This window comes from Sphaerisporangium sp. NPDC049003 (assembly GCF_043197795.1).
Lineage (GTDB): Bacteria > Actinomycetota > Actinomycetes > Streptosporangiales > Streptosporangiaceae > Sphaerisporangium.
The window spans coordinates 1-56241 of the sequence record NZ_JBICTU010000037.1 but is presented as its reverse complement, the minus strand read 5'-3'; the positions used below and the strand labels follow the sequence as shown (position 1 = coordinate 56241).

Below are 56241 nucleotides of genomic sequence, written 5' to 3'. Positions count from 1 at the left end.
AGTCGCTCGACTGCGGCGGCCAGCGATGGCGCCTTGAGCGCCCGGGTGAGATAGGCGAGCTCAGCGCCCCTGTTGCGGGGGCCGTTGGATGCCGGGATGTTTGCGGTAGGCGCGGTCCGGGCCATCAGGCCACCCCCTCGATACCCAGCACGGCGTCGTAGTCGCTGAGCCGGCGCTGTTCCACCTCGACCTCGGCCAGGCCGGTGGCCTGACGTGAGCGCCTGCCGCGCAGCACGGCGGCGGCGTGCTGGTGGGCGGGGTCGGTGATGGTCTGATGGATGGCCCAGGACCGTTCATGCCGGGCGACCAGATGCCCGGCGCAGGTCACGCTGACCTGGCTTAGATCGGCGACGACCTCGACCAGCCGGCCGATCGCCGAGGGGTGCACCGAGTAGTCACACGAGGCGACGCGCACGTAGTGGTCACGAGACAGGCGGGTGGAGGTGCGCCACCCGACCAGCGGAGCGATCGGCGGCAACGCCACCATCGCCGCCAGGTCCCCCTGCAGCCGGTCCGCCGGCCGGCACTCTATCCGCCGGTGATGACGGGCGTTGGCCTTGGTCAGCCAGTCGGCGAGCTGGCCGTTGAAGTCATGCGGAGAGGTGAAGCTGCGACCGGGCAGAAACGAGGTCTCCAGATAGCCGTTGGCCCGCTCCACCAGCCCCTTGGCCTCAGGATCACCGGGTTTGCACTGCACGATCCCGATGCCCAGCGCGCCGCGGAAGGCGGTGGCATCGGCGGTCAGTTGAGGCTTGCCCTGCTTCCACTGGCCGATCGCCGATTCGTTGTCCCAGACCAGTGTCTTGGGCACCGCACCCAGATGAGACAGCAGCGCCCAGTGCCCGGCGAACAAGTCCGCAGCTGTTCGGGAGGGCAGCATGCGCGCCATCAGCCACCGCGAATAGCCCGACACCATCACCAGCACCGGCGGACTGGCCCGGTGCCCGGCTCCGACCGGCACCTTCACCGGCGGGAACCACAGATCGCATTGGGCCAGTTCCCCGGGCTGATAGGTCGTCCGCGACGGGTCGACGGGCTTGTAGTGCGGCCGCAGCAGGCGCACCCGCTCTTTGAGCACCGTCAGCGACCGCTGCCAGCCGATCCGTTCGGCGATCACTGTCGCAGGCATGTCCGGGAACTCCGCCAGCAGCTTTCGGATCTGCGGCTCGGCCTCGTCCACGATCGATCCCTTGCTGGCCCGCTGATACTTCGGCGGCGCGTCGGCCGCCAGCGCGCTTTTCACGGTGTTCTTCGAGACGCCCATACGCCGAGCGATCGCCTTGATCGGCATCGCTTCAGCCCGGTGCAACCGGCGGATCTCCGCCCAGTCCTCCACCTTGATCACCCTCCAGAGCGACTGAAGGGGGGTCAGTTTTCGGCCGTCGCCACAGGGTCAGTTTTCACCCGTCGTCGACACGCCCGAGCCGAGGGCGTGCTCCCCGCGCACGCGGGGATGGTCCCCGGGTCTCGAGGATTTTCGTATGTGACGGGCCGTGCTCCCCGCGCACGCGGGGATGGTCCCACGTACACGCCCGTGTCCAGGCCGTTGACGGCGTGCTCCCCGCGCACGCGGGGATGGTCCCGAAGAGTGGTACAGGCTCGGACTCGACACGATGTGCTCCCCGCGCACGCGGGGATGGTCCCACCCTGCGGCCGGACTGGGCGCACATGGTCCAGTGCTCCCCGCGCACGCGGGGATGGTCCCCCGAACGCCAGCGCCCAGAGCGCGTCGCCGGCGTGCTCCCCGCGCACGCGGGGATGGTCCCGACCCGTCGACCTGGTTGGTGGGCTTGAGTTTGTGCTCCCCGCGCACGCGGGGATGGTCCCTGCCGAAGCTCCTACCGCCCTTGATCGACTTGGTGCTCCCCGCGCACGCGGGGATGGTCCCTCCTGGTACGTGCACGTAGCTAGATTCATATCGTGCTCCCCGCGCACGCGGGGATGGTCCCGCGGGGACAACCACGCTCGGCACCACCGTGTTGTGCTCCCCGCGCACGCGGGGATGGTCCCCCGTTCATAACGGGATCACCGTGATACTTTCCGTGCTCCCCGCGCACGCGGGGATGGTCCCCGGAGCAGAAGGACGAGGAAGACGGGCCCGGTGTGCTCCCCGCGCACGCGAGGATGGTCCCCCTCGCCGAGCGCACAGTCAGGGCTGGTGCCGGTGCTCCCCGCGCACGCGGGGATAGTCCCATCCCCCAGGCGCACACCGCCGACGCGGTGATGTGCTCCCCGCGCACGCGGGGATGGTCCCCACGTCCCGGCGCGGTGGAGCTCGACCGTGAGGTGCTCCCCGCGCACGCGGGGATGGTCCCGGGGGTCAGGGTGTGCTCCCTGATCGGCGTCAGGTGCTCCCCGCGCACGCGGGGATGGTCCCCAGTCCAGCGATGTGCGGATCTGGACCGCGCCGTGCTCCCCGCGCACGCGGGGATGGTCCCCGGCCGACGTGGTGTACGAGGAGTGGGAGATCGTGCTCCCCGCGCACGCGGGGATGGCCCCCCCGGAGGTGCCTGATGGCGTGGTCCAAGTCGTGCTCCCCGCGCACGCGGGGATGCTCCCGTCGCCCAGGTGCTGTGGGTGGAACGGCGCGAGTGCTCCCCGCGCACGCGGGGATGGTCCCACCGGGCGTCTCGCATGCCCGTAGTGGACATGTGCTCCCCGCGCACGCGGGGATGGTCCCCGGGTTTGGCGGGTGAGGGCGATGTCGAGGTTGTGCTCCCCGCGCACGCGGGGATGGTCCCAGGCCGGTCGGCGGATGGGCGTGTCCCGGGGGGTGCTCCCCGCGCACGCGGGGATGGTCCCGACGGGCTGTACGCGGTGTGCGCCCTGGTGGGGTGCTCCCCGCGCACGCGGGGATGGTCCCGTCGGGATCCGCCGCATGCTGGCCGACACTGGGTGCTCCCCGCGCACGCGGGGATGGTCCCGGTGGGTGGCGAAGGCTGAGGGCCGTACCTCGGTGCTCCCCGCGCACGCGGGGATGGTCCCTTCCGCACAGACGTTCAGGTCGAGATCCTGTCGTGCTCCCCGCGCACGCGGGGATGGTCCCGACAGCATCTCCGCGCGCCGCTTCGCAGCCTCGTGCTCCCCGCGCACGCGGGGATGGTCCCACCGACACGGCCCCGGGAGTCTGGCGGCACCGCCGTGCTTCCCGCGCACGCGGGGATGGTCCCGGCCGAGGACGCCACACTCGTGTACCTAGAGAGTGCTCCCCGCGCACGCGGGGATGGTCCCGAGTACCCGACCCTTTTCCGGAACCTCGGCCTGTGCTCCCCGCGCACGCGGGGATGGTCCCTCGCACCGCCACGCTCGTTCCTCCCGGCGCTTGTGCTCCCCGCGCACGCGGGGATGGCCCCTCCCGCACCATCACCACCATCGGATCTTTCGTGTGCTCCCCGCGCACGCGGGGATGTCCCCTTCGGCATCGCGATGAAGGGCCTGCACTTCGGTGCTCCCCGCGCACGCGGGGATGGTCCGCCAGCTCGGCGCTCTTGGTCGGTGTGCCGTACGTTCTCCCCGCGCACGCGGGGATGGTCCCCCTTCCTCCAGGGCGCTGTCCGGGGTGGTTCCGTGCTCCCCGCGCACGCGGGGATGGTCCCCCTCTCGACATCGTCACCGCCCCGTTTACCCCGTGCTCCGCACGCGGGATGGTCCGGGTCGAGCGGCCACGGCCGTACCCGCGCCGCGTGCTCTCCTCGCATGTAGAGATGGTCTCCTCGCTGTAAAGGCCGGACCGCTATCCGAGTAAGCCGTTAGAGCGGTCTGGCGGAGCGAACTCGTATGCGGGCCACCATCAACCATCTCGTGGTGAAGCACTGAGTTCTGGCCCCCTGGAGGTCGATCAGTCTGTATGGTTGCGGAACCGTCGCTTTCTGACGAGGCGCTGGGACTTGCTCTCCTATGGCGGGAGATGTGCCCTCGTAGGCGGGTCCACTGGCACGACCTCCCCACACCAGGTGGGGATGCGAAGAATCGACACAATCGTCCTGATCGCATCGTGCACGGCCATGCGCGAGCCGAAACGCGAGTGGCCTCCGGGATGCACCCCGAAGGCCACTCTGCTTCCAGAACCCATCAGACGTAGGAGGAAGCATTGGCCAGTTTAGGCCAGTCCAAGATGGCGAAGAGGGAAAGACCCGATGGGCGACTCCACCTGCGCACGCTCGTCATCCTGACCCTTGCGGCTGCTGCCGCTGTTTCTGCCGCAGCACCCGCGTGGTTGGTGGTCGCACACATTCTCGATGGCAGAGGTGGTCCCGCTGTGCCGCTCTCTGCCGCGCTCGTAGCAGGGGAAAGCCAGTTCATCAAAGCCTTCGATCTGCTCGACCGCATCGTCCGGTGAACGCTGACCCGCCCATCTGGGCCGCCTGGGGCAAGACGGGTAAGGACCAGAGTCACCCCCTCATCTGCCACATCCTCGACACGGCCGCTGTAGCGGAGCGGCTGATAGGTACCTTTACCGGCCCGCGATGTCGAGACGAGTTGCGCGCGGCGTTCGAGCCGCTGGGAGACCCTGACGCATGGATCGCAACATTGTGTGGCCTTCATGATCTCGGAAAGCAGAGTCCCGCCTTCCAGGCGCTGAAGGTCGAGCTCGCCTTGTCGAGGTTCGACGAATCCGCGGCGGCAGACCTGCGGTTAGCGCGGAAGAGGGCGGGACTGGGACGCCGCTTCGACACCCCACACGGTCTCGTAACGGCCATGCACATGAAGGATCTCCTCCGTCGTTGGGGAGCGTCCCAGGTCACAGCCGAAGTGGTCGCTGTCGCCCTCGGTGGGCACCATGGCTACTTTCCGGACGGTGCAGCGCTACGGCAGGCGCGGCGAGAGGTCAACAACCACGGTGGGCAGACGTGGGAGGGGTGGCGCGATGCCCTGGCAAGTCAGGTCCTCGGTTTGCGTGGCCTGCCGGATCCTGGCGAAACCCTCTGGCAAGACGTGCACGTCAGCAATGCAGCCGCGATCGGGCTTGCCGCCCTGACCACGATCAGTGACTGGATCGCCTCTGACGTCAAGAACTTTCCCTACGCCGACATCCGCGATCTTCCGGCTTACGCCAAGCAGGCAGACATGCTGGCAGAAACAGCCGTGGAAAAGCTCGAACTCCGCTATTGGGCTCCGCCCGCGACGTTCGTCGAACTGTTTCCCAAGGACAAGCCACGACCGGTGCAGGCCGTCGTCGAGAGGATGACCGCAGACCGCGACGATCCCACATTGATCATCGTGGAGGCCCCAACAGGCGAAGGTAAGTCCAACGCGGCGCTCCAAGCTGCGGCGGCCCTCATCCGCAACACCAATCTCGTGGGGACCTACGTCGGCATGCCGACCCAGGCGACGAGCAACCAGATGCTCTCCGAACTGGAGGGGCTGCTGACGGAACTCGGCGACGACCAGATCACCGTACGGCTGATTCACTCTGGTGCCCTGGACCACCTAAATGACCGAACCGTCGACCCCACCGACATCGGCCGCGACGACCGGGACGACTCCGACATCCATGCGCAGGAGTGGTTCACGCGCAAGAGGAGCCTGCTCGCCCCCGTGGGCGTCGGCACGGTGGACCAGGCGCTGAAGGCGGTCATCCGCTCGGGTCACGTCTTCGTACGGCTAGCCGCCTTGACCAACAAGGTCGTCGTGATCGACGAGGTGCACGCCTACGACACTTACATGTCGACGCTGCTCGACCGGCTCCTCGCCTGGCTAGGGCGGCTAGGGACGTCGGTGGTGATGCTGTCGGCCACGCTGCCCTCTCAACGCAGGCACGAACTGGTGGCCGCCTGGCAGTCCGGCTTGCTGAGGTGCCTGCCGCGGGAGGCTCCAAGGATGGAGGAGTCCAGCGGCTATCCGAGGGTGACCGTGGCCGGTACGGGCAAACCAGTGGTCGAGCCGGCGGGAGTATCGGAGCTCAACGACAACCGACGGCTCCATCTGGTACGGGTCCGCGACGAGGATGTGGCCGACTGGGCACTCAAGCAGGTGAACGACGGTAGGTCCGCGGTTGTCATGCACAACCTCGTGCGCAGAGCCGTCGCGACCTACACGGCTCTCGAAGAGCGGGTCTCCGCCCTGTCGGCGGCCACGCGGCCACAGCTGATCATGGTCAATGGCCGGCTTCCTTATGGCGCGCGCCGAGCGGTCGAAGCTGAACTCCGGGCCGCTTTCGGAAGAGGAGGGGCACGGCCACCGAGAACGATCGTGGTGAGTACCCAGGTCCTGGAGCAGGGGCTGGACCTTGACTTCGACGCCATGCTGACTGATCTTGCACCAGTGGACTGGCTCATCCAGCGGGCGGGCCGGCTTCACCGTCACGACAGGGCGGCTTCGCGTGGTGAGCCCGTTCTGGCCATCGCGGGAGTGGTTGACACCGATGATGGGCCACGGTTTCCTCCCTACCTTGAGACGGTCTACGCGCCGATGACGCTGTTGCGCACCTGGGCGCTGCTGCAAGATAGGACCACCCTGGACCTGTCCCGCGAGGGCCCCGACCTGGTCGACGCGGTCTACGGTCCACCCGAAGCAATCGCCTGCCCCTCGGGATGGGAGGAGTTCTGGCGAGTCGCGGCCGAAAAGCTTGAGCGTGCGCGGAATGCGGCCGACCGCAACGCCCGGCTGATGTATCTGCCGCATCCCAGCGCGGTGGTTCACCTCGGGGAGTTGACCCGGCACGGCAAGCACTCAGGTCGAACGCGGGAAAGGTGATGCACACAGTGGACTTACCCGACGACGCCGTTGCTGTCGACGTCGTACTGTTCAGGGCAGCTCAGGATGGCCGGGCCATCCCGATCGGCGGCGCAGAGCCGGTCGACCTGACTGCGCCCGATCCCCCAGATCACGAAATGTTGACAGTGCTGCTCGACGCCTCCGTCCGGCTGGTCGCATCGGCCGACCTGCCCGCTGATGTCGTACGGGCTGTCGCTTCGGTGTCCGTTCCGCCCCGTTTCCAGCACTCACCTTGGCTGTACGAGCACAGGGCCCTGCTGTTCGCCGAAGGCGAGTGCACCCTGGGCGGGCACGTTCTCCGCTATCACGACCAGCTCGGTATCCACGTGGAGGAGCTTGCGCTCCAGCCTCAGGAGGGTGGGAGGACCTCCTTCGACTTACTCACGCAGCCCTGGATCCCAGTGGTAAGGCTGGACGGCGAGGCCAGGGTCATGGGCCTCAAAGACGTCATCCTGGACGCGCACAACATCCGGCGGGTCGCCGCAGAGGCGCCAACTATGACGGCGTCGCTTCACCGGCTCCTCCTCGCGGTCTTCCATCGTGCGTACGGCCCGCCGAGTGAGGCAGCGTGGGGACAGCTATGGGCGGCAGAACGATTCCCTGCCGATCCGCTGCGGAGCTACCTGGACCCTCACCGGCACCGTTTCGACCTGTTCCACCCGCGGCTGCCGTTCATGCAATGTGCCGAGCTGGCCTCCTTGAGTCGGGCCACCGCAGCCAAGCTCGTGCCGTACCGCGCGGTGGGCAACAACGTGACGCTCTTCGACCACACGACCTCCGCAGACCGGGTGGTGCTCTCCCCGGAGGAGGCTGCCCGATGGCTGGTCACTCTCCACGCCTTCGATCCAGGGGGCATGAAGACCCCGTATGAGAAGGACAAGTCGTCAGAGCGGGCACCCTGCAACTGGTTCGGCGTCGTGCTGGTGGAGGGCAGAAGCCTTAAGGAGAGTCTGCTTCTCAACGCCCCCGTCTACCGGCCGGACTACGAGAAGCCCGCGATGACCACGCCAGAGGACAGGCCGGTCTGGGAGGAGCGCGAGGGGCCGTCGCCGAGACCGGACAAGCGCACCGCGCGCGGATGGACCGATCTACTGACGTGGCCTTCGAGGCGGGTCCTGCTCTCCGCTAACGGATCGGGCGGAAGCACCATGGTGGACGGCGTTGTCATCACTCCAGGGACACGGCTCGACGCGCGCCTGCCCGACGAGGAGATGATGGCGGCCTTCCGGAGGCCCAGAGATGCCAAAGGCCGATTCAAGCGGGACGCGCCGATGCTGCCGGTGCAGTTGCATCCACTGCGCGGCATCTGGCGCCACAGCGTTGAACTGCTTCTGACGGACGTGTGGGAGGAGGGCAGGAACCGCCAGCGTCCCACCACTCTCGACCAGATAGCAGAGTTGGCCGAGCGCCGGTACATCCCCTCAGACGCCGTCTACAGCCTGCGCGTCTTCGGACAGCGTCTCGACTCCAAGGCGACTGTCGTAGAGACCTGGTTGGAGGAGGAGGTCCCCGCTCCCGTTCCGCTTCTCCGTGCTCGCGACGAGAGCCTCGGCGCGCTCATCGGCTGCGCGATCACCCTGGCCGATGAGGCCGGCTCCGCACTGCGAGCGTTGCAGTCGGGGTACCACCGCGAGTTCCGTGACGTACCGGTGTCGGACATCGATAGCGGTTACTGGCCGCGGCTTTCCCGTCCTTTCGGAACCTTCCTCGTCGATCTAGGCAACGCACGCATGGCCGGCCGATCAGAGGCGCCGGCCACGCGCAGCTGGGGCCGGCAGGTCACTGAGCTCGCCACCTCGGCCGCGGACCGCTGGGTCGCCGGTTCACCAGCGGAGGGACGCGCGATGGCCGCCCTAGGGAAGTGCTACGGCCTTTTCCAGACCCGCCTCAGAACGGCTGAAAGCAGATTCCAGGCCCAGACCAACATCTATTCCGCCGGAACGGAGGACGCAGATGCCTGATCCGCTCGTCGTGCGACGGGAGGCATACATCAAGTACCTCTACGGCCTTGAAAGCGCGCTGCGCTCGAATGATCCGAACCGAGCCGCCAACGCGCGCCAGATGCTGGCCCGTCTGCGTCACAGCTTCGTCGAGGGCAAGCAGTATCAGGCCTACGAGATCGTGTTCCGGCAAGATCCGCCTGAGGACAGCGCTGAAGTGGAGACTTGGCTGCTCGTGGGCGGGCTGTTCGCGCTCCACCCGCTGAATTGGAGGGGCAGCGCGCGACCTCGCTCGCTAGGGGCGTCTCTAGGCAGACTTCAGAAGAAACTGGACAGCCCGGCGGTCGACCGACGGCTGTCCCTGCTGCTCGCCAAGGACATACAAGCCCTGCCTCATCATCTGCGCCAGACGATCCGGTTGCTGTCCGCCCACGACGTCCCCGTCCATTATGGGCGGCTTCTTGACGACCTGGTCGTCCTGCTTGGCAGGGATCACCGCGGCGACAAGGCGAGCAAGGTACGCCTCAAGTGGGCCCAGGAGTACTACATGCCGGTCTCGGCCACCACGGACGAGGACTCCGACGAACCCTCCACCGATCTCCCGGAGAAAACTAAATGATCATCGAGCTGCACCTGCTCCAGTCCTTCCCCGTCAGCAACCTCAACCGCGACGATGTCGGCCAGCCCAAGACGGCCACCTTCGGCGGACATGTGCGGGGGCGTATCTCCAGTCAGAGCCTTAAGCGCTCAGCACGGCTGGTGTTCAATGAGTACGGACTGGACGACTCCGAGGTCGGGATCCGCACCAAACGGCTGCTCGACAGCGTGGTGGATGGCCTCGTCCAGGAGAAGCGTGACCGAGATCAGGCGCGGATGGTCGCGACAGCAGCCCTGCAACAACTGGGGTTCGGGCTGGACACGAGCAGAGGGCTCACCCAGTACTTGCTCTATGTCGGGCGCGAGTCCATCGACCACCTGACCAGATACTGCCAGAACGAGTGGGATGCCTTGGAGGCTTTCGCCTCGGCCAAGACGGCTGCGCAGCAGGCGAAGATCAAGCCGGACAAGGCCGCCCAGGCCGAAGCGCGCCGCATCCTCAACGCAGGGCGAGTTGCTGACATCGCACTGTTCGGACGGATGATCGCGGACAACAAGGACCTGAACGTCGACGCCGCCTCCCAGGTGGCCCACGCGATCTCAACGCATGTTGTCGCCACCGAATTCGACTTCTACACCGCGGTCGACGACTTGAAGCCGGATGCCGAGTCCGGGGCCGACATGCTCGGCACGATCGACTTCAACTCCGCGTGCTACTACCGCTACGCCAACGTCGACCTGACCCAGCTAATGAGGAATCTTCAGGGCGATATCGATCTCGTTCGGCGCACTACTCGTGCCTGGCTGCTGGCGTTCATCAACGCCGTGCCCAGCGGGAAGCAGAACTCCATGGCGGCGCGCACTATGCCCGACACCCTGCTGGGCGTGGTGCGCGATCGAGGTGCGTGGAACCTCGCCAACGCCTTCCTCAAGCCGGTCGTGGACAACGACATCATGGAGGGCTCGACCAAGCGACTTATGGAACACTTCGGCAGGCTCCGCAGCTTCTTCGGCGCGGAACAGATCCGTAGCGCCACTGCGGCCTCCGTGTCAGGAGAGATCCAGACCATCGAGGGCGTACAGACCGTGACGAGCCTCGACGCCTTCACCACCGCCGTCCTCGCCGGCGCAGGGGAGTACGGCCGATGACGCATGACGGCGTCATGTCCCTAGCGCTGTGCTTCGACGCGCCGATGCAGTCATGGGGAATCAGGTCGCGCGGGATCCTACGGGACACGATGGCCGAGCCGACGAAGTCCGGAGTGATGGGCCTGCTGGCGGCGGGGCTCGGGATCGACCGAAGCGACGACGAGGCCCTGACCGAGCTGGCTCGGCTTCGGCTCGCGGTGCGGGTCGACCGCGAAGGCACCATGGAGCGCGACTACCACGTCACTCAGAACGTTCCCACTACTCAGGGCGTGGGCCACCGCACCGTCGTCAGCGAGCGGTACTACCTGGCTGACGCGCTCTTCCTCGCGGTCCTGGAAGGTGACGGGAGGCTGCTGAACCGGGTTGCTGCTGCGGTGGAACGGCCGCACTGGCGGCTGTCCTTCGGCCGCAAGGCCTACGTCCCCGCTCGCCCGCTTCTCGCAACAGGAGAGGGCCCAGTCGCCCGAACCGCAGAGGAAGTACTGGCCGAATACCGGTGGTTAGAGACTTCGCCCCTGACCCGTGCCCGTGTGAAGGGCCAAGCGATCCGAACTGGTTTGCGTACCGTCGTGGAATGTCCGGCCGACCAGGTCGGTGCTGAGGTCCGTCACGACCAGCCGCTCAGCTTCGCTGAGGGCAGCAGACGGTTCGCGTACCGCACCGTCAGAACGGGGGAGGTTCCGCTGACCGACGACATGATCTCCGCGGGAGAGAAGCTGTGTTTTTAACCAAGCTCACCGTCAATCACCGGTCTCCAGCCTTCCTTCGCGACGCCGGCGATGTCCATGACATGCATCGGACCGTGATGTCCGCTTACCCCGAACTGCCGCCCACCGCCACCTTCCGCAGCACGCATGGCGTCCTCTGGCGTATCGACCCCACTCCTGGCGGCGGAATCGTGCAGTACGTGCAGAGCGAAACCGCCCCTGACTGGGGGCAGCTCCCTGAAGGCATGCTCCTCAAGCCAGCAGAGGTCCGCTCCCTTCAGCCCGTGCTCGACGCGATTTCACCAGGCCGGAAATTTGCGTTCCGGCTGATGGCCAACCCGACCCGCTGCGTCCGAGTTGAAGATGGCGCGGAACAGCGCAAGCGTGTTCCCCTCCGGCGTCCGACCGAACAGATCGAATGGCTCGTCAGCAAGGGCGAGCAGCACGGCTTCGTCATCCCCGCGAGCCGCCAAGGCACTCCCGACGTGACGTGTAGTCCGGCCCCCAGACTTGTCGGGAAGAGACGAGAGTCAAGGCACATCACCATCGACCCTGTTCGCTACGACGGCCACCTGGTGGTCACCGACCCGGATGCTTTCACTGCTGCCATGGTCAACGGCATCGGCCGCGCAAAGTCCTATGGCTGCGGCTTGCTCAGCCTTGCTCTCGCCCGGGCCAAGTGATTCTCCGAATCCAACCGCATCGTTCGAACAGTGCAGTGGTGCGATGCCCCATCCGCGGAGGCAGACCTCCGTGCCCAAGGTGGTGGTTCTATGACCGAATTGAGCACGTTTGCGGACAGTAGTCACTGCGCATGTGGGGGCCCTGCGACAACTTGAAAACTGCATAGTGGACATGTGCTCCTCACGTGGGGAATTGTCCCGACAGGGTGCTGGCCGCAGCTGGCGCCCGACGGAGGTGTTGTTCGAGCGGATCTGCCGGGAGAACGGCATCACTGTCCGCAACACCAAGCCGCGCTCACCCACCACGACCGGGAAGATCGAGCGGTGGCACAAGACGGTGCGCCAGGAGTTCCTGGCCGCCCACGGGGCTTTCGCCAGTGTGCAGGCAGCCCAGGACGCGCTGGATGCATGGGTGGCCGACTACAACACGGTGCGGCCTCATCAAGCGCTGGACATGGCGACGCCCGCCGGCCGCTTCACCCACCGTCCCGGTGCGATCGAGGGTGGCGAGCAGGAGCTGCCGTTGCGGCTTCCCGCTGAGGTCATGGCGCTACCCGGTCGATCTGCACAGGCTCAGGATGCGGGCGCGCCTGGAGCGGGGGCGGTGCCGGTGGCCGTGGAGGTGGAACGGATCGTCCCGCCGAGCGGCAATCTGACCGCCTGCGGACGCCAGGTATGGCTCGGGCGGCCCCGGGCCGGGCAGCAGGTCACCGTGTGGGCCAGCGCCACCACGATGCACGTGTTCATCGGCGAGGAACTGGTCAAGACGCATCCGGTGACGTTGACCAGCGCCGACCTGGGCCGGCTGTTAGCCGGCGGCGGCCGGCCGGGGCGTCGGTCTCCGGTGACCGCGCTGCCTGCCGGGCCGCTCCCGGCCGAGGCCGTGGTGGAGGTCGATCGGCAGGTCAACAACGCAGGATGCGTTGGCCTGGCGGGCAGGTTGCTCAGCGTCGGTGTCCCGCTTGCCGGCAAACGGGTCACCTTGCGGATCGACGCCCAGACGGTCCAGGTGATCGCCGATGGCGTCCTGGTGCGCACCAAGCCGTCCCCGCTGTCTCCCTCCCAGCGCGGCCGACTACAGGGTGCCCGCCTGGCCCAGCCCTCAACCAGGGCCGTCGGCGACTTCCCCCGGGTGGAACGGGTGGTGTCCAGCAACGGCAGCCTCGTCGTCGCCAAATGCAAGCTCCAGGTCGGCCAGGTGCACCGGGGCAAGGTCGTCACCGTCGTCCTGGAGGACACCCAATTCCGGGTGCTGTTCAAAGGAGAAAAACTGTCGGTGCACCCCCGCACCGTCGTCAAGGAGGTCAGCCGGCTGCGAGCAAGCGGCCACATCGACTACGAGTTCTAGGCCAGGTGGAAAGCCTCAGCCGAAGCCAATCCGTCAAACCTCAACTGAAGATTGACATAGGCGCTGTGCCCGGTGTCATGGTGGAGCTGGGGCTGCTGCGGCCGGCTTCGGGTGATGCTATACAGGTCCTCGGCCAGTGAGTCGCCGGGGTTGCATGGGGTGCCGATGTAGATCAGGGCTACCTCGATTTCGCCGATGCGGCGTGGGCCCAGGCCCCAGATCAGGTCGAGCGTGTGGGTGTGCCAGAGCGTGATGACGTCGGCGACGGTTCGCGGCCGGCCGTATGGGGCTCCGTAGGCGTGGGCGAGGGTGTTGTAGGGCGCGGCTGAGAGTACGGGCTTGAGGCACTCGATGGGGCAGGCCGGAGTTATGGCTTCGATGTCGTGGAGGGGTGGTGTCGGGCGGTGGTGGGTCATCGTCTCGGTGGGGGTCGTGTTGCAGGTCGGGCTTGGGCGTATGTGACGTGGTCTGCGAGCTTCCCGGGGGTGAATGCGGCGAGTGTGGTTGTGCGGCCGTGGAGGGCGATCCATTGGTCGGCGAAGGGGTTGTAGAGGAACGCCCAGGTGGGGAACCGCTGGCGGAGGGCCTGTAAGGCCGGCGGCGCGGTGGTCATGGGGTGGGCGGAGGCAGTTCGGCCCACACGGTGCGGCCGGTGGCGTCGCCTTTGACTCCCCAGGCGGCGGTGAGGGCCGCGATGAGGTGGAGCCCTCGTCCGCCTTCGCCGTTGCAGGTGCGGGGGCCGAAGGTGGCGGGGCCGCCCTGGTCGGTGATTTCCAGGGAGGCGGAGCCGTCGGGGCGGTGCGTGATGGTGGCGGTGAAGACTCCCCCTGGCTCCCCGGTACGCGTGTACGCGACGGCGTTGGTCGCCAGTTCGCTGGCGATGAGCTCGGCGTCCGGATGGTTGGGCAGGTGTGTCCTGGCGAAGCGGCGGGCTTCGCGTACCTGGTCCCTGTTTCCCGGGAATGTCTGGGTCCGCATGCCTGCGTCTTCGCTTGGGCGTTGTTGCGGGATCATGTCAGCTCACCTCACGATCGTGCAGGTCAGAGGCCGTGACGACCTGTCATTGGTATTTAAAATACGGGTATAGTATTGTGAGTACAAGCGACTTGGGGTACTTGCGCCGCACATTAAGTGCTGATCCCGTAGGCAAGTACCGGTCTCGTACGGCCTCCAAGGGGCCTGCGATCAAGGGAGGGTGCGCGTGTTCGGTCTAGTGGTGCGATTCACCTGTAAGGACGAGGCGAGCGCTGAGGCGTTCGATGGGCTCGTCGCCAACACGATCGAGAAGATCAGGGACAGGGAGCCGGGGACGTTGGTGTACGCCTCACACCGGGTCGAGGGTCAGCCGCTCCAGCGGATCTTCTACGAGCTGTACCGTGACCGGGCGGCCTTCGACGCCCATGAGGAGCAGCTCCACACCAAGCACTTCCTGGCTGCTCGCGGTGAGTTCCTGGCCGCGACCCAGGTCGACTGGTTGCAGCTTCAGAGTGGTAAGGGAACAGACGGGTGAGCATCGAGTACCAACGGGCGCTGGGCCGGCGAATCGCCCAGGAACGCAAACGGCGCGGCCTGTCCCAGCCGGAGCTTGCCCGGCTGATCGACCGGTCGGTGGCCTGGGTCTCCCAGGTAGAGCGCGGAGTCCGCAAGGTCGACCGCATGTCGGTGCTGGAGAAGGTCGCCGAGGCGCTGGATGTGCCACTGTCGGAGCTGGCTGCCGAAGCGCCGGTAGTCGCCGCCGCCGCTGAGGAGATCCCCGGGACGGCCGGGCTACGGCTGGTGCTGTCGGGGGCTCACTCGCTGCGGGCCATGCTGCACGCGGCGCCCGTTCCCGCCACCGAGCAGATCAAGTCCCGGGTCGATCATGCCTGGGAGCTGACTCACGCCAGCCGGTATGTGGAGCTGACCGACCTGCTTCAGGGCTTGATTCCCACCCTTGAAGGTGCGGTCCGGTCGGCTCCGGAGGAGCGGCGTCCGGAGTTGTTCGAGTTGCTGGCGGTGACCTATCAGGCGTGCTCGGCTGCGCTGGCCAAGCTGGCTGAGCCTGAGGCGGCGTGGATCGCCGCTGACCGGGCGATCGTGGCGGCCGAGCGGGCGGGTGATCCGCTGATGATGGCGGCCGGCGCGTACCGGCTGGGGTTCGTGTTCTTGGGGGCGCGTCTGTTCGATCAGGTGGAGGAGACCGCGCGCACGGCGGCTGAGGCGTTGTGGTTTTTGGCCGAGGAGGGCAGGCCGGAGGCGATGTCGTTGTGGGGTGGGCTTACCCTGCAACGCGCCGTGGCCGCCTCCCGGCTGAACGAGGCCGACACCGCTTATGGGCACCTGGCCCAGGCGCGGGAGATCGCCGGGCGGCTGGGCGAGGGACGCAATGACTACAACACCGAGTTCGGGCCGGCCAACGTCGCTCTGTACGAGGTGGCGGTGGCGGTCGAGGTGGGTGATGCCGGTCACGCGCTTCGGGTCGGGACGGCGGTGGACACCTCACCGTTGTCGAGTGAACGGCGGGCTCGGCTGTATGTCGATCTGGCGCGTGCGCATGCCCAGCGCCGCCAGGTGGATGAGGCGGTGTCGGCGCTGCTGGAGGCCGAGTCCATCACCCCTGAGCAGATCCGCAACCACCGCATCGCCCACCAGCTCGTGTCCGATCTGCTGGCCATGCAGGATCCCCCCTCGCCTGACCTGCGGGAACTCGCCGACCGGGTGGGGGCGTAAGAAAAAGTACGTGTCGAAGTACTAAAAGTACTAGCAGATACTCGAAGTACCGGGTAGCGTTTGTGTTGTAGCTGAGACTCTCCGTAACCAGGGAGGTGACAGCCCCAACACAAACGCTTCTCGCGTTTCAGGGACAGCTAGCGACAGGCACAAGCACGACCGCTGCACGTCAGCGGAGACGGGCCACACATGAAAGTGGCCTGAGCGGGAGACCCGCCCAGGCCCGGATGCGATCAGCACCCTAGTTGGCGCTTCGATGCTATCGCCTCCGGCTCTGACGGCGCGTGTTCTCCCTCGTCCATCACCCCTGCTCAGCAGGCAGACGAGAGGTGTATTCAGCATGCGCAACATCCCTATCCCCGTCGATGCCGCCCGGCTCCAGTTCATCTGCGTCAAGGCACCCTGCCCGCGCATCGTGAACAAGGAGACCGGCGAACTCAAGACCGACAAGACCAGCGGCCAGACCGTGTACGAGGTCCTGTTCTCGGTCGAAGACACCTTCGGAAAGATCGAACTCGTCAAGATCAACATCGTGGGTGAGCCGCCCGTCTCCCCCGGCGACGAGGTGAAACCGGTCGGCCTGATCGGCTACGTCTGGGAGCTGTCCGGACGCTGGGGCTTCTCCTACCGGGCCTCCGCGCTCCTGCCCGCCACCGCCACGGCGGAGGCGCGCGGTGTCTAACACGCTGCTGATCACGCTCGGAGTCCTGGCCGCCTCGGTGGCCGGGCTCCGGGCCTGGCGCCACCGGCACTACCACTCCTTCTGGCTGTGCCTCATCTACCCGATGACGGCCCTCACCATCCGTATGAGCTGGCGCAAGGTCGCCCTCGGCTGCGGCCTGACCAAGAAGCGGCAGCGCTTCTGGTTCACCACCGTCCCCGGCCTGGTCTCCTCCACCGGCACCTTCCGCGTCAAGCGACGCTTCCAACGGGTTGCCGTCGACACCAAGCCATGGATGTGGCTGCCCATGCCGACCCGGTACGGCTGGCGCGTCACCCTGCGCCTGCTGGAAGGGCAGATCCCCGCCGACTACGCCGACGTCGCCGAACGCCTCGCCCACTCCTGGGGTGTGCACGCCGTCCGCGTCTTTTCTCCACGCCGCGGGCGCATCGTCGTGGCGGCGACGGTCCGAGATCCGCTCATCCAGGTGGACCAACTCCCGCCGTCGACAGAGCTGCTCAAGGTCACCGTCGGACGCCTGGAGACCGGCAACCCGTGGGTCATCGACTTCCGGACGGTCCCGCACTGGATCAACGCCGGGGCCACCCAATCCGGCAAGTCCAACCTGGCCAACGCCTTAATCGTCGGACTGTCGCCGCAACCGGTGGCGCTGGTCGGCTTCGACCTCAAAGGCGGCGTCGAGTTCACTCCCTACGGTCCACGCCTGTCCGCGCTGGCCACCACCCGCGCCGAGTCGGTCGGCCTGCTGGATGACCTGGTCACGCTCATGCTCGACCGGATGACCGTATGCCGCAGCGTAGGGGCCCGCAACATCTGGCAGCTCCCCGGCGAGAGGCGGCCTACTCCTATCGTGGTCCTGGTCGACGAGCTGGCCGAGCTGTACCTGATGGCCGACAAATCCGAAAAGGACGAGATCGCCAAGACCTCGACGGCCCTGCTGCGCGTCGCCCAGCTCGGCCGAGCGTTCGGGATCTACCTGTTCTGCTGCGGCCAGCGCATCGGCTCCGACCTCGGCCCCGGCGTCACGGCCCTGCGCGCCCAATGCTCCGGACGCATCTGCCACCGCGTCAACGACCCCGAGACCGCCACCATGACCCTCGGCGACCTCGACCCGGCCGCCCTGGTCTCCGCGCGAGCCATCGCCGCCGAGACACCCGGCGTCGCGATCGTGGGCTCCCAGGACGGCCAGTGGTACCGGGCCCGATCCTTCTACGTCTCCGAAAGCACCGCCGAGCACGCCGCCCACACCTTCGCCCATCTCGCTCCGGCCTGGGCGGATCTCACGGCTGGTGAGCATCACGCAGAGATGACCGATGCCGAGCTGGCCGAGTTCCTCCACGATTCCGCCGTCCCGGAAGCGCAGAAGGGCTGACCCCTGATGCGACGCCTCGCCTCCTGGCTGCTGAACTCCGGCCCCGTCGTCGTCCTGGCCCTGATCGCCGGTGCCGGTTCCTTCTCCCACGTCCGGCAGACGGCCATAGACCACGGACAGACCGGGTGGATGGCCTGGGCCGTGGCCGTGTGCGTCGACCTCACCTGCGTCATGGCCGCCCGCGAACGGCAACGCGACAAGGAGACCGGCCGCCGCCGAACCGGCTGGATCTCCTGGCCGGCCCTGGTCCTGGTCGCCGGAGTCGTCTTGTCACTGGCGGCCAACCTCCACCAGGCCGAGCCGTCAGTGTGGGGCTGGCTGACCGCCGCGATCCCCGCGGCGGCGTTCCTGGTGGCCATCTCCATGCTCGAACGACGGGCGACCGCGCCTCGTCCAGAAACGTCCCCACTTCCATCCATCGCCGAGCCGGTCAGTGCACCCGGGCCTGAGCTAAACGACAGCGCCGATCCATCGTCGGTGCTCCTCGGCTACGCCCGGCGCCTGGTCGAGGAGCACCACGCCAAGCACGGCAAGCCGATCACCCTCGATCTGCTGCGCGCCCGCTTGGGCGTGTCCAGCCAACTCGCCTCCGAACTGCTGCACCGCCTGCAAGCAACCCCAGAAGCCTCGTGAAGGGAGCATCCATGTCCACCGACACCGACCGTCGTACGGCCGTTATCTCCGGCCTGCGCGACCTGGCTGATTTCCTCGACACCAACCCCGACATCCCCGCCCCGTGGGGGCCGATCAGCATCAACTACTACGCCCTGGGCACCGACGAGGAGATCCGCGCCCAAGTCGATCACATCGCCCGGCTACTGGGCTCCGACCTCGACGCCCACGAGCTGATGCACGGCCACTACTCCACCGGAATCACCTTCGGCATCGCCGAGTACAGGGCCGTGGGCCTGCTGGCCTCCTCCCGCGCCCGATGGGCCGCCAGGACCAGCTACGAGCACTCCATCACCCTCGACACCGATACCGCCCACCGGGACCCACGGACCTGGAGCTGACCGGCATGGACGAGGACTTCATCGAGATCCGCTACCGCTGCGCCACCTGCGGCGGGACCGGCGTCGACAGCCTCGGCGACACCTGCGCCGACTGCGACGGAACCGGAGCAGACAACCACGGGGCCTAGCCCCGGCGCCCCCGGCGTGGCCGCACAACCGCCAAGTTCCGCGCCACGTCGGGGGCCATCCCCACACCGAATCTCACCGACCCGGAAGGGACACGCCCCATCATGCCCAAGGCAACGAACGGAAACGCAGTAGCCGGGATGATCGTCCGGCTCCACGACCCCCAACACGGCCGATAGGCCGCGCAGATCAAGGCCACCGGCGGATGCCGACAGCCGATCCACCTGCGCGGCCACGTCCTGCACATCGACAAGGCCACCGGCACCCTGCTGCACCGCTACTCGACGGCCACCGAACCCGACGGCGTCCTTCGCGTGCCGTGCAAGACCCGGCGGGCATCCCGTTGCCCCGCCTGCGCCGAGACCTATCGGGCCGACACCTACCACCCGATCCGGGCGGGCCTGGCCGGCGGCAAAGGCGTCCCCGAAACGGTCAGCACGCACCCGTGCCTGTTCGTTACCCTCACCGCACCGTCCTTCGGAACCGTCCACACCCGGCGGGAAGGCGACGGCAAGCTCCTGCCCTGCCACCCGCGACGCAACGCCCCGACCTGCCCGCACGGACGAGTCATGTCCTGCACCGCCAAGCACGGTAGCGACGAGGACTGCCTAGGTGAGCCGCTCTGCCCCGACTGCTACGACTACACCGGGTCGGTCTTCTTCAACGCCCTGGCACCGGAACTGTGGCGGCGCTTCACGCTCGCCCTGCGCCGCCACCTCGCCAAACCTGACCGAGCACAGCGTAAAGGGCCTGCGCGAAGAGCTGACGATCGCCTTCGCGAAGGTCGCTGAACACCAGCGCCGCGGCGTCGTCCACTTCCACGCCGTGATCCGCCTCGACGGCCCTGAAGGACCCGACTCGCCGCCTCCGGCCTGGGCAACCAGTGATGTGCTGGCGCAAGCCGTACAGCACGCCCACCAGGCCGTCACCGTGAAAGCTCCTGCGGTCGACGGCAAACCGTCCGCTGTCCTGCGCTGGGGTGCTCAGCTCGACGTCCGCCCCATCACCCTGGGCGGCGAACTTACTGATCAGGCCGTGGCCGGCTACATCGCCAAGTATGCGACGAAGGCCGCTGAATGCGTCGGCACTCTCGATCGGCGCATCAACGCCACCGAAGACCTGAGAGCGCTCCCCATCCGGCAGCATCCTCGGCGCCTGATCGCCGAATGCTTGCGCCTGGGCGCCCTCGACGAGCTGGGAGACCTCCGGCTCGCCGAGTGGTCGCACATGCTGGGGTTCCGCGGGCACTTCGCCACGAAATCCCGCCACTACTCCACCACCCTCGGCGAGATCCGCAACGAACGCGTAGACCACCGACGTGACGAGGCCGTTACCACCGGACGCCTCCCCCTGTTCGACGAGGACACCGTCCTCGTCATCGCCCACTGGGCCTACGCCGGAAAGGGCCTGTCCCTCGGCGACGCCGTTCTAGGAGCTGTTTGATGTTCGGATCTTGGTGGGGTCCGGTGGCGGGCTGGTCATGGCTGATAGAACTCGGATGTGGCGCGCTTTGATGTGACCGATGCCGAGTGGGCGTTGATCGAGCCGCATTTGCCGGTGGCCGCGACCGGGCCGCTGCCACGGCGGGTGCGTGATCAGTTCAACGGGATCTTGTGGCGTTTCCGCACCGGATCTGGGTGGCGTGACGTGCCGGAACGGTACGGGCCTTGGTCCACGCTCTACTCCCGGTTCAGCGGCTGGGCCAAGGCCGGGGTGTTCCAGGGGCTGATGGACGCGCTGATCGCTGAGGCCGCATCGCGCGGGCAGGTCGGTCTGGAGCTGGTCAGCGTGGACTCCACGATCGTGCGGGCGCATCAGGAGTCGGCGGGGCTGGCGGTGGCCGGGGAGACTCTGGATGCGCTGGAGCAGGCACTGACCGAGGAAAAGGGGGCTCCGCTGCCGGAGCAGCCGCCGGTGCTGCGGGTGATGCGCCAAAGGCCGCACCCGGCGCGGACGGCGCGGACGACGCGGACGCGTCGTCGGGCCAGGACCGTGCCGCCACACGGCGACGGCGTAAGGCCCGGGCGAAGGCTGCCGGGCTCGGCCGATCCCGAGGCGGGCTGAGCAGCAAGATCCATGCCGCCGTCGATGCCGCCGGGTTGCCACTGTCCTTCGTGCTCACGCCCGGGCAGGCCGCCGACTGCCCGCGGTTCATCACCGTCCTGGACAAGATCCGCGTCCCTGGTCCGGTCGGCCGGCCCCGGACCCGTCCTGCCGCGGTAGCCGCGGACAAGGCCTACTCCTCGAAGGCCAACCGTGCCCATCTGCGCCGCCGCCGGATCACCGCGGTCATCCCGGAGAAGACCGACCAGCAGGCCAACCGAAACAGGAAGGGTTCAGCCGGCGGACGGCCGGTCGGCTTCGATCCAGAGCGCTACCGGCAGCGCAACACCATCGAACGCTGTTTCCAGAAGATCAAGACCTGGCGCGGCCTGGCCACCCGCTACGACAAAGCCCCGGAAAGCTACGAGGCCGGACTCCACCTCCGAGGCTCGATCATGTGGCTGAAGCTCCTCACCTCAACCACATGATCCGAACTCCAAACAGCTCCTAGCCGCGGCTCTCACCGATACGCCTCCTGCGATGAACGAGGAGGTGAGCACATGGCCAAGCTCCTGCTGACCGTACCTGAAGCGGTCGAGGCGCTCTCGATCTCCCGCGCGAAGCTGTACCGCCTCATGGACTCCGGCGCCATCCCGTACCTGCACATCGACCGTTCACGGCGCATCCCGCTGTCCGGCCTGGAGAAATACGTCGCCGACCTGCTGGCAAAGGAGATCGCGGCATGAGCAAGACCCTTGTTGCGACCCCCGACCCTGATGACTCCAAGGACAATCGGCCGACCAAGAACTCGACGCCCAAGCTACGCGACGGCGTCATGAAACGCGGCAAGACCTGGTCCTACGTCGTCAGGGTCACTGACCCCGAGACCGGCGTCAGCAAACCCAAATGGGTAGGCGGCTTTGCCACGGAGGATGCGGCCAAAGCCGCTCGTGATGAGGCACGCGTGGCAGCTCGGCGCGGTGAATATGTCGATCGCAACGCGATCACCGTCGCCGCGTACATGGAAGAGTGGATCGAGTCGCACGCGGTGGAAATCAAGCCCAAGACGCTTCACGGTTACCGGATGCTGATCCGGCTCTACATAAGCCCGCGTATCGGCTCGATGCGGCTTCAAGCGGTCCGTCCGGCGACGATCACGAAGCTGTACCGTGACCTGTTGACCGGGGGTGGCAGGAACGGCAAACCACTGTCGCCGACGACGATCGCACACGTGCATACGGTGCTGCGCAAGGCACTTCGGGATGCGGTCATGATCGATGAGATCCTGCCGAACAATCCCGCCGAGCGGGCCAAGCTCCCTCGTAGTCAGCGCCTCGAACCGGGAGCAATCTGGACGCCAGCACAGCTCGGACAGTTCCTCAAGGCTGCTGAAGGCCACCGGCTGTCCGCGTTCTTCCGGCTCGCTGCCTACACCGGCGCTCGGCGTGGAGAGCTGCTCAACCTTCGATGGTCGGACGTCGACCTTGAGGCGCCGGAAATCCGGATCAAGGGAAGCACGGCTGTTATCGAAGGAAAGCGCGTCGAAGGAACGACCAAGAGTAGACGGTCCCGCGTGGTCAGTCTCGATCAGGAGACCGCGGGCGTTCTCCGTGGGCATCGTGCGCGTCAGACGGCCGAGAAGTTGGCGCTTGGCGTGAATTGGAAGGGTACCGATGACTACGTGTTCACCACGGGCTGGGGTGAGCCCATCTATCCCGACACGGTCACATCTCTGGTGAGCAAGCTCATCAGCGCCTACAACACTCCGAAGGACGGTCTCAAGCCCAAGAAGCCGCTCCCCCATGCTCGGCTTCACGACCTCCGGCACATCCACGCGACCACGCTCCTGCTCGCCGGCGTCTCGGTGCACGTGGTGGCGGCCCGGCTCGGCCACGCTGACCCCGCGATCACTCTGAGGGTGTACGCCCATGTGATCAATGAGCAGATGGCGACGGCGGCTGACGTCTTCGCCTCGGCCATCAAGGAAGCCGCCGGGTAGCTCTTGTTAGCAAGCCCGTTAGCAAAAGGCCCCTGGCGATCAACGCGAGAGGCCTTTGAGCTGGGAGCCGACGAGGGGAATCGAACCCCTGACCTACGGTTTACAAGTCCGTAGCTATCATGCCTGCCTGTGCCGCAACATATCTCAATGTACCGCTCTATTGGCAAATGTCGCATTGAAAATGCCCGGGAATGGCATCCGCTGCCATGTTGTATCGCGGGCCGATGAGCATGCGCCGAGCATCCACCCCGGTATCGATGGGTACCCTCGACGCCCCGTGGCGCGGCCTTGACCGTCCGATTTATACCCGTTCGATGCATCTTAGCTCGAGTCGCCGCATCAATTGGAGGCCGGATATAGCAGTGGAGATTAACCGCAGGACGATCAACGACCACCCTTGAGTCGTGCATGAGCACCAGCTCAGGCCGTGTTTACGAGTTTTGAAGCGGGACAGGGCGAGGCGAAACGATCATCCTAATCTCATTGCTTTGGTGAACGACCAGGGCAGGTAACACGTGGTGGATCCTGAAGCAGTACTCGTTTCGATCACGAAATGTGGGCCAGAACCCAGAACCCAGATGAAACTGTCCTAGCCAACCTGCCTACAGTCGATCGCGAGACATCTTGTTTGTGCCTAAACTTGGACGCCGCGCCCCGAGTCGGCGCCGAGCGCAATGGGGTCCGTGCACAGCCGGAGACAGGAGCGATCGCGTTGACCGACCCGCCAGAGCTGACCTTGGACAATCTCGCCGGTGAGGCAGCGGTGCTGCGGGTCTACCGCCAGATCTTCGCGGTGCTCGCTCGCGAGGCCGGGGCGATGATCGTGGACTCGACCACGATCGATGTTGATGAAGCAATCTTGGAAGCCTTCGCTGAGGCGGGCAGCGAGGGGCTGACCGCGGAACAGGCGGTCGCCGCCTGCCGACAATGGGGCGCTCAGATAGCAGGGCGGCGGTTCGAGGTTCTACGTGAGTACGGCGCGATCAACAAAGTCGTTGATCGGCCGAATGAGCGCTACCACAGGGCAGCGTTCGCGCCCTATGTGATGCTGCTGTTCTTGCGGCGTATGGCAGAACAGGGCGGCCAGTCGGAACTGCACCAGCTGCTGACGCTGGAGCAATTGAACGTCAAGAGCACCAACGCCACATCCGCCGACGGCACGGCCTCGGTGCGCCGGTTGACCAAGGTGTTCCGGTTGCTGGGTAATGAACTCGCCATCCTGGCAGCGGGCAGCACAGCCGAGACACTCGGCGACAACGCCCAACTCCTGTGGGGTAACGAGTCGCTGATTGGCCAGGCCAAGGACATCCACGCTGTCGTGCTGGGTAAATGGCCCGAACTCGATCGCAACTGCGCGGAACTCCGGGTCGCGCTCGCCGCCTACGCGGACGCGATCGACGCGGCGGCGGGCCGCCTGATCGCGCAAGCAGGCACCACTCGCGCGTTGGGCCTGCTTCCGGTGGAAGCATGGCGCACCTTCGGCCGCGAGTCGAGCCCCAAGGCGCTAGCCGCGGTGCTCGACCGGTTCGTCTTCGACGCGCCCGCGCCCTGGTTCTCACCACAAGCGCTGATCGAGGCAGTGGAGGCGGGACGCCAGATCAGCACGGCGCGGGTTCCGCCTCCCCGCTCGGACGACACCGAGCTGGAACCTGAGGCCGATGCTGGTATCGCTGATGACGTGGAGGAACTCAGGGCCATCGCGGAGCGACTGCTAGCGCACTCGGACTCGGTGAGCGTTGTCGATGTGCTGGATGACGCTGGCGACTGGATGTCCGCACGTCGCGTGCTCGCCGAGGTCACCGCCATCCATCACCACCCTGACCTCGACTACGAACTCGTGTGGCGGGACGGCGTACGGATCGAGGTGGCGGCCAGCCCGTCCTGGACGTCACATGGGCGCTTCCGGCGCGGTAACCGGGCGTGGGGAGACGCGGGGTGAACGAGACGGAAACGGCACTGTGGTGGGCGCGCGTCCGCGCCGCCGGCCCACAGCGCGTAGCACCGAGCAGCGCGTTCCCGGCGGGAATGCAGCGCCTGGTCGAGCCCGATGTCACGGCGGTGTGGCTGCTGGCCGTGCTTCCCGAGGGGGCGAGACCGGGCGTGTCGGAAGAATTGGGACTGCCTGTGCTTGCCGTCGAACAACCCAACGACACCGCGCGCGTGCTCGCCGCGTGCCTGCGCTGCTGCTGGGCGGAACCGACCGGATCGATATGGCCAGGGACGCCCGCGTCTAAGGATGAGGTGGCAGCGGTGTTCGGGGAGATCACCAACCGGGACGAGACCGCCTCCAACCGAGCCTTGCTCGCGGCGCTCCGGCGCCTGGCTGGCGCCGCCTGGCTCCTGTGGGACGAGCCCGGCCAGACGGTGCGGCTCGGTCCGCGAGTCGCGGCGTGGGGATCAGCGGATCTCAGCGCCCTGCGCGAGCTGAGGCGGATGTTGCCCTCCTCCGCCGACACTGGCCGCAGCGACGCGGAAGGGTTGCGATGACCAGCGTGAATGCGGCGCATCCGGTATTCGAGCCGGTCCTCGCCGAGCTGAGCGAACAGCACCGCGACGAAGTCCTGGCCGCATTGGCGGCGGTGGAACACAGCGCCCACCCGGTGCCCGAGGTGCAGATGCTGGCGTTGCGGGATGCTACCCTGCGCCGGGACCTTCAGCGGCTGTTGCATCGAGTGGGACGGACGCTGGTACCGGTGGGAGACGCGCAGTGGACGTCGGGGTACCGCGACGACATCGCCGCCGAACTGACCGCCGAAGGCTGGAACGCCCTCCCGGTCATCGATCGGGCCGTGCTCGTGCTGGTGTTGATTCACTCGGTCGCGATTCCCCGTAGCCAGGGAACACTGTCCGGCGACTCCTGGATCTCCGCGCAACCGACGCCAGCCGATGAGTTGCTTCGCTATGCACAGCTAGGAAAGGGCGACGTTCGTGCCGCTCTGCAGAGGTTGCGTGCCGCTGGACTCGTGCAGCTCGCGCCTACTCGTGGACAAGGTTCCGTCGGCGGGTCTGCCTACTTGCCCGGTCCCCAACTTCACCGGCTGACACCAGTGGCACGTCGAGCGTTGCAGCAAGAGCTGATTCTGGCCGCCGCACCGCACAGCCCGCTGGCTGCCGCGATACGAGCACGCCGCGCACATCCCCGAGGAGAACGGTGAGCACAGCCCGAACCTGGTCTGCGGCGGGCGGCGATTCCGGCCCGTTCGACGTTGTCGGCGAGCGGGTGTTGGTCGGCTTCCAAGTGGTCAACATCTCCCGGCTGTCCACACACCCCGTACCGATGGTCAGCCAGGGCCTGGTCACGGTCGCAGGGCAAGGCCCGAAGGACTCCAACGGCGCCGGGAAGTCCTCACTGATTGCCGCGGTGAGCCTGCTGCACGCCGATGAGCAATGGCGGCTGGCCAGTGGCGCTGCCGGGGCCGCGGAGCTGTTGTTCACCGCCGAACTTGCCGCACAAGAAGGCCGCTGGTCCAACGTCGACTGGGGATATGTGATCGGCGTGTTCGCTGACCCCCGCGCTGACACGGCCGACGAGCTGTCGGCCAGCGCCCTGACCGTGTGGCTGCGGATCAACCGCAAAGCATCGCACGTACACCTGCGCTGGCAGGACAGCCTCTATGTCCCCTACGGGGCGACCGAGTCAGAACGTGCCGCAGGAGCTGACGCACTGTGGGACGCGCTCCCGAGCAGCAACGGACGCACCGACTTTCACGCGAACCGGCTCGCGTCCGTCCTCTACGGCAGACACGTGCGGTGCGTGTCCTTCCTGTCGACCTCGGTGCGTTCCAGCCCAGCGGCCAACCTGCTCGCCCAACCTCTCAACGACCTGGATCCACGCAGGATCTTCGACGCCATCGCCACGCTGACCGGGTTGGATCGCGAACTCGAACAAGAGCAGGCCCTCAGGTCGGCTGAGCACACTCACCGCACCGACGTTCACGACGCGGTAAGAGATCTCGATAGCTGGGCGCACGAAATGGCGGTCGTTGAGGCCGGCATCGCCCTACGCGGCGAAGCTCGTCACCTATTGGGCAATGCGAACGCGTCGTGGCAAGCCCGCTGCGCCCGACGCTTCCTCGACGGGGTCACACGCATCGACGAGATCCGCCTCGAACTCAGCGCGCTGGACGTCCGTGCCGCAGAACTGCAGACACAGTTGTCCACCGTGGATGGCGACCTCTCCGGGCTGACGGACGACGAGGAGTCCAACCGGAACTTCCGCGAAGCCGAAGGGCGCTGGATAGAACTCAGTGGGCGTGACCAGCGCCTGGACACCGAACATCAGGTCGCCGCCCAGAATTTGGAAGACCTGGACACGAAACATCGGAAGCTGCGGGATAAGGCTCGCGCTGCTGACGGACGCAGCGTTGAGACCGCCCAGGCTGAGGAGGCCGACGCTCACACGGCCGTCGAACAAGCGCTCGGGGCCAAGGGAGTCGCCGAAGATGCCGAGAAACGAGCGAGCGCGCTGCTGGCCGCCGCCGAATCCGGTGAGGACGTCGCCGCGGACGAGCTACAGGTGCTGCGCGAGGAGGGTATCCCCGCCGCCGCGTTGTTGGACGTCGTCCAGCTCAACCCCGACCAGCGACGTAGTTGGGAGCCCCGCCTCGTGCCCTATCGCGGTGCCGTCGTGGTCCCACGCGGGCTCGCTGACCAAGCCCAGGAGAAACTTGCGGGGCGGCCAGGGGCGGCGACGCTGGTTATCGCCGACCCGCCTCGCGCGCACGCGCCCACCCACAGCACCAGCCTGCCCGCGAGCGCAGATGAGAGGTTCGACCTCACCACGTTTTTGACTGCGATCGTCGACCGGGCGGGCACCCAGCCCGCGGAGATCGACGTGGCCGCCGGGGTAATCGTGGTGGGCGAGTTCGCAAAACCACTCACTGGCCGAGCCGCGCGCATCGCCTCGGCCCGCGCTGAACATCGTGCGAAAGCCGATCTTCTCTCCGAAGCCAACAAGCTCCTCGCCACGGCCCGGCACACGCTGTCCCGAGCCACAACCCGTACCGAAGCGGCCGTGGCCGGTGAAGAAGCGGACGCGACCGCGCTGAAGATGTCCAAACTGCGAGAGACCAACCGGGAGAGAGAGGAACGACGCGATGCGCTGAAGCCTGTGCTGGACGCCGCCCGCCTGGCCTATGCCGACGCGCTGGGCGCGGGGAAAGCACGCGAGGAACGGATCGAGAACCTGCGCGGCACCAAACGTCGTCTTGAGGGTGAGCTGACCGAGCAGGACAAAACCAAGACGAAGCTCACCGATGAGCGGCTGGCTCTGGACCTGCCTGGCCGCGAGGCGGCCTGGGGAGACTCACCCGAGTCCGCGCACCGGTTTCTGCTGGCCCTGAACGCCGAGCAGCAGGCCCGTACCACCGCAGCGTGGAACGAGGAGACCTGCTATCAAGTCAACGAGGTTGTGCGACGGTGCTTCCCCGAGGGCACACCACACGACGAGATGCCCGCCGAGATCCGGGAACTGTTCATCGAACAACGCTGGCAACGCGGCGGACTGGACACTCGAGTCGGACTGGTTCCCGCGCTCATCCGCGCGCTGCGTACCCACCTGACCCAGACCCAACAGCACGACCTTTACCAGCAGCAGCAAATCGCCATCCAGCGTGCACAACGCACCGGTGACCTGGAGGCGGCTCGGCAAGGCTTGAGCGAAGCCGAGCAGACCTCGCGTGCGCACCGGGCTTCGCTTGCCCTGGGAATCAAGGCGAGGCTCAAAAAAGTCAGCGAAGAATTCGATCGCCTCGACCAGCGATACGGCGGCTACGGGGCGAGCCTGGACTACCCGGAACCCGAGCCGCCCGCAGAGCCTGATCGGCCGTGGCGATGGACCGTGACACCAAAGTGGCGGCGCGCTGAGGGACAACGGATGTCGGGCTACAACCTTCGCAGCAACACCGCCCAAATGGACGAGAAGGCCGTCAAGCTGGTGTGCGCCGCCGCGCTTGCCGGAGGAGGCAGTCGCCCCTTGCTGCTCGTCCTCGACGAACTCGGCCGCAACCTCGGCAAGGAGCATCGCCGTGAGGCGGTCGCGCTGTTCGAGCAAATCGGGAAGGACCGCAACATTACCGTGATCGGTGCACTACAGGATGACATGGAGCGCTACGCCATCGAGGCAACTGGGCTCTACATCAAACTCCGTCGCCGCTCCGACAGCATGGCCTACAACGAAGCACCTGTCATCGTTGGAGACGAAACCAACCGCGCCCGCGTCGAACTGCTCCGGGAATGGTTGACCTCCTACCGCCCTACCGCCGACATCGCCGGCGATGAGCCCGAAGAGGGCAACTCGGATGAGGGCGCGGCATGACCGAACCTTACCACCCAACAGGGGAATTCCCCATGCCCGGCCACCCCGGCGTGCCCGAGGGACTCCGCGCCTATGCGCAGCCAACACACGCCGACGGCACCTTCGACCACGACCGAGCCGGCCGCCCCAAAGTCCGGCGAGTACACCTGCGCGCGCACCCACCCACTCCACCAGAGCGACCAGACGGACTCGTCAACAACGCCGACTGGAACTGGGCCACCAGCGCGCCTCGCCGGTGGAACACCATCACGACCAGACTCGATGATCGTGCCGATGACGTGGCGCTCGCCTTGGCCCGAGCAGGATGCGTTGGCCTCGAACACGACTACCGATCAGGCACAATCTGTCATCCACCCCGAGGCTGGGCCCCTAATCCTGACCTGCGGGCGGCCCGGCAAGAGCAAAACAGCCAGCGCGCCGCCCGCCGGGCCGCTCAGGACGACGAGGCATGCCGTCTCGCTGCAGAGCTCACCCACTATCCCGCCGCCGCACCACTGGTATCCATCCTCAGAGCACAACGGGACGGGCCCTACCGTGACCACGTCATCGAGGCAGCCCGCGCTTTCCCTACCGACGACACCACAACCGACACAGGCGGGGCCGCGCCGTGGGCCGCTGTGCACTGGCTAAAGCGCGGAACGAAGGCGGACTACAACAGGGACCACGAGCCGCTCGCTGAAGGTGGTCAGGGCGCAGTCTACAGCGGTATGCACAAACACACCCGCATCCCCATTGCGCTGAAGCAACTCCGCTACAGCGATGAAGATGCCCTACACCGCATGCGCCGCGAGATCTCCATCGGGCACCTCTACCGAGAGCACCCAAACGTCATGCCGGTCCTGGACTCCGACCCAGACGGGCGGTGGTTCGTCATGCCGCTCGCGAACGGCAGTGCCGCCAGCCACGCGGAACGCCTACAGCGGGAAACAGGAGCCCTCCGGGAGCTCGTCATAGCGGTCTGTAAAGGACTGCGCCGCCCACACACCGACGGCAGGATCCACCGCGATATTAAGCCAGCCAACGTCCTGCTCCTCAACGGCAAGTGGGTCGTAGCCGACTGGGGGCTAGGCAGACAGCCCCGAGGGGAAACTAGCATTCCGCACCGAACTCGGACCGGCACCGGCTTCGGCTCCGAGGGATTCGCCGCACCGGAGCTGTCGTCCGGAAACCCCCACAACGTTACGGCCGCCGCCGACATCTACAGCATCGGGCGGCTCATCGCAGCCATCCTGACCGGGGAACGACCGGAGCAGAATCTCCCATTGCTGCCCGCCAGGGGACCATGGGTAGCCGCAGTGACGGAGGCTACCCACCACAGGCCAACCGACCGGCCACAAGACGTGGACGAATTCCTCCGCCTGCTCAAGGACATCCCGTGACCGTTCCCTCGCCGCCCCAGCACTGCCAGGCACAGAAATTCTGGTCCACCTCAGCTGAAAGGATCATGTTGTCGATGGTGCGCATTGCGCTCGAGCCATACTTCCTGCACCAGGACCAGGTTCAGTCCCTCCTCGGAAAGCAGCGGACGGAGTCCGCATGGGCGCGGGCGGCCCGCAGGAGCGATCCCGAGGCAGCGCTGCCCTACGTGCTCGCCGCAGAACTCGCCGAGGCGCTCTCCTCGCTGGGAGTCGGCGAACTGGCGAGGCGTGTACTGGAGCAGGACCTACGTGTGGGGCAAGTCGTCGGCACCGAGCTGGAGTTTGCGTTCCAGCGGGACCGGGACCGCGACGCCCCCGGCTTCAAACCCGCGAGCTTCACAGCGGTGCTCGACGCGGGTGACCCGGTGCGCGTCACCGGGACATTCAACGCGGCAAGAATCGCCAGTTCCTCCGCGCCCGGTAGCCTCAGCGGGCACAGGCAGGTCTACCTGATCGGGACGGTCACCAATCTGGGTGCAGAGCGAATCGAGCTCAGGCCGATCTTCATCGGAATCAGGTCATTCGTCGATGACGACCTTGCCGCCGGAGGCCCAGCGCCGGGAGCGCGGGTTTATCCCAGCGAGATCAGCCAGTTCAGCGGGATCGACTTCGCCTCTCCCCTCACTGAAGTCGAGGGCGAAGCGGTCCTCCGTGTGCCGGAGGACACAGTGAAACGCGCCTTTGCCGGGCTGGTCGGCGAGTCGTACGTTCCGAAGGACTGGGGTGGCGAGCGCTCCGACCTCTATACGTCACGAGTGTTCGCCCGCGGGCGCCAAGTGTCGGCTGCGTGGTTGTTCAAGGGACCGGGCTTCCCTCGCGCGATGGACATCAAGGCACTGGGCAAGAACGGTGACCAGATCGACCGGCTGTTCACCGAGCCCGCGGAGCTACTCGTTCTGCAGCACTGTCATCAGATCAAGCCGAGCGTGGTTGGCATGATGGACGCCTACGCCCACGACGTCCGGCACCCCCGTTTCTACATGATCATTGACGGGGCCGATACCGGACGCATACTAAGGTTTCTGGGTCTGCTCCCGGTAACCCCAGCACGTCCGCCACTGTAGAACCAAAGGAACAGGAGCCTGTACCGCGTCAAAAAGCAGCCACGACGGCTCTGACCTGTGGTTTGACGGGGTTCGTCCGCGCAGGAAGATCGCGTCTTGTGCTTGTCCGCCTGCTCTATTTGATCGTCCTCCGGGTGTTCGGCTGGCTGGTGCTGCTGGGCCGCGGCCAAGCGTCGACGGACGCGGAAATCATGGTGTTGCGTCATGAGGTGGCAGTGCTGCGGCGTCAGGTCGGACGCCCGAAGCCGGACTGGGCCGATCGGGCCATTCTTGCGGCGCTGGCCCGGTGGTTGCCGGCGGCGGCGGCGCGCGCGCGCCGCGCGCCCGCGGCGCTGGAAGTGCTGGCCATCAGGTCGACAGCTGCGACTGGGGATTGCGGCTAGGGTCCTGACCGAGGTATGGAACGCCGAGAGGAAGGACCGAGCGGCCGGAAGGCCCGGGATGATGCCCCCGGACCGTCCGGCGCATACCAGCTACAGATGATGAGCTAGAGGGGCTGGCCGGTCTCAATCTCGTCCGTCACCGGCTCGCCCAGGGCCTCGGCGATGGCGGCGAACTCGTTGAGCGCGGATTGCAAGTCATCTACGATCTCGCGCGCGATCACGGCTGGCGGGAGCAGACTGTCGGCATCCTCGAGCGTCGGATCTTTGAGCCAGGTGATCTCGAGATTTACCTTGTCGCGCTTAAGTAGATCGTCGACGTCGAACTTCTTGAAGCGCTGGGACTCTACTCGCTCGCTGTGGGGCCGACCCGGCAGGTACGCGGCGACGAAGTCATCCAGGTGCTCGCGACGCATCGGCCGGGTCTTGAGGGTGAAGTGCTCGCCTACCCGAAAGTCATAGACCCACAACTTCGAGGTCCATGGCTGATTATCAGTTCTGGGCTTTTCTTGTCGAAGAAGAGCACGTTCGCCTTCACGCCGCCGGCGTAAAAGATTCCTGTCGGTAGGCGCAGCAGCGTGTGGACGTCGAGCTCCTTGAGCAGCCGTCGCCGAATGGCCTCCCCGGCTCCTCCTTCGAACAGCACGTTGTCTGGAAGGACGACCGCTGCCCGACCGTCGATCTTCAGTACCGACATGATTTGCTGCAGAAAGTTGAGCTGCTTGTTCGTTGTAGTAGAGCGGAAGTCGGCACGGTCGTAGGAGATGTCCTCCTTGTCCAGTCGCCCGTCCGAACCGTAAATGGTGATCGAGGACTTCTTGCCGAAGGGGGGGATTTGCCAGGACCAGCGAGACTCGCTCATCGCCTCGCGGTTGCTTGGCCAGTGCGTCGTGCACGTCGATGAGCGAAGGACCGTCGCTCGTGCCGACCCCATGCAAGATCATGTTCATCGCGGCCAGGCGCACAGTTCCGGGGACCAGTTCGGCACCTCGGATCGCACCGGAAGAGAGATGCTCCTGCTGTGCCTTGGTCATCCGGCCTTGGTATTCACGCACGATATGTGCATGTGCTGCGATCAGGAAACCTCCAGTGCCACAAGCGGGGTCGAGGATTGTGTCATCCGGAGTGGGCCTGTGACCTCGACCATCACGTCAATCTGGCCTGGGCACTGACCACGGTCAGGTCAGACAGACTGTTTTCGGCGATTGCAGCTGTCGAGCCGCAGGTGCTGCTGCGACTGGCTGATGAAATACGCGCCGAGTCCCTTAATCACAACGTCATCCGACATCGGTGGTGCTGGCGGGTGAACCTGGAGCACGTTGTCAAGGCCGAATGGCGTCCCAAGACGCTCCAGGGGTACGAGGGCGTTGTCCGGCGCTACCTCGTCCCTGCGCTCGGCCGTAGGCGACTGGACAAACTCAACGCTGCCGAGGTCCGCCAGTTCATCACGTCCCTGCGTAACGGCTGCCAGTGCTGTCAGCGGGGATGGGACAAGGCACGCGAGACTCCCGAATGCTGCGCCAAGAAGGGCGGCGCCTGCTGTGAGTACAAGATCCAGGCGCGCATGGTCCAGTCGATCCATGCCGTCCTTCGTAATGCTCTAGAGAACGCCGTTCGTGAGGAAGTCATCGCGCGTAACGTCGCCAAGCTCGTCAAGGTGTCCCCACCGAAGTACAAGGTCAATCGGGGCCTGACCGTCGCTCAGGCAAAGGCGATTCTGAAGGCCGCTCGGGACCACCGCCTCGGCGCGCTCTACGTCCTGGCGGTCTGCCTCGGGCTGCGGCGTGGAGAACTCCATGGGCTTCGCTGGGAGGACGTCGATCTAGAAGCCGGAACCTTGGAAGTCGTCCAAACCCTTCAGCGGGTCGGCGGCCGACTCCAGTTCGTCAAGCCGAAGACGGAGGACTCCGAGCGCACCGTCCCCCTGCCACCGATCTGCCTCCATGCTCTCAAGGAGCACCGCAAGCATCAGTTTGCGGAACGCTCGAACTGCTGGCCGGACTGGGAGGATCACGGACTCGTGTTTCCTTCGCGTCGCGGTACACCTATGGAGCCCGACAATCTGCGACGCAGTTGGGGAGAGATCCGCGGCGCTGCGGACCTCGGGAGTGTCCGGCTTCACGATCTCCGTCACACCTGCGTAAGCCTCCTACTGGACCTGGCTGTACCTCCACACATCGTCCGCGAGATCGTCGGGCACTCTGACATTGATGTCACCATGAAGATATATGCCCACACTTCTATAGACGAGAAGAGAAAGGCTCTGGGCAAACTGGGAGATTCACTTTCCTGGGTCAAGCAAAAACGCCCCCCGACGGCACGGGGGGCGTTTTGCGTACCTGACACCACTGCATCTACCTGCGGCTTCGCCTCAAGATCTACATCAAGACGGGACCAACCGCCGAAACCTGGGCAGGCTGACGCCACCATTTAAGAGTTCTTTTTAGGGCATCACCACGCTTTGATGGCGAGTCGGAACCTGGCGGCGAATTAGCCTCACCACTGTAGGCGCGCCACGCGAGCCATCCCGTCAAAACAGCGGCGAGTCCCAAGGAGGCCAATTGAAAGACAGTCGGCTGGTTGCTGAACCCAGCCGCTGCACTCGCGGCGGCAGAGCCTGCCGACGGTAGGACAACCGCCAGGGAGCGGAAGAACTTCTGCCGTCTCTGACGACGACGCTTCCGACCTCCCATAGATCCTTTATAGCGGATCCAGAAGGGCCAAGGTCCAACGAGTCTCAGGGATGGCCGCGATCAGGCAAGCGGTTGTCGTCATAGTTGTCGTCAACCCCCAAGCAAGAACGCCGCGCGCACAGCATGCACACGGCGTTTTGGCTGTTCAGGTGGTGTGGTCAGGGGCGGGGTCGAACCGCCGACCTTCCGCTTTTCAGGCGGACGCTCGTACCGACTGAGCTACCTGACCCGGTGGTGATGAGACATCCACCAGAGCGGTCCTGACGGGACTTGAACCCGCGACCTCCACCTTGACAGGGTGGCGAGCACTCCAAACTGCTCTACAGGACCTTGCTTGCCGGGAGTCTGTGACTCTCGGCCTTTGCGCTTGCTTAGCTTACCAGCTCTCCGGAGATCTTTGACCTCTGGTCTTACTGGTGAGCATCAGCTCACACGTGCCCCCAACGGGATTCGAACCCGTGTCGCCGCCTTGAAAGGGCGGTGTCCTAGGCCGCTAGACGATGGGGGCTCAGGACTCTCGCCCTGGTTCCGTGACGCCTTCCGTCGGAGACCTCTGAAGCATAGGGGACGTGGGCCCTTGATGCCAAAGTGGTCATCGCCGGAATGGCGACTCGGTTCCGGAACCCTCTCCCGTTGGCGACGAGGTCGGAACCGGCTCCGGAGAAATTGTACGGCCAGGCTCGCTCTCCACGTGACGCTGGATCTGGACCCACTGCTCCCCAAGGCCCCCGAGCGTCACGTCGTCCCAGGCCTGAAGGCGGTGGGAGGTCATGTCGAAGTAGAGCACGGAGGCCTGGATCGGCGTGGGCTCGTCGTGTTCGAGGCCGCGCAGGCCCGCCCCTCCGGTCGAGCCCTGGATCATCAGCCGGGTACCCGACGGAAGCATCTCGGTCGACCGCTCGTGGACATGGCCGGTCAGGACCAGCGGCGAGGATCCGCTGAACGCCCGTCCGACCGTGGGATCGTGAACGGCGACCAGGTCGACAGGGATCTTCTTGCCGGCGGGATCTCCGGATGCACCCGTATCCGCCGGATTCGACTGGCCGCCTGTCAGCTTGGACGACGGGGACGGAGACGCCTCACGCGAGGGCTTCGAGGCGGCCGGCTTCCCTTCGCCCTCCGCGGGCGCCAGGCGGGCGGCGTGAGCGCGTCCGAGATCCACCAGCACCTGAGCGTCCGATTTGACGTCGACGGTCTTGTCGGGCGTGAACCGCGGGTCACCGACGCCGTAGATCCGCAGGCCCTCTACGGTCTTCTCAGCGCCGTCCAGGACGATCGCGTTCTTCTGCCGGGCGACCGCCCGCTGAGTGGCGATGGAGTCGTGGTTCCCGCGGACGTACACGTATGGGACCCCCAGTGTGCCGATCTCCTCGACGAACTTGTTCTCCGCCTTTGTCCCGTGGTCGGCGATGTCACCGGTGTCCACGATCATATTGATCTTGAACTGATCCTTCAGCGAGCGGATCATGTTCCAGGCGACGGGATTGAGGTGGATGTCCGAGACGTGCAGGACTCGCAGGGTGTTCGGATCCGGCGAGTACACCGGGAGCGTGGTCCCGGCGTGGTAGAGCTGGGAGACGTTGGTGACCAACTTGGCGAGCTGGCCTCGGTACTCCGTGAAGCGCGAGACGATCGACTCGGCGCTGCCGATGAGCGAGGGAACGCCGGTGAGCAGTCCGGTGTACCGGGGCTCGGCGATCGACCGGGGATTGAAAGTCATCACGGACAGAAGGCCGACCAGGGCCACCGCCGTGAAACTACCCAGACCCGTCCACAGCGCCCGTCGCCACCTACGGAAGACGATGAGGCCCGTCACGAGGCCGCCGCCGACCGCGAACAAGACGGCCCTGATGACGAGTTCCTTCAGGCCCTCCTGGAGGTCGGCCTCGATGAGGTCGGGCAGGGTCTCGGCCCAGCGAGGACTCTCCAGGAGTTGCTGGGCGATGTCCGCGTGGATGCCGTCGAGGCTGAGGCTCAGTTGTAAGGGGCCGTGATGGGAGTCGAACCTCAGGGTGCCGAGAGGCCGTACGTCCACGACCGTCTGGCCACCCCAGGAGGGTTGCAGGCTCATTCCGATCTGCGCGGGCCCCACACTGGTGCTCACGTGGGCACCTATGGCGATACCCAGCCAGGCTCCGGCCACTGCGACGATGCCGATCAGCAGGACGTTGACCGTCCGGCGTACGGCACGTCGCTCGTTCAGCCGCTGGGCGGACTCCCTCAAACGCATGAAATTCATCGTCGTCTTGCCTACCCGAAAACACGGTCCGACTCATAGCAGTCGCGAGTCATGCTCGGTCTTGGTGTCAGTCAACAAAGGTCCTGCCGGGCCTCATGCGGTCCACACCCGTTCCGCCGGCCTCATGGGGCTGGGCTTCGGGCGGTCCTCCCCTCCTGGGTCTCAGGCGGTCCGTACCGCCGCCGGCCGTACGCGCTACCGCGCTGTCGCTCAGCGGTGACACGATTGAACGGTGATCGAGGTTTCGCGGGAGAAGTTCGAGGAGCTCGTGGCCGAGGCGCTGGACACGATCCCGCCCGAGCTGGCTCATGTGATGGAGAACGTGGTGATGGTCGTCGTCGACGATCCACCCGAGCCAGGACTTCTCGGGCTTTACACGGGCATCCCACTGACCGAGCGGGGTGAGTGGTACTCGGGCGTCCTGCCCGACCGGATCGAGATCTACCGGAACTCGATCTGCGGGATCTGCGAGACAGAGGACGAAGTGGTCGAAGAAGTACAGATCACCGTGGTCCACGAAATAGCTCATCATTTCGGGATCGATGATGACCGCCTGCACGAACTCGGCTGGTAGGCCCAGAACCGCGGCGGCCACGGCGTCGTACCTCCATGTGACACCTCGCCTCACCTGGCGGGACTCCTCTGGACATAACACCCGATAACAGCTCTGCGCTGAGATCCGTACGGCCATGAGGGTTGCGCAACCGCGCCCGGAGTCGGCACCGTAGGTGACATACTGAACACGGTCTGTCAGGAACGGCCCAGCGAGCGCAGCGGAGACATATGGCGGTCACGAGGCCAGGCCGGCTGCCCGGGCGGCACCGCCGCTCGCCGGAAAGCCAAGCGACGTACGGCGAAGTCATCGCCATCGGCGAGTTCCGTGCGCTGTGGGTCGGTCAGTGCCTTTCCTTACTCGGTGACCAGCTAGCCCAGGTCGCGCTGGCTCTCCTCGTCTTCGAAAGGACCCGTTCGCCTCTGGCCACCGCCGGGGTCTACGCGCTGACCTATCTCCCGCCGATCGTCGGCGGTCCGCTGCTCGCGGGGCTCGCCGACCGGTACGCACGGCGCCAGATCATGATCGTGTGCGACCTCACACGGGCGCTTCTGGTGGGTCTGATGGCCGTGCCCACCATGCCTTTTCCGGTGCTGTGCGCCCTGGTCTTCTGCGTGGTGCTGCTCAGCTCGCCCTTCACGGCCGCCCGGGCGGCGCTGCTTCCCGAGATCCTTGAAGGCGATCGGTACGTCGCGGGCTCCGCGCTGCAGAACATGACCAACCAGGGTGTGCAGATGCTGGGCTTCGCCGCAGGGGCGGGGGTGATCGCGACCATTGGCGCATATCGTGGGCTCGCGCTGGACGCGGTGACCTTCGTGGCCTCGGCGCTGATCCTCGCTGTCGGCGTAAGGCGGCGTCCCGCGCCAGATCCCGAGGACGACACGCACACGTCCATGTGGGCCATGACCAAGGCCGGGGCCCGGCTCGTCTTCGGCGACAGGCGGCTGCGGACGCTCGTCCTGTTCGCCTGGCTCTGCGGCTTCTATGTGCTCCCCGAGGGCATCGCCGTCCCGTACGCGGCGACGCTCAGCGACGATCCGAGAGGGGTCACGCTGATCACGGGCCTGCTCATGGCCGCCATGCCGACGGGGACTGTTCTGGGGGCCTTCGCTTTCAGCCGGTTCGTGGCGCCGACCGGGCGCCTGCATGCCATGGGCTGGATGGCGATGCTCAGCTGCGCTCCGCTCATCGGGTGCGCGATGCGGCCTCCGCTGGCCGTCGTGCTGGCCCTGTGGATCCTCGCCGGGGTGGGCGGGGCGTACCAGCTCGCGGCGAATGCCGCGTTCGTGCAGTGCGTGCCGGCGAACCGCCGGGGCCAGGCCTTCGGGTTGGTGCAGTCGGGGTTGCTCGCGGCCCAGGGCATCGGGATCCTCATCGGCGGTGCCGCCGCACAAGCGCTCGGCCCAGAGCCGGTGGTCGCCCTTGCCGGAGCGGCGGGGCTCTCCGTGGCCGCGCTACTGGCCATGCTCTGGACCGAGTCTCGTACCGAGATCATCACCAGGGTCCGCACCCAGGTGACCTAGGCGTGCGTAGGGGCCTCGTCCACCGGCGACTGCGGCCGGCTCGTCGGCGACTGCGGGTGGGGCTGGGGAGCAGCCGGAGCGGAGTAGGGAGCCTGGTCCGCGTACGGAGGCTGGTCGGCGTAGGCGGGCCGATCACCGTAGGCGGGCCGGTCGGCGTACGGGGGCTGGTCGGCGTTCTGGGGCCGCGATGGCTGCTGCCAGTACGAGGAGACCTGCTGCCAGGTGGAACCTGAGCCGTTCTTCTGCTTGTTGATCAGATCCTGGACGATCGAGCTGTTCTTGCCCTCTTCGGGGATCAGCAGCCACGCGACGGCGTAGATACCGACGCCGAGGCCGCCGAAGAAGGTGGCGACGGCGAGGCCGAGCCGGATGATGTTGGCGTCGATGCCGACGAACTCGGCGGCACCGGAGCACACCCCGGCGACGATCCTGCCTTCGCGGGTGCGGCGGAGTTCCTTGGTGGTCGAATGGCCCTGAATGTTCATCTCGTTCATGGCTCCAGACTGCCCGGAGGGGCCCCGTTCGCACATCGGGATTCCCCCTGGCCCGACCCTGGTGACTCCCTGAAGCCTGCTAACGTTCAAGGAACCGCTTGGGGCTCACCCTGACAGGGAACCACGTCGAGTGAAGGCCGCGTCGCCTGACTCCAGACCGTATCGAAACGGTCGAGAGGGGAAGGCAGTCGCGCAGGGGGCGGTACGCTCAGTACCCTGCAATCTAGCTGGGCCGCTAGCTCAATGGCAGAGCTGCGGACTTTTAATCCGTAGGTTCAGGGTTCGAGTCCCTGGCGGCCCACCCATAATGACCTGGGCAGACTCCCAGATCTCATGATCGGGAAGCCTGCCCAGGGTTGCAGTTCGGGTTGCAGTTGTCAGCAGCGGGTTGCAGTCGCCGGCCTCAGTCATCCCACAGCGCCCGGCCCATCCGAGCCGCCGCATCGCTCGCCAGCTTCGACGTCACGTGCGTGTACCGCTTGGTCGTGGTGAGCTGAGAGTGTCCAAGGATCTCCTGCACGACGCTGATGTCCACGCCCTGCTCCAGGAGCAGCGTGGCGGCCGTGTGCCGGGCGTCGTGAACACGGGCATCCTTCTCGACCCCGGCGGCCCTTAGAAGTCCCTTCCATTCGTCCCAGTCGTCACCCGGGTCGATAGGGCTCCCGTCGAGTCGGCACCAGACGAGATCCATTCCTCGCCACTTCTTTCCGGCCGCCTTCTCCTCCGCCCGCTCTGCTTCCCGCTGGAGCTTCAGAAGCGGGATGAGCGGCGGCGGAATCAGCACCGTCCTTTTCCCCTTGCCTTTCGGCTTCACGAACGCCCAGCCGCCCACACGCTCGGGGCACGATGGCGCGTGACCCGTGCAATCCTGAGGGCAGAACTTCGGGCACTTACCCCCGTGTTGCCGACAACGTGGAGGACACTGCCGAAGGCAGATGTGCCGCCGCCCCGATGTCCTTTTCGACTTGGGGCAGTCCCGCGGGCACGGGTACCGGTGCAGACGTTCACCGCACTCGTGATGATCTTCGCAGCCGTGGCGGTACCGCTGGTGCTTGATCTGCCAGAAAACGCGGATCACGCCCTTGTCGAGATCGACGTACTTCCACCGCAGGCCGAGCGCCTCGCACTGCCGAAGGCCCAGCGCCAGGGCCACAGACCACCGTGTGCCGTTCCGCCGGTCCTTGGCACTGTTCAGGACCGCCCGCGCCTCATCTGCCGTCAAAGGCTCGATCTCGACATCTTCGCCTGTGGGTGCGTCGATCAGCGTGCAGACGTTTCGCCCGATCACCTCGCGACGCACGGCGATCTTCAGCGCCCTGGACAGAATGCGGTGAATCTGCAACACGGTGTTCTCGGCTAGCCCCTGTTGCGACAGCCACACGTAGAAGGCATCCAGGTGTTCGGGGCGAAGGCGATCGAGCCGATGCTTACCGAGCCCGGGAATGATCCAGCGCTCCACCTTGGGTCGGTACGTGCTGTCCAACGTGAGCCGACTGACGGTCCGTGGCGCGATGGTGTCGAGCCACGTCCTCATCCACTCCTCAACGGTCGGCACGCGCCCCGGCTTGTCCACCTTGCCGGAATCCCTCTGCTTCTCCAGGTCCCGAACCTTCCGGGTCACCTCGGTCTCAGAGGCGCCCTTGCGGTGCCGGCGATCAGGCGAGCCGTCGTCCTTGACCCCCATCATGACCCAGCCGTGCCAGAGGCCATCTTTGCCGAGATAGATGGACGATCGGCCATTGGGCTTGCGGGCCGCCATCACGCCACCTCACGATGCGTCAGACCGGCTTCAACCTCCAGCACTCGGGCGAAGTCGCGCAGCGCCCAGGCCGGGACCAGCCGGTACCCCTCCCGCTTGATCGACTGAAGCTCTCCAGTCTTGATCAGGCGGAACACGGCCGTACGGCTGATGCCGAGCGCGGTCGCCGCGTCCTTGGGGCGGTAGAACAGCCTTTCCACGGTCACGCCACCTCCCGCATTGCCGAAGGATCTTGGATGGGTTGTCCGTCTGCGCGTGCTTGGGCTTGCTGGAGTGCGGTTCGCCAGCGTTGCCGGTTGGCGATCTCTTTCAGGAGTCGTTCGGCCAGGGGTGGCACGTCACGGTCTGCCGGGGTTGCGACGCGCCACATGTAGCGGTGCGGGTCCACGGGGGCCGTCTCGTCGTCAGTTGCCGAAAGGCCGAGCTGTTCCAGCACCCAGGCGCGGCGGTCGTTCTTGTGTTCGGCGAGGGTCTTGCCGGACCACTTGCGCGAGACCAGGACACGGCGTCCGGCGTAGCCGAGGTGTTCGGGCTTGTGCGCCCTGCTACGACACGAACCCGGCCGCATTCCAGACTTCGCGCCTTTGGGCTGGACGCCGTAGCGCAGCCAGTTGGGGCAGGTCGGTGCGCACGGCTCGTACCGGAGGACCGCCATGAGCCGTTCCACGTGCGCCCGCTGGGCATCAGTCGTCGGCTCGTGGCAGTCGGTCAGCGACTTCGTGAGGTACTTGGTCAGGTACCGCAGGCCCAGGTCCGCGCCCGGGGACCCTGCCAGGACGCCCTTGACATCGACCTGCGAGCCCAGCCGCACCACATGCAGGGGTTCGGCATCCTCATCGGCGTCGAGCTGGTCGAGCGCCTGTTCCCAGGTGGGCAGCACCTCGCCGGTTTCCGGGTCGAGGTAGTCGCCGGCCTGCCCGGCGCCGCAGTCGGTGGCGTGCTCGTCGGCGGCCCAGACCGGCAGGTGTTCGCCCTCGTAGCGGACCACATCACACGACGGCCACCACACCTGGTGGTAGGTGGCCGCCGCCACGGCCTTGACCTCGGCGCGTGGCATGGTGCCCCGGACGGCCATGTGCAGATGCGGCGCGAGACGGCGTTGCGGTTCGACGGTGGCGAAGTACTGCACGTCATAACCGGCGACCCGGCGAAGATTCTGCACGAACCGGTCCACCAGCTTGGGGAAGTGGATCGCATCCCGCGCCGCGCTCACGTAGTCATAGCTCGCCGGATCGACGGGGGTACCGTCCGGGCGGACCTTGCCATAGCTGTCGCAGGTCAGGGTGATGAACAGCGACGGCCGGTAGATGCGCCCGTCCGGGGCGGTGAAGGTGCGTCCAATAGTGCGGTTCTCCTGCTGGCGCTTGGGCAGGTCCGGGGCGTCCTGGCGGCGACGCGTCGAGCGCGACCGGCGAGGCTTGCCCTCCCCCGGGATGACGCTGCCTCGCACGCCGGACTTGGCCAGTTCGTCTTCCAGGGTGGTGACGACCTCGTCCCACACGTCCACGTCCCCGCCGGTCTCCTCGGCGAGCTCGCGCAACACGTGGGCGTCGGCGCGTTCTTGGATGAGCCAGAGCTGGCGTTCGGTGGGCTCAGCGCGTTCGGGGATCGGTTCGGCCTCCAGGTGCCAGCCCTCGCGGCATTGCGCCTTGCGGAGCTGCACGGCCCGGGTGGCGCACGGCGAGCATTTGCTGTCCAGGGTGGCGCCGCAGGGAATGTTGACGATCTCGGTCTTGCCTGTGTGGGTGTCGGTGCGCTTGAGCGGGATCGGCTGGATGCAGACCCCGTGTTGCTTGGCGACCTCGGTAATGACGTCCAGGGCCATCGGCATCACCTGGCGGACGGCCCGGGGGGTGTGGCGGTCGTTGGCCGCTGTCACCAGGCATCGCCCCCGTCCGTGTCGATCAGGTATCCGGCCTTGCCGCCGCATTCCTGGCACTCGACCAGGCCACGAACGGCGTCCAGCCACAGCGTGTTGAGGCAGCCGCAGACCGAGCAGCGCAGCCCGTCCAGCAGCTCAGCGAGCAGGCTCATGCCGCCTCACCCGCTCCGGCGTACTCGGCGACCATGGCGCGGATGTCGGCGTCGGAGACGTAGGCCGCGCGGACACGGACCGCTTCGGGGCAGGCTTCCAGCCGCACGTAGCCGACCCCGGCCCCGACGACGGGGTTGGAAGAGATCTGGTCGGCCAGGGCGCCACGGTCGCGGGCTCCGTCGCCGAGGACGAGATCGACCTGTGAGGGTTCGTCCAGCCGTAGTGCGATCTTGTCGGGGAACAGGTTGCGGATGGAAAGGATCTCTTTGCGGGGGTCTTGGAGCGCGGCCAGGACGCCGAGGCCGACCGCGCGGCCCTGGGTGGTGAGGGTGGCCAGGGCCGAGCTGATGCGCTCTTTGAGCTTGCGGTCGGTCTGGTAGGCGGTCAGGAACGCCACCTCATCCACGATGACCAGAACGAACGGGTCGTCCACCGTGGGAACGTGGTTGCGCTGGACCCCGGCGAACCGTCCCGCCCGCTCCTGCATGACCTTGACCGCCGCCTCCAAAAGGTCAGCGCAGTCGGCCGGGTCGGCGGCGTACCGGTCCCCGAACAGGGCACGCCCGTAGGACAGCTCCATCAGCTTGGGATCAAGCGCCCACATCTCCACCAGCCCAGCACGCTTGGCAGGCAGCAAGCCCCGGATTGCCGACCACAGCCACGAGCCCTTACCCGCGCCGGTCGCGCCGGCCACCAGCACGTGAGTGCCATGCAGCTTGAGCAGGTACAGGGCGCCGTCCTCACGCAACCCGATCGGCACCGCCGAGACCTGCACGTCGGCAGGGATGGGGAGAGCTGGTATGGGGGTGGCGAGGACGTCGCACCGAGGAAGCACCAGCGTGACGCGGCCGAGCTTATCGGCCTTGACTCGGCATTCGGGACCGGAGAAGCCGTGGGCGAGATTGTCGGCTCTGTCCTGCCAGTCGGCCGGGGTCTGCCCCGACAGCATCCTCACCGTCACCACATCCGCCATGGGCGTGCTGGTGACCTTGAGCAGACGGGGCAGGTACTCCCGGCCACCCACGTGCTTGGCCAGCCCGGCGACGACCATGACGGGTTGCCAGTGCCGCCGGTAGATCCACATCCACCGCCACCAGGCGCGCAGCCGGAGGCCCGCCCAGGCGGTGTACGAGACCGGTTCGGCCAGCCGCCACCCGGCCAGCGCCGAGACGGTCGCGACGACGGCCAGCAGTGTGACGCGCCAGCCGTACAGCATCCCCAGCACCAGCGGGGCGACGACGGCCAGGCAGGCGATGGGGCGGCGCCACACCATGCGGACCAGGCCCACGACCGCCCGGAAGGCGATGACGAAGATGGTGAAGATGGCCGGGGTGTTGACCACCGTGGGGCGGAACACCAGCGAGTCGGGGGCGGTGGAAACGATCTCCCGGGTGTAGTCCCCAGGGAGTTTACGCAGCATAAACTGAACGCCTCCTCGTGATCTGAGAGTCGATGGGGAGAAGTGCGGGGGCCGCCGGAAGTTGCCGCTTCCAGCGGCCCCACCCGAAACCGGTCAGGCAGCCTTGCCGGGCGTCGCCTGATCGGGGACCTGGTCCACCTGCTCGACGTGGTCGGCGTGCTCGTCGCGCAGCCGTTCACAGTCGGCCAGGAAGCGCGCCGCGGACTCGAACAACTCCCGGGCGAACCTCACGTGCGTGTCGGACACGACGGTGTCGGAGGTCAGGCCGATGAACACCCCGGTGTCACCGTGCTGCACCGACAAGAACGCGCGTGTGTCGATGACCGGCGGGAAGTAGGAGACCCGGGCCCGCTCGTCGGGGTACACCGACACCGACACACGCGGCGCGGTGCCGGGCTCCAGGGCGATCGTGGTGTAGGTGTAGCCGCTCATGCCGCTTCCTCTCCTCGGTTGGCCTGTTTGGTGTGGTGGAGGCGTTCGACCTCCTCGGCGAAGGCCCGCGCCTGCTCGGCCAACTCCCGGGCGAACACCCGCACCGCGTCGTCCACCCGCTGGCCGGGAGCACGACCTTGACCACACCCGACCCGGCCGACAGCTCCAAGATCGGCGTGCGGTCGGGGTAGGTGTGGCAGTCGGCCGCGCCCCGGCCCTGGACGTGCAGGAACATCTGCGTCCAGGACAGCCCGGACCGGCGGGCCCTCACGCGGCGTCCTTGCCACTGGTCGCGGCGGCAGCCGCGGGCTTGCCGGCGGGGCGGGGAGCGCGCATCTCCCGCGCCCGGATCGAGTAGGCCAGACGGCCCGTGGACTGGTGGACATACGGGGTGACGCTCATGCCGTCGAACTCCACCGGCGTGAACGGCAGCCCCGAGATCGACGCCGGGGGAACCGGCTGGACGGGGGCGAGGATCTTGACCGACACCGTCTTCTGCGCGGCCTTCACGCCGGGGTCGGCGTCCATCACCGCCACCTGCCAGACCAGCTCACCGGTGGACTTGTCGCGGGCCGGGACGAACTTGCCGCCGGTGGAGGCCTCGAAGTCCTTGACCTGCTCGACCTCCCCGACGATGTAGCAGCCGAACGGGAACACCTGCTCAAACCCGATCGGGATCGGACCCTGTAGCGCCATGTTGTCTGCCCTCCTTCTCATCTGCTCAGCCATCTTGACTAGTCAAGCTGTTTGACTCCATTAAACGCGAAGCCCGCTTGGCTAGTCAAGCAAACCAAGCGGGCAGAGAGCGGGAAACCTGGGACCCCCGATATGCGCTACCGGATCGGATAGGCGTCCTCCAGCTCGTGACGATCCCCCGGCAGCACCGTTTGAAGCACCACCCAGGGCCTACCCGTGGCGTCACAGGCCACCGCGTACAGATCCAGCAGCGCAGCCGACGCCGAGACCCCCAGCAGGTCCCGTTCCTCCTTGGTCGGGTTACGCGCGGTCAGATGCTCAATGATGTGATCCAGCCCCACCCCGGCCGCCGACTCCACCAGCCGCCGCACTCCCTGCGGCAACTCCGCCGAGGCCGCGAGCGTCGTCCCCTCAGCCACCTCGGCGGGCAGCCACGCCGCCACGATCTCCGAGGGCTGGTCACCTTCGTGTACCACCGTCTTGCGCAGCACGACCGACGCCGCACCGTCGATGCCGAGGTAGGAGGCGATCCGCCGAGGCGCCTTGACCAGCCCCACCGAGACAACCCGGGTCGTCGCCGGGATCTCTTTGCGGTCCAGCAGTTTCCGCCCAGTACGCGGATGCCCTCCCGCGGCCAATGCGGGCCGGCCACGTACGAAGCGGCCCTTGCCCTGCTGGGTGATGATCCACCCGTTGTCACGGAGGACCCCAAGCGCCTTGACCACCGTAGGCCGCGCCATCCCGAACTCGGCCATCAACTGATGCTCACTCGGCAGCGGATCACCGGGCGCATACTCCCCGGACTCGATCCGCCGTTCCATCTCGGCGATCAACTGCGCGTACTTGGGAGGTGTGTACTCGAACGACATCCCGGAGCCCCTCGCATTCATCCTGCCTGTCTAATCAAGCACGTTAGCAGGACAGCCAACCCAGGCGAAGCCCTTACCAGCGCCTACGCGCACACTCTCATGCGGCCTTCGACTACGACCGGCAGACACGAATAAGCCCCCACGGACAACGAACCGTGGAAGCTCATACGCAATATCAAGCACTACAGCGGAACAGCGGCTCAGGCGTCGTCCGGCCTCGCATGACGAGCCGGTGAAGGCCGCCCCTTGCGCCGCGCCTCAGCTTGGGACTGTTCATCAAGCCGTGTCGCCAGTTCTCAGAGTGTCGGCGCCCAGGACGTTACGGATACCGAATCGCTCGGCACGAGTCGACCAGGAATGACGCCGGATCGCGATCCACCCGCCGAAGAAATCCATGATCTGCCAGGTACGCCCATGCCCCTCCTGGAGTTGGGCGAGGACGGGCGCGCTCATGAGGTGAGCTGCCAGTCCTTCGCCCTTGCGACCAGGAACGCAAGCGCCACCGATCCCTCCGAGACCGGGAACAAGTAGTAGCGCTCACCATCGGCCGGGCGTACCGAGTAGGCGGGCTCGCTGACTCCCTGGACGACCGTCACCGTCGCCCGCACCTGCCGGTCGGGTCCGCGGACCTCCAGTACAGGGGGCACGTACTCGGGGGAGCGGTACTCCTCGAACCGAAGTCGAAGGCGGATCACCCGCACCACTCGGCCGACGATGTCGCGCTTCTTGAGCGCGTCGCTCAGCCCGCCCAGCAAGGCGCCGTAGTAGGCCGCGGTGGCCTGTTCGGTGGATTCGTAGGTGGTGGCCATGACGCCGACGTCCCTTCGTCAGATGGGGAGAAAACCAGGCTCGTCACGCCGCTTCGCCGCTGGGATCGGGGCAGTCGAAGCACTCGACCCGGCGCAGTGCCACGGGCTGACCGTCCAGCCGAGCAGTACCGTTCGCGCGATGCGCCCGGACATAGCGCCAGCCCTTGCCCCGGCACGAGGTGCAGACATTCGCCGCAACTTCACCATCGGCAAGCACCGCAAATGCACGTCGCATCGGGGAATCAATCGAGGGATTTTCACGCCGCTGAGCCATGCCACCAAGCATTTCCGCAGGTGGCGTCGCTTCTCGATAGCGTTCATGTGCCGTGTGTCGTCGTGGTGTCTCTACTTGTCTCGTCTATGGCTCCTCGTTTCGCCTGCCAGCTCGGTAACCTGGCCTTACCGGTGCCCCAGATATCGAGGAACGGTTCATGGCTGATCAGTCGATCCTGCTGACATCGCTACTACGCCAGCGCCACTGGCAGACATATGCGGTGTTCTGCCGGGAGTACGACAAAGCAGCAAAAAGGGTGGCGCCCGATCTCAAGAACACCAGGCCGAGCCGCGCGCAGCTCCACCGCTGGCTCACCGGCGAGCTCAAGAGCCTGCCGTATGCCGATCACTGCCGCGTGCTGGAGGCGATGTTCCCCGGCCACACCGCCGAGGCCCTGTTCTCCCCCGCACCCAACGGAACCGCCGGCCACGGACACGAGACGCCGCCCCTGCCTGCCCCGCGCATCTCGGAGGCACTGCCTGCCGTCGTCCCACCGATCGGACTACGGCCTCACCTGGAGCGCGCGTTCGAGCAGGATCACGTGTCCATCGACTTCGCAGGCTTCTCCGGCGAGACGCTCCAAGGCGTGCTCCAAGAACCACTCGACAAGATCCGCTACCGGCAGCTCAGCCCCAAAAGCCTGGCCATCCGGCTTCTCCTGCCCGACACCACCAAGCCAATGACCCTGCCATGCAAGGCGGACGACCTCACCGACGACCCCGATTTCCGCGCCCGCGCCACCACGATCACGCGACGCCACGCCACGGCGATACTCGACTCGGTCAACGAACTGGCCACGCGCGGAGCCATCGAAAAGGCGACCACCCAAATCCGGGTCCACCAGGCCGCCCCGCTGTTCAAGCTCTACATCATCAACGACCACGACGCCTTCTTCGGCTTCTACCCGATCCAGCGCTACGAACTTCAGATCGGCGACGAAACACACGGCATCTACGACCTCATGGGCAAAGACGCCGCGATCTTCCACCACTCAGCCGATAACGACACGGGACGCGAGTACGTCAAACAGTCTCGTCTATGGTTTGAGTCGATGTGGAACACCGTCAGCCGGGAGTTCAAAGGGTGATCTCAGAGCCTGCCCACGTCCATCGCCTGCTCGCCGACGTCAAACACGTCCTGTTCGACTTCGACGGCCCGATATGCGCCATCTTCGCGGGACTACCGGCCCCCACCATCGCCGCCACCCTGCGCGACTACCTCGCACCTCTCGCCCTCGACCTGCCCCCGGACATCCGCGCCCAGGTCGACCCTCTGGAGATCCTTCGCTACGCCCCCACGGCCGGCCCACTGGTCGCCGAAACCGTCGAAGCCGGGCTACGCGGCCTTGAACTCCAAGCCGCCCTCACCGCCACCCCCACCCCCGGCACGGCCAACGTCATCAAGCAGCTCCGCACCTCAGGCCGACGACTGGCAGTAGTCAGCAACAACTCCGACGCCGCCATCAAGACCTACACCGAAAACCACGGCCTACTCGCCTACTTCGACCACATCTCAGCCCGAGCCCTCTTCCAAGACCCGGCCCTGCTCAAGCCCCACCCGTACCTGATCAACCAGGCCCTCAACGCCCTCAGCGCCGACCCCGCCCTCACGATCCTCATCGGCGACTCGGTCACCGACATCGAAAGCGCCAAGACCGCCGAAATCCTCAGCATCGGCTACGCCAACTCCACCACCAAGGCGCAACTCCTGCACAACGCCGGAGCGAACGCTGTCATCTCCGATATGGTCCAGCTTATCCCGCTACCTACGTGACCGAGTTACACTAAACGGAAACGTGGTTACTGGACCCCGGATATGGCATCGCCACAGGTCAGGGCTTCGAAATTGTCCAGTAGCATAGTTTCTTATTAGCAACAACAGCTCACAAGAAAGTCAGCGAGCACAAGTCGAATCCGCCGGTTGTCGCGGCAACTGTTTGCAATGCGCAATTTCTAGAGCACGTCAATTTTGGTGCATCACAGCCACGAAACTACCGCGTGGCGCTCTGACCGTATACTTTCGGCAATAGTTGGGCAGCGGCGCGCATGAATCGCTTATACGGCTCATAATTGATCACATTACGAGCCATTATCTCCTTCGACACTCCAGCTTCAGCAAAGAGGCGCATGGATAGTAACCACCGCAGAGACTGCGCGAGGACATAGTATTTCCCGACCGAATCCGTACCGTCATCCTCAAGGCCATGCGCGAAACCATTACGCGCATTCACAAGTGCGGACTTCCATCGATTCGGTTTACCAGCCACTCCTGGAGTGTAATCAGCTACATTTTCGGCTAGCGCCAGAACCCTCATTGGGAAACTTAGATCCCACAGATAAGTTCGCAGGGCGGATGACAGTACCTCAAAAACATCTCTATCAAGAGATGTATCACCCAATACACTTAGACCGTTAGTAACCTGTTCGTCCGATAGTCTGCGCTCTCCATCGTAAAGTCTGCGATGTAGACCTTCGGCGGCCGTAGCAAGTTCGAGAAGTCGATTTTGTACCGTTCGACTCGAATCCTTAATGGATCCAGAGATCAAGCCGGGTATGGGATCCATTCTTTCTGCGAGCTGGAACCAGTTTCCTAACTTGCCGAAATCAAATTCGGAGGCGCTAAGCAGAGGGACGTCGGGCTCCAAGTCGTCTTCGCGCTCTATACCATAAGCGACGACGCCAAGCCAATGATCATGTTGCTCGTTCTTTACTTCCAAGCCGGTAGGGGGGCAGTCGCGATCGTAGAGGAGGGTCAACAGCGCACTCAGTGGATGCAAGAATTTCCGTCGAATCTCACGGAATGAAAGTCCCTCGTTGAGCGAGATGTGAATCCACGTCTTGGTGCGGACATGTCGGCGCCTTCTGCTGGAATGAGGTATCTCCCAGTCGCAGGAATACGAAAATCGACCCGTGTTATCAGGCAGGGGATGCCAAACCTTCTCGGGGAATTCGTAAGTGACTACGAGGGTAGAGTTGGAATCACTCGGTCGGCGATCCAACTCTGGTATGTTGGTCCAATAATCCAAATACTGCGCACTGATCCGGATGTCCGTGAAAAGAGTAAGCTCTCCATCGACATGGCCACCGATGATCGCATACTCACTTTCTAGAGTATGCCTTTCGGGTGACCCAAATCGACCAATACCAGCCCGGCGCCGAGTACTGGCAGATATTAGAGTAACCGGTCCGACTCCGTCGTCCAACGAGCCATGAATAGTAAGATCCTCCGCCCCGCTCGAAATAGGAACCCAGGTCTGAGTTCCGTCGCTTGCGGTGGAGTCGAGCCTCATCGAAGGCGTGACTGGTTGATGCAACTCTAATGTTTGCCACCGCGATCCCAGCGTCAGCCTCCCTGGGATCTTGTTCGTCTCCTCGCCTGGAAGCCAGAAATCACCTGTGTTAAACGGTTGCATCGCCTCACTCATGTCGTGCACCTTAGCTCATAGCGCGCGGTCATAACCGAGTGTCGTGACTCACTTGATGCTTGACGCTTTGGCTTCGGATGATGCTTGACACGGCCTAGACGATCTTTCTCCGCTTAGTATGGTCGGCCGATTTGATTCGGGATACTTCCTGGGTGGTGGTTCGGGTCACCACCTTGAGGGTTTCCGCCTCGTCGTGGATCGCGATGTGGCTGTCATCGACGGTCACGGTGACGACCTTCCGGGCGTGTACCCGGCCGAGGTTGATCTTCTGGCCGACGACCATGATGCCGCCCTTGATGCTGACCACCCGTTGGACGGTGACCGGCCCGGTCGGGGGTTTCGGGGGTGGACCGGCGGTTCGTGCGCCGCGCAGCCTCGCCCGTTACGCACCAACGCCCGGTAGACACTGGAGCGCGACGGCAGCGGCTCCACCCCACGCCGGCCCAGCTCCCACACCAACGTCCGCGGCCCCCACTTGGGATGCGCCCGCCGCAGCTCACAGATCAACACCTCGATCTGCGCCGGCGTCTGCATCGGATGCGACCTCACTCGATGCGAGCGATCCGCCAACGCCCCCAGCCCGCCATCGCGATAGCGGCGCATCCAGGTATGCACCGACTGCCGCGACACCCCATAACGAAACGCGACCTCGGTGACCGGCGCACCCGCCAGGACTTCCATCACCGCGTGATACCGCTGCTCCACGACGCTCAACTCCACCAGCGCCATCCAAGCCTCCCCCGAAGCGCCGATAACGCAACGAGAAAGCCCAGAAGACGATCAAGGTGTCAAGCATCAAGCGAGGCCAGCGTGTCAACCATCAAGCGAGACAGGACACGCGGTCATAACCGAGATACTGCCGAATTATTCTTATAGGTATCAAGGCGACGGCGCTCCGCGCCGCCGCACGGCCCGCCGCCCGCTCCGCCCGGCCGGGCGTGCGGCGTGGGCGCCGGTCCCGGCCGGCGGCGGGAACGCGGGCCGCCCGCCGTACACAGCGCCCGCCGTACCAAGCCGCACCCGCCGACCAGGCACGCGCCGCCGCCCAGATGCAGCACGACGATCGCCATGCTGTGGCCTGCCATCTCACGGGGTCGGGGGCGATCGAAGGTCCGGGACTTCGTACCTCAGCCCCGGCCCACCGGGTATCGGGGCTGAGCGGACCCGATTGGCCGGGCGAAGGTGCGAGAGGCGTTGGACCAGGCTGATGTGATCCGGCTGTCCCGCATGTTTAGCCTTGGCGAGTTGAACCGGGGCCGGGCCTGGACAAGGCGACCCACCAAGCTATGCGGGTGGCGGAATACGGACACCGGGCTCCTTGCTGAGCAAGGTCCCATGTGCTCCGAAGCCAGCCGAAGAATAGAAGCGGATGGCTTCCTTGTTCGGCGCGAAGATTCCGGCATAGAGAATCGAGACACCGCGCTCTGCGGCAGCTTGCTCCGCCGCCACCACCAAGGCAGATCCCACACCTTTGCCGCGATGCTCGTCCAGGACGACAGTGTGGATCTCGGCCGCGCGGCGGGGATGGATGATTTGGTGGTCCAGGGGATCTGCCAGCAAGACCACCTCCACCATGCCCACCACCTCTCCTGCCACCTCAGCGATCAATATCATCATCTTGGGCTCGGCCGAAAGCATCTCCTCGAAGTGCCTGCGTACGGCCTCGCTGTCGGGCACACGGTAGATGACCGGATCAAGTTGGACATGCCTTTCGGCGTTCGCGAGACGCAGGTGGACGAGGGAGGGCACGTCTCCACGGTCGGCAGCCCTGATGAGAATCGACATGAGTAGAGCCTCCCAACGTGCCCGCAGAACCGCAAAACTTGCTGACCAAGTCAGAACGGGGCGAAGTTGCCTGATGTGCCACTAAGGTCGCCGGGTTGCAGTTTGGGTTGCAGTTCAGGGTGGTCCAGAGCCGTTCAGAAGGGACCGCGCATGCCCGTTGACCTGCATTGAACTGCCTGGAATCATGATCGTCCGAGCTTTTAATCCGTAGGTTCAGGGTTCGAGTCCCTGGCGGCCCACCAGCTAATCCCTTGATCCATGATCTCTACTGGTACAGCTGTTCGATCTTCTGCCGGACCAATGCCGGACCATTCCGCCGACGATCATGCCGTGGTCGACCTCGACGCGCGCCGCGGAATCATCGCCACCGTCGCCGCGGCGGCGATCGTCGCAAGCTCGGGGATCACCGTCGTATACGTGTCCGCGGTGAACCAGTACTGCCGGTGCCCGAGCGTCGCCGACACGATCTTCATGTCGGTGCCGGCCGCGAGCATGATCGTGGCCGCACAGTGCCTCATGTCGTGCAGACGGACCGGCGGCAGCTGCGATCGTCGCACCAGCCACTCGGTGTGGTCGGTCAGCCCGTTCAGGTCCAGCGGCCGGCCCAGCTTGTCGGTGAACACCTTGCCGCTGTCGACCCAGTGCTTCCCCGCTGCCAGGCGCTCAGTCGCCTGAGTCTTCCGCCAGGCCTTCAGCAGCTTCACGTTCACGTCGTCGAGCACCACGACGCGCCGCGATGAGTCAGACTTGATGCCCGCCTCGGCCTCTTCGTCTTCGTCCAGCTGGAGGACGGCCCGGAACCACGGCGCGGAGTGTTGACTACTCCGGCTTCGCCAACGCTTTTCCCGCGGGGTCTGCTGATGGATCACCGCAGACTCGACACCACCAAGCAGTACTACCGGGTGGGTGAGAACCGCCGCCGCGAAGCGATCGACCGGGTCGCTGCCTCTGCAGTTCGACCGGCAGGGCAACCGGATCTGGCGACAAGCCCAAGCCCTGCTCGACTCCGAGCACGCCCGCAGGTCCATCGGTGAAGTCGCTGTCCCGTTCGGGGTCTGCGCCTAACCCTCCAACGTCAAGGCCGGCGGGAACGCCTGCCCCTACTGCTAGTCCTTAAAGCCCTCAACGACGCGGCCACCGCCGGAGACGAGATCAGCGTCAGCGGCATCGCCCGCCAAGCAGGCGTGGACCGCACTTTCCCCTTCCGGCATCGCGACCTGCTCGAACAACTCCACGCCCTGGAAGCCCAACCCCCCAACGCCCCCGGGATCGGACCAGCCGTCAGCCGAGCCTCGCTCCAAGCCGACCTTCTCGCCGCCCAACAACGCACGGCCCGCCAAGCCACCCGCGTCCAATACCTTGAACGGCTCCTGTCACAGCTCCTTGGCGAACAGGCCTGGCGGGAGTCCGGTCTCGGCGCGCCCGACGACATCGACCAGCCGAAGCAACGAATCATCATGCTCGAACAGCAAACAGTGGACCTGCGCCTGCATCTGGAAGAACGCGACCAAGACCTCAACGCGGCCCGCGCCGCCAACCGCGAGCTCATGGCCCGACTCAACACCCGATAGACACGCGACCAAGCAGCTTGCAACCACACCTGTTGCAACAACTAACTTCAGATCAACAGCGTATGACCTGCGGAAACGTGGAGATCAAGCGCCCGGCTCAGCACCGGACCCCCAGAGAACCGCCTCCACTCCGGGATCGGCTACCACAACCCGGTCGACGTGCACTACGGCCGCGCCACCGCCGTCCGCGACCGACGCGCTCAAGTCCTGGCCGCCGCGCAATCCGCCCACCCCGAACGCTTCGCCAGTGGCGGCACCCCTACCCCGCCCGACCTCCCCGGCCGGGCATGGATCAACAAGCCCAACCAAGACCAGACGAAGCAGAAGGACGCCAGAGAACCAGACACAGAATTAGCCCAGCTCAACTGCCTTGATCAAATTGACAGGTTCCGCCCTGCTGACCCGACCCACCATCAACGAACACCACACCCGCCATTGGTCGCTGTGGCGGCGACGACACCAGACTCACGCTCGACAAGCCCACTACCAGCGACAACTCATCAAAGATCAATAAGTGCGGCTGGAGTACTAGGACAGCGGCACGCCTGCCCGAGGTGACCGGCGGCTCAGCGCATTCCCCAGGCGTTTTACAAGCCAGATCCAAGCCGCACTCAACAGGATGACCTCCATCGATCTGCGTGTATCGGAAGAGGGACCCGAACATGAGCGACAAGACAGGACCTGGCCCAGGTGACATCGCCCCGGTGAGCCGAGGTCGCTTGACGGGTCCGGGCACAGGCCCTCTCGCGGATAACGCGCCACACAGGTCTCATCGGATCTCGGTGAGGTTTTCTCGGTAGGCGGAGCGGCTCACAGGTGAGCGGATCCGAGACGGAGACGGTGCGGCTGTCAGCCTTCCAACGGTGCGCGGCAAGCGTGCGTTCCGGTCGATGGAATCACACAAAAGACCACATCAAAGTGCGAGGTTTTCATGAGCAATCCATTTGAGGACGAAAACGGACGCTATCTCGTCCTGATCAACGCCGAGGGCCAGCATTCCCTCTGGCCCCTGTTCTCCGAGGTCCCTCGCGGCTGGGATGTCGTGCACGGGGAGGACAGCCGGCCGGGCTGCCTGGAGTACATCAACGCGAACTGGACCGACATGCGACCCCGCGGCCTCTCGATGCTGAACGGATCCTGAGCTCCCATTTCGAGTCCGCGTTCACCGTGAGCCACGTTTACGGCACGCCCTCCTTTCCCTGATTGATCGGACCTGTTCGCTGCGCCGCCACGCCATGAATCTGGAGATTTCATGAATCCAATTTCTTTTCGAGAAAACCTGGCCCGGTTGTTCGAGGCGCGGGTGGCGGCGGCGCCGGATGCCGAGGCGGTGGTCTGCGGTGAGGTCCGGCTGTCGGCGGCAGAGCTGAACGCGCGGGCCAACGCGCTGGCGCGGCGGCTG

The 56241-nt window shown here is 65.8% G+C and carries 57 protein-coding genes, 4 tRNA genes, 3 pseudogenes and 1 CRISPR repeat array (1 of these 65 only partly in view); of the genes and pseudogenes, 37 read left to right on the top strand and 27 right to left on the bottom strand.

The annotated features are described in order from the left end of the window. Both istB and istA read right to left on the bottom strand, forming a co-directional pair. Positions 1-125 carry the 5' portion of an IS21-like element helper ATPase IstB gene (gene istB, locus ACGFIV_RS31710; protein WP_392838520.1) on the bottom strand. The gene continues 697 nt to the left of window position 1, outside the view, so only the first 125 of its 822 coding nucleotides appear in the window; the start codon lies at positions 123-125; its stop codon lies beyond the left edge, outside the window. After that, a complete protein-coding gene (istA, locus tag ACGFIV_RS31705; RefSeq protein ID WP_392838519.1) occupies positions 125-1345 on the bottom strand; it encodes an IS21 family transposase in 1221 nt (406 codons plus the stop codon). Before istA ends, istB begins: the two co-directional genes overlap by 1 nt. An 87-nt stretch (positions 1346-1432) precedes the next feature. Next, a CRISPR array of direct repeats spans positions 1433-3651; the repeat unit is 25 nt; unit sequence CTCCCCGCGCACGCGGGGATGGTCC. Between the two features lie 439 nt (positions 3652-4090). Here istA and ACGFIV_RS31700 point away from each other — a divergent pair. The 8 genes from ACGFIV_RS31700 (at position 4091) to ACGFIV_RS31665 (ending at position 13141) form a co-directional block, all read left to right on the top strand. Then, entirely contained in the window at positions 4091-4339 is a 249-nt protein-coding gene (locus ACGFIV_RS31700; RefSeq protein ID WP_392838518.1) for a hypothetical protein, read from the top strand. Next, entirely contained in the window at positions 4336-6696 is a 2361-nt protein-coding gene (gene cas3, locus ACGFIV_RS31695; RefSeq protein ID WP_392838517.1) for a CRISPR-associated helicase Cas3', read from the top strand. The genes ACGFIV_RS31700 and cas3 overlap by 4 nt, the downstream gene beginning before the upstream one ends. Before the next feature lie 8 nt (positions 6697-6704). Beyond that, entirely contained in the window at positions 6705-8678 is a 1974-nt protein-coding gene (casA, locus tag ACGFIV_RS31690) for a type I-E CRISPR-associated protein Cse1/CasA (protein ID WP_392838516.1), read from the top strand. Next, entirely contained in the window at positions 8671-9276 is a 606-nt protein-coding gene (casB, locus tag ACGFIV_RS31685; RefSeq protein WP_392838515.1) for a type I-E CRISPR-associated protein Cse2/CasB, read from the top strand. Before casA ends, casB begins: the two co-directional genes overlap by 8 nt. Then, on the top strand, positions 9273-10403 hold the full coding sequence (cas7e, locus tag ACGFIV_RS31680; protein ID WP_392838514.1) for a type I-E CRISPR-associated protein Cas7/Cse4/CasC: 1131 nt from the start codon (positions 9273-9275) through the stop codon (positions 10401-10403). Before casB ends, cas7e begins: the two co-directional genes overlap by 4 nt. Then, a complete protein-coding gene (gene cas5e / locus ACGFIV_RS31675) occupies positions 10400-11131 on the top strand; it encodes a type I-E CRISPR-associated protein Cas5/CasD (RefSeq protein WP_392838513.1) in 732 nt (243 codons plus the stop codon). Before cas7e ends, cas5e begins: the two co-directional genes overlap by 4 nt. Beyond that, positions 11122-11793 (top strand): type I-E CRISPR-associated protein Cas6/Cse3/CasE, encoded by a 672-nt coding sequence (gene cas6e, locus ACGFIV_RS31670; RefSeq protein ID WP_392838512.1) that lies wholly within the window; start codon positions 11122-11124, stop codon positions 11791-11793. The genes cas5e and cas6e overlap by 10 nt, the downstream gene beginning before the upstream one ends. Before the next feature lie 238 nt (positions 11794-12031). Beyond that, complete coding sequence (locus tag ACGFIV_RS31665; RefSeq protein ID WP_392838511.1) at positions 12032-13141, top strand: integrase core domain-containing protein; 1110 nt, start codon at positions 12032-12034, stop codon at positions 13139-13141. Here ACGFIV_RS31665 and ACGFIV_RS31660 read toward each other — a convergent pair. Further along, on the bottom strand, positions 13138-13557 hold the full coding sequence (locus tag ACGFIV_RS31660; protein WP_392838510.1) for a hypothetical protein: 420 nt from the start codon (positions 13555-13557) through the stop codon (positions 13138-13140). The genes ACGFIV_RS31665 and ACGFIV_RS31660 overlap by 4 nt on opposite strands. 193 nt (positions 13558-13750) lie before the next feature. Then, positions 13751-14119 carry an ATP-binding protein gene (locus ACGFIV_RS31655; RefSeq protein ID WP_392838509.1) on the bottom strand — a complete coding sequence of 123 codons (369 nt, stop codon included), beginning with the start codon at positions 14117-14119 and terminating at the stop codon, positions 13751-13753. Positions 14120-14342: 223 nt separating this feature from the next. Between ACGFIV_RS31655 and ACGFIV_RS31650 the strand changes: the two genes are divergently transcribed. The 19 genes and pseudogenes from ACGFIV_RS31650 (at position 14343) to ACGFIV_RS31560 (ending at position 32266) form a co-directional block, all read left to right on the top strand. Next, a complete protein-coding gene (locus tag ACGFIV_RS31650; protein WP_392838508.1) occupies positions 14343-14651 on the top strand; it encodes a putative quinol monooxygenase in 309 nt (102 codons plus the stop codon). Further along, positions 14648-15850 (top strand): helix-turn-helix domain-containing protein, encoded by a 1203-nt coding sequence (locus ACGFIV_RS31645; RefSeq protein WP_392838507.1) that lies wholly within the window; start codon positions 14648-14650, stop codon positions 15848-15850. The genes ACGFIV_RS31650 and ACGFIV_RS31645 overlap by 4 nt, the downstream gene beginning before the upstream one ends. 340 nt (positions 15851-16190) lie before the next feature. Continuing rightward, positions 16191-16532 (top strand): hypothetical protein, encoded by a 342-nt coding sequence (locus tag ACGFIV_RS31640; RefSeq protein ID WP_392838506.1) that lies wholly within the window; start codon positions 16191-16193, stop codon positions 16530-16532. After that, a complete protein-coding gene (locus tag ACGFIV_RS31635) occupies positions 16525-17904 on the top strand; it encodes an FtsK/SpoIIIE domain-containing protein (protein WP_392838505.1) in 1380 nt (459 codons plus the stop codon). The genes ACGFIV_RS31640 and ACGFIV_RS31635 overlap by 8 nt, the downstream gene beginning before the upstream one ends. 6 nt (positions 17905-17910) lie before the next feature. Next, positions 17911-18537 carry a DUF2637 domain-containing protein gene (locus tag ACGFIV_RS31630; protein ID WP_392838504.1) on the top strand — a complete coding sequence of 209 codons (627 nt, stop codon included), beginning with the start codon at positions 17911-17913 and terminating at the stop codon, positions 18535-18537. 11 nt (positions 18538-18548) lie between these two features. Next, entirely contained in the window at positions 18549-18917 is a 369-nt protein-coding gene (locus ACGFIV_RS31625; RefSeq protein ID WP_392838503.1) for a hypothetical protein, read from the top strand. A gap of 5 nt (positions 18918-18922) precedes the next feature. After that, complete coding sequence (locus ACGFIV_RS31620) at positions 18923-19045, top strand: hypothetical protein (protein ID WP_392838502.1); 123 nt, start codon at positions 18923-18925, stop codon at positions 19043-19045. Positions 19046-19231: 186 nt separating this feature from the next. After that, on the top strand, positions 19232-19834 hold the full coding sequence (locus ACGFIV_RS31615; protein ID WP_392838524.1) for a replication initiator: 603 nt from the start codon (positions 19232-19234) through the stop codon (positions 19832-19834). Further along, complete coding sequence (locus ACGFIV_RS31610) at positions 19770-20486, top strand: replication initiator (RefSeq protein WP_392838522.1); 717 nt, start codon at positions 19770-19772, stop codon at positions 20484-20486. Before ACGFIV_RS31615 ends, ACGFIV_RS31610 begins: the two co-directional genes overlap by 65 nt. A gap of 57 nt (positions 20487-20543) precedes the next feature. Then, a pseudogene (locus ACGFIV_RS31605) lies at positions 20544-21574 on the top strand (IS5 family transposase). A gap of 72 nt (positions 21575-21646) precedes the next feature. After that, positions 21647-21832, top strand: a complete 186-nt coding sequence (locus tag ACGFIV_RS31600) for a helix-turn-helix domain-containing protein (protein WP_392838501.1) — start codon at positions 21647-21649, stop codon at positions 21830-21832. Continuing rightward, positions 21829-23085: a tyrosine-type recombinase/integrase gene (locus ACGFIV_RS31595; protein ID WP_392838500.1), complete on the top strand. Its 1257-nt coding sequence runs from the start codon at positions 21829-21831 to the stop codon at positions 23083-23085. The genes ACGFIV_RS31600 and ACGFIV_RS31595 overlap by 4 nt, the downstream gene beginning before the upstream one ends. 712 nt (positions 23086-23797) lie before the next feature. Further along, positions 23798-25024: a hypothetical protein gene (locus ACGFIV_RS31590; protein ID WP_392838499.1), complete on the top strand. Its 1227-nt coding sequence runs from the start codon at positions 23798-23800 to the stop codon at positions 25022-25024. Next, the gene (locus ACGFIV_RS31585) at positions 25021-25572 is read left to right on the top strand and encodes a hypothetical protein (RefSeq protein WP_392838498.1); all 552 of its coding nucleotides are present in this window, start codon (positions 25021-25023) and stop codon (positions 25570-25572) included. The genes ACGFIV_RS31590 and ACGFIV_RS31585 overlap by 4 nt, the downstream gene beginning before the upstream one ends. Continuing rightward, complete coding sequence (locus ACGFIV_RS31580; protein ID WP_392838497.1) at positions 25569-26240, top strand: hypothetical protein; 672 nt, start codon at positions 25569-25571, stop codon at positions 26238-26240. Before ACGFIV_RS31585 ends, ACGFIV_RS31580 begins: the two co-directional genes overlap by 4 nt. Then, entirely contained in the window at positions 26237-29401 is a 3165-nt protein-coding gene (locus ACGFIV_RS31575; RefSeq protein WP_392838496.1) for a chromosome partitioning protein ParA, read from the top strand. The genes ACGFIV_RS31580 and ACGFIV_RS31575 overlap by 4 nt, the downstream gene beginning before the upstream one ends. Further along, positions 29398-30780 (top strand): serine/threonine-protein kinase, encoded by a 1383-nt coding sequence (locus ACGFIV_RS31570; RefSeq protein WP_392838495.1) that lies wholly within the window; start codon positions 29398-29400, stop codon positions 30778-30780. Before ACGFIV_RS31575 ends, ACGFIV_RS31570 begins: the two co-directional genes overlap by 4 nt. Further along, on the top strand, positions 30777-31883 hold the full coding sequence (locus ACGFIV_RS31565) for a hypothetical protein (RefSeq protein WP_392838494.1): 1107 nt from the start codon (positions 30777-30779) through the stop codon (positions 31881-31883). The genes ACGFIV_RS31570 and ACGFIV_RS31565 overlap by 4 nt, the downstream gene beginning before the upstream one ends. A 98-nt stretch (positions 31884-31981) precedes the next feature. Next, the gene (locus tag ACGFIV_RS31560) at positions 31982-32266 is read left to right on the top strand and encodes a hypothetical protein (RefSeq protein ID WP_392838493.1); all 285 of its coding nucleotides are present in this window, start codon (positions 31982-31984) and stop codon (positions 32264-32266) included. A gap of 104 nt (positions 32267-32370) precedes the next feature. Here ACGFIV_RS31560 and ACGFIV_RS31555 read toward each other — a convergent pair whose 3' ends face one another. The 3 genes and pseudogenes from ACGFIV_RS31555 to ACGFIV_RS31545 all read right to left on the bottom strand — a co-directional run. After that, entirely contained in the window at positions 32371-32733 is a 363-nt protein-coding gene (locus ACGFIV_RS31555) for a hypothetical protein (RefSeq protein ID WP_392838492.1), read from the bottom strand. Next, positions 32709-33125, bottom strand: a complete 417-nt coding sequence (locus ACGFIV_RS31550) for a class I SAM-dependent DNA methyltransferase (RefSeq protein WP_392838491.1) — start codon at positions 33123-33125, stop codon at positions 32709-32711. The genes ACGFIV_RS31555 and ACGFIV_RS31550 overlap by 25 nt, the downstream gene beginning before the upstream one ends. A 25-nt stretch (positions 33126-33150) precedes the next feature. Then, positions 33151-33339, bottom strand: a pseudogene (locus tag ACGFIV_RS31545) (N-6 DNA methylase); the annotation flags it as partial. Here ACGFIV_RS31545 and ACGFIV_RS31540 point away from each other — a divergent pair. Then, entirely contained in the window at positions 33324-34697 is a 1374-nt protein-coding gene (locus ACGFIV_RS31540) for a tyrosine-type recombinase/integrase (RefSeq protein ID WP_392838490.1), read from the top strand. The pseudogene ACGFIV_RS31545 and the gene ACGFIV_RS31540 sit on opposite strands and share 16 nt — an antisense overlap. Positions 34698-35111: 414 nt before the next feature. On the opposite strand, the gene ACGFIV_RS31535 is transcribed toward ACGFIV_RS31540, so the two are convergent. The 4 genes from ACGFIV_RS31535 to ACGFIV_RS31520 all read right to left on the bottom strand — a co-directional run bounded on the left by ACGFIV_RS31535 (position 35112) and on the right by ACGFIV_RS31520 (position 37186). After that, positions 35112-35185: transfer RNA gene (locus ACGFIV_RS31535), tRNA-Phe, on the bottom strand. A 26-nt stretch (positions 35186-35211) separates the two neighbouring features. Further along, a tRNA-Asp gene (locus ACGFIV_RS31530) sits at positions 35212-35286 on the bottom strand. A gap of 105 nt (positions 35287-35391) precedes the next feature. After that, a tRNA-Glu gene (locus ACGFIV_RS31525) sits at positions 35392-35464 on the bottom strand. Between the two features lie 84 nt (positions 35465-35548). Continuing rightward, a complete protein-coding gene (locus ACGFIV_RS31520) occupies positions 35549-37186 on the bottom strand; it encodes a metallophosphoesterase (RefSeq protein WP_392838489.1) in 1638 nt (545 codons plus the stop codon). 241 nt (positions 37187-37427) lie between these two features. Here ACGFIV_RS31520 and ACGFIV_RS31515 point away from each other — a divergent pair, with 241 nt between their 5' ends. After that, positions 37428-37769 (top strand): metallopeptidase family protein, encoded by a 342-nt coding sequence (locus ACGFIV_RS31515; RefSeq protein WP_358554417.1) that lies wholly within the window; start codon positions 37428-37430, stop codon positions 37767-37769. Between the two features lie 209 nt (positions 37770-37978). Continuing rightward, positions 37979-39271 (top strand): MFS transporter, encoded by a 1293-nt coding sequence (locus tag ACGFIV_RS31510; RefSeq protein ID WP_392838488.1) that lies wholly within the window; start codon positions 37979-37981, stop codon positions 39269-39271. Here the strand turns inward: ACGFIV_RS31510 and ACGFIV_RS31505 are convergent. Beyond that, positions 39268-39765: a PspC domain-containing protein gene (locus tag ACGFIV_RS31505; protein ID WP_392838487.1), complete on the bottom strand. Its 498-nt coding sequence runs from the start codon at positions 39763-39765 to the stop codon at positions 39268-39270. The two genes, ACGFIV_RS31510 and ACGFIV_RS31505, sit on opposite strands and share 4 nt — an antisense overlap. Before the next feature lie 229 nt (positions 39766-39994). Here ACGFIV_RS31505 and ACGFIV_RS31500 point away from each other — a divergent pair. Beyond that, a tRNA-Lys gene (locus ACGFIV_RS31500) sits at positions 39995-40066 on the top strand. A gap of 102 nt (positions 40067-40168) precedes the next feature. On the opposite strand, the gene ACGFIV_RS31495 is transcribed toward ACGFIV_RS31500, so the two are convergent. The 6 genes from ACGFIV_RS31495 to ACGFIV_RS31470 form a co-directional block, all read right to left on the bottom strand. Then, positions 40169-41524 carry a tyrosine-type recombinase/integrase gene (locus ACGFIV_RS31495; RefSeq protein WP_392838486.1) on the bottom strand — a complete coding sequence of 452 codons (1356 nt, stop codon included), beginning with the start codon at positions 41522-41524 and terminating at the stop codon, positions 40169-40171. Beyond that, on the bottom strand, positions 41524-41730 hold the full coding sequence (locus ACGFIV_RS31490) for a helix-turn-helix domain-containing protein (protein WP_392838485.1): 207 nt from the start codon (positions 41728-41730) through the stop codon (positions 41524-41526). Before ACGFIV_RS31490 ends, ACGFIV_RS31495 begins: the two co-directional genes overlap by 1 nt. Continuing rightward, on the bottom strand, positions 41727-43403 hold the full coding sequence (locus tag ACGFIV_RS31485; RefSeq protein WP_392838484.1) for a replication initiator: 1677 nt from the start codon (positions 43401-43403) through the stop codon (positions 41727-41729). The genes ACGFIV_RS31490 and ACGFIV_RS31485 overlap by 4 nt, the downstream gene beginning before the upstream one ends. Continuing rightward, positions 43400-43558 (bottom strand): hypothetical protein, encoded by a 159-nt coding sequence (locus tag ACGFIV_RS31480; protein ID WP_392838483.1) that lies wholly within the window; start codon positions 43556-43558, stop codon positions 43400-43402. The genes ACGFIV_RS31485 and ACGFIV_RS31480 overlap by 4 nt, the downstream gene beginning before the upstream one ends. Further along, on the bottom strand, positions 43555-44979 hold the full coding sequence (locus ACGFIV_RS31475) for an FtsK/SpoIIIE domain-containing protein (protein ID WP_392838482.1): 1425 nt from the start codon (positions 44977-44979) through the stop codon (positions 43555-43557). Before ACGFIV_RS31475 ends, ACGFIV_RS31480 begins: the two co-directional genes overlap by 4 nt. Positions 44980-45072: 93 nt before the next feature. Continuing rightward, positions 45073-45411: a hypothetical protein gene (locus ACGFIV_RS31470; protein WP_392838481.1), complete on the bottom strand. Its 339-nt coding sequence runs from the start codon at positions 45409-45411 to the stop codon at positions 45073-45075. 32 nt (positions 45412-45443) lie between these two features. Between ACGFIV_RS31470 and ACGFIV_RS31465 the strand changes: the two genes are divergently transcribed. After that, the gene (locus ACGFIV_RS31465; protein ID WP_392838480.1) at positions 45444-45602 is read left to right on the top strand and encodes a hypothetical protein; all 159 of its coding nucleotides are present in this window, start codon (positions 45444-45446) and stop codon (positions 45600-45602) included. 76 nt (positions 45603-45678) lie between these two features. Here ACGFIV_RS31465 and ACGFIV_RS31460 read toward each other — a convergent pair whose 3' ends face one another. The 4 genes from ACGFIV_RS31460 to ACGFIV_RS31445 form a co-directional block, all read right to left on the bottom strand. After that, the gene (locus ACGFIV_RS31460) at positions 45679-46107 is read right to left on the bottom strand and encodes a plasmid replication, integration and excision activator (protein WP_392838479.1); all 429 of its coding nucleotides are present in this window, start codon (positions 46105-46107) and stop codon (positions 45679-45681) included. A 137-nt stretch (positions 46108-46244) separates the two neighbouring features. Then, the gene (locus tag ACGFIV_RS31455; protein WP_392838478.1) at positions 46245-46976 is read right to left on the bottom strand and encodes a GntR family transcriptional regulator; all 732 of its coding nucleotides are present in this window, start codon (positions 46974-46976) and stop codon (positions 46245-46247) included. A gap of 449 nt (positions 46977-47425) precedes the next feature. Continuing rightward, positions 47426-47785 carry a hypothetical protein gene (locus tag ACGFIV_RS31450; RefSeq protein ID WP_392838477.1) on the bottom strand — a complete coding sequence of 120 codons (360 nt, stop codon included), beginning with the start codon at positions 47783-47785 and terminating at the stop codon, positions 47426-47428. 43 nt (positions 47786-47828) lie between these two features. Beyond that, positions 47829-48059 carry a hypothetical protein gene (locus ACGFIV_RS31445; protein ID WP_392838476.1) on the bottom strand — a complete coding sequence of 77 codons (231 nt, stop codon included), beginning with the start codon at positions 48057-48059 and terminating at the stop codon, positions 47829-47831. Between the two features lie 157 nt (positions 48060-48216). Between ACGFIV_RS31445 and ACGFIV_RS31440 the strand changes: the two genes are divergently transcribed. Continuing rightward, positions 48217-49146, top strand: coding sequence for a hypothetical protein (locus ACGFIV_RS31440; RefSeq protein ID WP_392838475.1), 930 nt, complete (start codon positions 48217-48219; stop codon positions 49144-49146). Continuing rightward, positions 49143-49832: an HAD family hydrolase gene (locus tag ACGFIV_RS31435; protein ID WP_392838474.1), complete on the top strand. Its 690-nt coding sequence runs from the start codon at positions 49143-49145 to the stop codon at positions 49830-49832. Before ACGFIV_RS31440 ends, ACGFIV_RS31435 begins: the two co-directional genes overlap by 4 nt. A 217-nt stretch (positions 49833-50049) precedes the next feature. Here ACGFIV_RS31435 and ACGFIV_RS31430 read toward each other — a convergent pair whose 3' ends face one another. The 5 genes and pseudogenes from ACGFIV_RS31430 to ACGFIV_RS31410 all read right to left on the bottom strand — a co-directional run bounded on the left by ACGFIV_RS31430 (position 50050) and on the right by ACGFIV_RS31410 (position 54137). Continuing rightward, positions 50050-51483 (bottom strand): HEPN domain-containing protein, encoded by a 1434-nt coding sequence (locus tag ACGFIV_RS31430; RefSeq protein WP_392838473.1) that lies wholly within the window; start codon positions 51481-51483, stop codon positions 50050-50052. A gap of 94 nt (positions 51484-51577) precedes the next feature. Beyond that, positions 51578-51790 carry a hypothetical protein gene (locus ACGFIV_RS31425; protein ID WP_392838526.1) on the bottom strand — a complete coding sequence of 71 codons (213 nt, stop codon included), beginning with the start codon at positions 51788-51790 and terminating at the stop codon, positions 51578-51580. Then, positions 51772-52197, bottom strand: a pseudogene (locus tag ACGFIV_RS31420) (helix-turn-helix domain-containing protein); the annotation flags it as partial. The pseudogene ACGFIV_RS31420 and the gene ACGFIV_RS31425, both read right to left, overlap by 19 nt. A gap of 570 nt (positions 52198-52767) precedes the next feature. Further along, positions 52768-53268 carry a GNAT family N-acetyltransferase gene (locus ACGFIV_RS31415; protein WP_392838472.1) on the bottom strand — a complete coding sequence of 167 codons (501 nt, stop codon included), beginning with the start codon at positions 53266-53268 and terminating at the stop codon, positions 52768-52770. Between the two features lie 323 nt (positions 53269-53591). Further along, positions 53592-54137, bottom strand: coding sequence for a tyrosine-type recombinase/integrase (locus tag ACGFIV_RS31410; protein ID WP_392838471.1), 546 nt, complete (start codon positions 54135-54137; stop codon positions 53592-53594). A 37-nt stretch (positions 54138-54174) separates the two neighbouring features. On the opposite strand from ACGFIV_RS31410, the gene ACGFIV_RS31405 reads away from it, so the two are divergent. From ACGFIV_RS31405 to ACGFIV_RS31395, 3 genes are all read left to right on the top strand, one after another. Continuing rightward, entirely contained in the window at positions 54175-54333 is a 159-nt protein-coding gene (locus ACGFIV_RS31405; protein WP_392838470.1) for a hypothetical protein, read from the top strand. A gap of 119 nt (positions 54334-54452) precedes the next feature. Next, entirely contained in the window at positions 54453-54839 is a 387-nt protein-coding gene (locus ACGFIV_RS31400) for a hypothetical protein (RefSeq protein WP_392838469.1), read from the top strand. A 931-nt stretch (positions 54840-55770) separates the two neighbouring features. Beyond that, positions 55771-55980: an MbtH family protein gene (locus tag ACGFIV_RS31395; protein ID WP_358561817.1), complete on the top strand. Its 210-nt coding sequence runs from the start codon at positions 55771-55773 to the stop codon at positions 55978-55980. Positions 55981-56241: the final 261 nt, after the last annotated feature.

Excerpts from the sequence above, each read along its gene's own strand:
- ACGFIV_RS31450 (WP_392838477.1), bottom strand. The coding sequence starts at position 47,785 with ATGGCCACCACCTACGAATCCACCGAACAGGCCACCGCGGCCTACTAC.
- ACGFIV_RS31440 (WP_392838475.1), top strand. The coding sequence starts at position 48,217 with ATGGCTGATCAGTCGATCCTGCTGACATCGCTACTACGCCAGCGCCAC.
- ACGFIV_RS31620 (WP_392838502.1), top strand. The coding sequence starts at position 18,923 with ATGGACGAGGACTTCATCGAGATCCGCTACCGCTGCGCCACCTGCGGC.
- ACGFIV_RS31470 (WP_392838481.1), bottom strand. The coding sequence starts at position 45,411 with ATGAGCGGCTACACCTACACCACGATCGCCCTGGAGCCCGGCACCGCG.
- ACGFIV_RS31630 (WP_392838504.1), top strand. The coding sequence starts at position 17,911 with ATGCGACGCCTCGCCTCCTGGCTGCTGAACTCCGGCCCCGTCGTCGTC.
- ACGFIV_RS31600 (WP_392838501.1), top strand. The coding sequence starts at position 21,647 with ATGGCCAAGCTCCTGCTGACCGTACCTGAAGCGGTCGAGGCGCTCTCG.
- ACGFIV_RS31460 (WP_392838479.1), bottom strand. The coding sequence starts at position 46,107 with ATGGCGCTACAGGGTCCGATCCCGATCGGGTTTGAGCAGGTGTTCCCG.
- ACGFIV_RS31660 (WP_392838510.1), bottom strand. The coding sequence starts at position 13,557 with ATGACCCACCACCGCCCGACACCACCCCTCCACGACATCGAAGCCATA.
- ACGFIV_RS31430 (WP_392838473.1), bottom strand. The coding sequence starts at position 51,483 with ATGAGTGAGGCGATGCAACCGTTTAACACAGGTGATTTCTGGCTTCCA.
- casB (WP_392838515.1), top strand. The coding sequence starts at position 8,671 with ATGCCTGATCCGCTCGTCGTGCGACGGGAGGCATACATCAAGTACCTC.
- ACGFIV_RS31395 (WP_358561817.1), top strand. The coding sequence starts at position 55,771 with ATGAGCAATCCATTTGAGGACGAAAACGGACGCTATCTCGTCCTGATC.
- ACGFIV_RS31455 (WP_392838478.1), bottom strand. The coding sequence starts at position 46,976 with ATGTCGTTCGAGTACACACCTCCCAAGTACGCGCAGTTGATCGCCGAG.
- ACGFIV_RS31510 (WP_392838488.1), top strand. The coding sequence starts at position 37,979 with ATGGCGGTCACGAGGCCAGGCCGGCTGCCCGGGCGGCACCGCCGCTCG.
- ACGFIV_RS31625 (WP_392838503.1), top strand. The coding sequence starts at position 18,549 with ATGTCCACCGACACCGACCGTCGTACGGCCGTTATCTCCGGCCTGCGC.
- ACGFIV_RS31570 (WP_392838495.1), top strand. The coding sequence starts at position 29,398 with ATGACCGAACCTTACCACCCAACAGGGGAATTCCCCATGCCCGGCCAC.
- ACGFIV_RS31655 (WP_392838509.1), bottom strand. The coding sequence starts at position 14,119 with ATGCGGACCCAGACATTCCCGGGAAACAGGGACCAGGTACGCGAAGCC.
- ACGFIV_RS31550 (WP_392838491.1), bottom strand. The coding sequence starts at position 33,125 with ATGAGCGAGTCTCGCTGGTCCTGGCAAATCCCCCCCTTCGGCAAGAAG.
- ACGFIV_RS31480 (WP_392838483.1), bottom strand. The coding sequence starts at position 43,558 with ATGAGCCTGCTCGCTGAGCTGCTGGACGGGCTGCGCTGCTCGGTCTGC.
- ACGFIV_RS31495 (WP_392838486.1), bottom strand. The coding sequence starts at position 41,524 with ATGGCGGCCCGCAAGCCCAATGGCCGATCGTCCATCTATCTCGGCAAA.
- ACGFIV_RS31580 (WP_392838497.1), top strand. The coding sequence starts at position 25,569 with ATGACCAGCGTGAATGCGGCGCATCCGGTATTCGAGCCGGTCCTCGCC.
- cas7e (WP_392838514.1), top strand. The coding sequence starts at position 9,273 with ATGATCATCGAGCTGCACCTGCTCCAGTCCTTCCCCGTCAGCAACCTC.
- ACGFIV_RS31595 (WP_392838500.1), top strand. The coding sequence starts at position 21,829 with ATGAGCAAGACCCTTGTTGCGACCCCCGACCCTGATGACTCCAAGGAC.
- cas5e (WP_392838513.1), top strand. The coding sequence starts at position 10,400 with ATGACGCATGACGGCGTCATGTCCCTAGCGCTGTGCTTCGACGCGCCG.
- ACGFIV_RS31445 (WP_392838476.1), bottom strand. The coding sequence starts at position 48,059 with ATGGCTCAGCGGCGTGAAAATCCCTCGATTGATTCCCCGATGCGACGT.
- ACGFIV_RS31520 (WP_392838489.1), bottom strand. The coding sequence starts at position 37,186 with ATGCGTTTGAGGGAGTCCGCCCAGCGGCTGAACGAGCGACGTGCCGTA.
- ACGFIV_RS31640 (WP_392838506.1), top strand. The coding sequence starts at position 16,191 with ATGCGCAACATCCCTATCCCCGTCGATGCCGCCCGGCTCCAGTTCATC.
- ACGFIV_RS31475 (WP_392838482.1), bottom strand. The coding sequence starts at position 44,979 with ATGCTGCGTAAACTCCCTGGGGACTACACCCGGGAGATCGTTTCCACC.
- ACGFIV_RS31505 (WP_392838487.1), bottom strand. The coding sequence starts at position 39,765 with ATGAACGAGATGAACATTCAGGGCCATTCGACCACCAAGGAACTCCGC.
- ACGFIV_RS31415 (WP_392838472.1), bottom strand. The coding sequence starts at position 53,268 with ATGTCGATTCTCATCAGGGCTGCCGACCGTGGAGACGTGCCCTCCCTC.